We start from the raw sequence: 57228 nt of genomic DNA on the forward strand, positions 1-57228 counted from the left end.
CCCCCCCCCCCCCCCCCCACCCCCCGCCCCCGCCCCCCCCCCCCCCCCCCGGCCCCCCCCCGCCCCCCCCGCCGGGCCCGGGGGGGGCCCCCCCCCCCGCGGGGGGGCCCCCCTTCCGCGTACCGGTGTGGGTGCCGGCTACCGCGGTGCGTCGGTGAGGTCCGTGATCCGGCCGCCGGCCAGTGGGACGCGGTACCAGACGTCGATCGTGGAGTCGCCGAAGTGTTCGGTGACGATCACCGTCGCGCTGCCCGCGCCGCTGCCCTCGTAGTGGACGTCGCGGCTCTGCGGGGTGTTCTGGGCACGGAAGACCGGGTCGGCCATGTTCTGTTCGGCCCATGCGTCCAGGCGGGCGTTCAGCTCGGGGGTGAGGAACTCGTTGCGGACCTCGGTCGGGTCCATGTTCGGGTTGGTGCCGTTGACGGCGGACAGGTACTGGTCGTAGAAGGCGGTCACCTTCTCCACGACACCGATCTGTCGGGACTGATGCGCGCCGGGCGGTGCACCGCCGTCGGCGGCGAGTGCCGGAGCGGCGGCGCCGGCGGAGAGGAGGAGTCCGGCGGCCAGTGTGATGGCGGCCGTACGGCGAATCCTGGCGGTCATGTCGACCTCCGCTTGCTCGGGGATGTGCCCTTGCACCGATGGAGACGCCCAACCGGTGGGGCGGGTTGCGACATTTTGCCCGGCTTTACCATTCGGGAATCGATCCGTACCCGTTCAGGTGCCGTCGGGCGTCCCGGCCAGCGCCTCTTCCGCGTCGTCCAGTACGGACTGCGGCAAGCGGGTGTAGGAGAGCAGCCGGCCGCCCGAATCGCGGATCCGGGTCGCCACCTCGCGGGCCCAGATGTTCTCCACGAACAGCACGACCACCAGCGAGTCGGGCGGCATGACCTGCCCGATCTGATCGGCGTCCTCGTCCCCGGCCAGCCCCAGCATCTCGCGCGCGGCCAACTCCGCCGCCATGTCGCGCAGCCCCTCGAACTCGCTGACCTCGTGGCTGCTCACCTCGCCCGAGACGTCCTTGACCACGATCAGCGCGTCGATCAACCGCACGTCCCCGCGCTCCTCGACCGACTCGAACGCGTCCAGCACGGCCGAGGTCAGCCGTTGGCCCGGAAAGCCCAACACGATGGCGTCGACGGGTCCCAACTCGGCCATGCTTCCTCGTCTCGGGGAGTAGGTGCGGCGGTGGAGAGTGGATGCGGCAGTGGCAAGCGGGTGAAGCGGGTGAAGCGGGTGAAGTGGGTGCGGCGGTGCGAGGCGCGGCTGCGGCGGTGAAGCGGAGCATGCTCGCAACTTCGTTCCCGTTCCCGCTTCGCGCACATTCATGTGTCGCCGCGCGACCCCACCCGGATCCGCCGGACCCGGCCCCGGTCCCGATCCGCACCGGGCTCACCCCTCGTACGCGACCACCGATGCCGCCCGCTTCGGGGCGTCCGTGCGTTGCCACTGCCCGAGGTACACGTTGCCCTTCGCCGGTACCACCCGTGAGGACACCTCCGCCGGCAACACGACCTGCCAGGCCGGTTTGCCGGTCTTCACCTCCAGTGCGAACAGTCGGGCGCCGTCGTCGCCGGTCGCGCCGGTCGACGTCGCGTCCATCGAGACGTACACCTTGCCGTTGGCCACGACCGGCGTCTCCAGCGCGCCGTGTGAGGGCATCTCGCGCTTCCAGACGACATTGCCGGTCTTCGCCTCCAGCGCGTAAACGGCGCCCTTTGCCACCGACGTGGCCGGTCCGTTCGTGGGCGACGCGGTGCCGGTGGCGGAGGGCAGCACACCGGCCTGCGGCTTGGAGGGGTGGCTCGCCACGTAGACGACGTCGCCCACCCGGGTGATGCCGGTGACGTTGCGGGTCTCCATCTCGTGCTTCCACGCCTGCGCCCCGGTGAGCGGGTCCACCGCCACCACGCCGGACCTGGCCTCGTCGTCGGACGCGTCGTAGACCAGGAAGGCGGTGTCGCCGGCGAGGGTGAGGCCGTTGCAGGATCCGCCCTTGACCGGGATCGGACCCCAGATCGCGGCGCCGGTGTTCGCGTCCCGGGCGTAACGCTGCCAGGTGTACACGCCGTTGCTCCGGCCGGAGGTCACCAGCGCGAGCACCCGATCGCCGGCCGGCACCACGTTGCGACCCCACGGGCAGTCCTTGAACGGGATTTCCCACTGGTGAATGCCGGTGCGGTCGTAGGCGTGGATCACCGCCGGGTTCGAGGAAGTCCTGGGCTCGGCCAGCACGTAGACCAGGCCGCCGGCGAACACCGGGGTCGCCGGCAGTCCCGTGTCCCGGGACATGTCCGCCTTCCACATCTCCCGGTGCGTGGCCGCGTCGATCGCGACGATCCGCCCGGGGCCGGCGCCGAACGTGTTCGCCTCGGCGACGCCCAGATACAACGATCCGCCGTCCAGGCCCGCCGGCAGGTTGACCCAGCGGGCCGCGTATTCCAGGGACCAGCGTTGTTCGCCGTCGACCGGGTCGAAGGCGTGCACGGTGCAGGTCGAGGGCTGGGACGGCTCCGGGACGGACGCGGAGGTGTCCACCGTCCAGGAGACGACGAACACGTGGTCCTTCGTGGTCAGCGGTGCGGACACCGAACTGCCGGCGGTGGCCTTGCGCCAGACCTGCTTGCCGGACTCCGCGTCGATCGCGGTGACCTGGCCCTTGCCGCCGCCCGTGCCCTCCGCGACGTGGTAGACGAGCTCGCCCTGCACGCTCAGCGAGGAGCCGGCGGCGGGGCCGGCCTGGTACGACCACACCTGCTTGCCCGGGTTCGTCTCGTCGCCCATCAGCAGCCACCCGATGCCGCCGCCCGCCGCGGCCACGGCGCATGCGCCGCTGCCGAACAGGAAGGTTCGGCGGGCCAATGCCTTCTTTCCGATCGGCGGGTCCGGGACGTCCCCGGTCGGCGGGTCCGGCAGGCCGACGGTCGGCGGCAGGCTCGGCTGGGGCGGTGGGCCGGACCCATCGGGAGCGACCGGCGTGCCCGGGCCGATGGGTGCTGCCCGGGTCGTCGCGGCGGATGGGCCGTTGTCCGCCCCGATGCCCAGGGCCCGAGTCGGCGGCTGCGGGGCGTCGTTCGCCACCTCGACCGGCGTTGTCGGATCGCCCAGGTGCCGCCGCTCCAGCTCGGCGGCGAGTCCGGCCGGCAACCACGAAGTCGCGGACGGCGGTTCGTCGTCGCCCATGCAGCGCTCCAGCACGGCGATCGGCTCGGGCCGACGGGTCGGGTCCTTGTCCAGGCATTCGGCGAGCAAGTCCCGGACTCCGTACGGCACATCGGTCAACGACGGTTCCTCGCGCAGCACCCGCAACATCATCTGCAGCTGCGGCAGCGGCGGATCCTGATGGAACGGCCCGCGCCCGGTGGCCGCGTACACCAGCACCGAGCCGAGCGAGAACACGTCGCTCGCCGGCCCGAGGGCTCGGCCCGCCGCCTGTTCCGGCGACATGAACGCCGGCGACCCGACCACGCGACCCGTCCCGGTCAGTCCCTGGCCGCCGTCGTCCACCGCACGCGAGATGCCGAAGTCGATCACCCGCAACCGATCCCGGCCGAGCACGACATTGGACGGCTTGAGGTCGCGATGGATCAGGCCGGCGCGGTGGATCGCCATCAGCGCCTCGGCCAACTGCGCGCCCAGGACACGCAGCGCGCCCTCGGGCAGCGGGCCGTACCGGGTGATCGCCTCGGACAGCGACAGTCCGGTCAGGTATTCGGTGGCCAGCCACGGCGGTTGCGCGTCCGGGTCGGCCTCGGCGATCGGCGCGGTCCACGCGCTGTCCACCCGCCGGGCAAGGTCTATCTCGCGCCGGAAGCGGTCCCGGAAGCCGTGGTCCGTCGCGAACTCCGGGCGTACGGTCTTGACCGCGACCCGAACCCCGCTCGGAGACGTGCCGAGGAACACCTCGCCCATCCCGCCCTCGCCCAACCGGCCGCGCAGCCGATACGGCCCGAGCCGCGTCGGATCCCCGTCGCGCAGTGCTTCCATGACCACCGTTCCCCGTTCCGGTCGTACAGGAGAGGCCACTTTAGCCGCCGCGCGGAAGCGGGAATCAGGTGCTTCCCCCTCGGAAATACTGTCGCCAGATCTGGATTTGCCGGGTCTCGGCGTGATCCGGACCCAGCACTCGGGTGAAGTCGGCGATCAGCGGGTCGTACAGGGCCAGCGCCTCGCCGCGATAGCCCGCGAGGCCGCGATTGACCGCGTGTCCCGCGCGGGCGACCAGCGATTCCAGGCAGTCCGCGCCCAGGATCCGGATCGAGTCCAGGGCGAGCGCGCCGTACATCGCGGCGGCCCGGAGCGGATCGCCGGACTCGCCGGTGAACCGGGCCTGGAAGCTGCGCGCGGTCAGCGTGCTCTCCGCCTCGGCGCCCAGCGCGCGGGTCATGTCCGCCACGAGTTGGGTGAACAGGGCGACCGCGCGCGGTGGTTCGCCACCCTCGCCGGTGAATCGGGCGTGACACAGCCGCATGTCCAGGGTGACCCAGTCGCCGGCGCCCAGGTGTTGCGCGGCGACCGGGATCAGGCCGGCCAACAACTGGGCGGCGCGCCGGGGATCGCCGTCCAGGCCGACGAAGTGGGTGTATGCGCGGCGGATGTTGAGCGTGTCGCGATCGGTGCCCCCGAGCACCCTGCTCGCGACCTCGCCGAGTTGGTGGTAGAGCCGGACGGCCGCCGCGGGATCCTCGCGCATCCCCCACTCCCAGACGACGCCCACCTGTTCGTTGATGCGGGAACGCGAGGGATACGGCTCTTCGAGCGGACGAGGGGGCCGCACGATGCGGAAAGGCGAATCCATGCTCACCTCCGAAGATGTCGCATCCGAGTGTGCGACTTGCGCCCGGTCCACCGGTAGGGGTCGGTTGCCGTGCTTCGTCGTCCTTGGTCGTCCTTCGGCGTCCTTCGTCGCTCGTTCGGTGGACCGCGCACGATTGTGGGGGTGGGCGACGTTTCCTCCGGGGGCGGTGGCGGAAATACGGTATTCGTACATCAGTTCGAGTTATCGTGTTCGAATGGCGCGCTCGGACTTTCGATGCGGTTCGATTCGAAATGCGCGGATAAAGACCTCAAATAGCGTCAGAAGCCGCACTGGGTACGCCCGTTCGAGGTCGGTTGGATGATCTGTCCGTTTATAGGCGCGTCGTTCGACGCACCAGACCCGGCACTCGCATACAGTTCGGTCGAGTGGAGGATGACGAGATAGCCCGGACGGGGCCGGGACGAGCGGACGCGGAGGTGCCCATGGGCGCATTGCGCAAGGCCGGCTCGTGGCTCGGGATCGGTTCGGGGGACGTGGACGACGACCTGTACCGCACCGGCGCGGGTGCCTACGAGACCGGTACATACGACGCGGAGGACGACGACACGGGGTCGCGCTGGGTCTACGACGACGAGCCCGAGGAGTCGCGTTCGCGCGCCTTGGAGGGCAGCGTGGTGCCGGCGTCGGAGGTGTTCGCCGCGCGGGCAGCCGCCTCGGAGACGCCGGCCCGGCCGAGCACGCGGATCGCCGTCGTTCACCCGAAGAGCTACCACGAGGCCAGAGCGATAGGCGAATACTTCCGGCAGGACATTCCGGTCGTGATCGACCTGACGGCGATGGACGAGTCGGACGCCAAGCGGGTCGTCGACTTCGCCTCGGGGCTGACCTTCGGCCGACGCGGTGCGATCGAGCGGCTGGCGAAGCGGGTCTTCCTGCTCATGCCGGCCGACGCGCGCCTGTTGACGGGGGACCCGACCCAGCAGAACCACGACGGGTTCTTCAACCAGGCGTAGCCGGCGGGCAGGTGTGTGGCCGGCGGGCGGGTGCGGTCGGTTTTGGTTGGTGTTCGGTGTGGTCGGCCGCCGGGTGTGGTCGGCGGCTTGGACCGGCCGCCGCCGTGCACGACAGGACGGACCCGGGCCCGGGTGGGGCCGGGTCCGTACGTCGTTCAAAGGTCGAGTCGGTCCAGGTCGGCGGGTGTGTCGATGTCGAACGGATCGGCGACGTCGGCACACTCGATCAGCCGTAGCCGAGCGCGCTGTTCGGTGAGCAGGACCCGGGCGCCGGCGTCGCCTTCGGCCGTGCGGGCCAGTTCGGGCCACCAGGCGCGGCCGAACAGGACGGGGTGACCGCGCTTGCCGGCGTAGGCCGCCGCGATCAGGTCCTCGGGCGTGCCGGAGGCTGCGATCAGGCGTGCGACGGCGGGGGCGCCCACGCCGGGCATGTCCACGAGGGTGACCACGAAGGCCTCGGCGTCGGCGGGCAGAGCGGCGACTCCGGCGGCGAGCGAGGAGCCCATGCCGCTCGCCCAGTCGTCGTTGCGCACCACGACGGCGCCGCCCAGATCCGCCTCGGCCAGCACGGCGTCGGCCTCCGCCCCGAGCACCACCACGACCCGGTCGCACCCGCCGCGCAGCAACTCGCCGACCCCGAACTCGACCAGCGGCCGTCCCCGGTGCCGCAACCGAGCCTTGGCCCGACCCCCGAGCCGCCGCCCACCCCCGGCGGCCAACAACAACCCGACCACATGACTCACGGGCGCTCCTTCCTGTCGGACGACGCCGCCCCTCGCTCGGGACTTCGTATCCTCACGCTTCGCTCCGGGTCGCGAAGTCCACGCTTGCGGCTTCGCGGCTCTCCGAGTGTCGCGCGTCGATCACGGGGGCGGGCAGAGTCGAGGGTGCTGATGCGCCGGGGGAGTGGGGCAGTCTGCCATGGTCACGGGTGGGGCGCGTTTGCCTGGGCGGGTCGTGAGGGCGGCGAGTGGGGCCTGCGGGGGACGTGAGGAGCGAATCGGGGTGGTCGGCATCGGGTGGGTGCTTGGCGCAGCCGATCCATCCGCACGCTGCCGGACCCGGTGGGTTAGCGCGGAGCGGGTGGGATCGAGCGCTTGCCGGCCGTGACCCGCCGGGCCGCATCGGCCGCCCGGCGCAGTCGACGCGACAGCCGCGCCCCGATCAGCACGCCCACCCGGCACCGCAGACCACCACGCACACCGCGCCGAGCATCAGGACCCGGTCCAGCGAGGCCAGGTCGCCGGTCCGGTCCCGGTAGCTGGATCGCAGCGACAACCCGTGCCCGTCCACCCCGACCGCCGCCCAGATCCGGCCGTCGGACGGTTCGGTGGCCCGATCGCCGCCGGGTACCGCCTGTCGCGGCGCCCTGGGTAGTTGCGGATCGTCCACCCGGCTGCCGAACGTGGGCTGCCCGGTCCGGGCGAACTCGCGCAGGGCCAGGTCGATCCGGTCTTGTTGCGCAGCCGCTGCACGTGCACGTGCACCACGCGCGTGTCCCCGCCCCACGCGTATTCGCACACGCCTTCGAGCAGGGTGTCCCGACTGAGCACCGTGCCCGGCGACTCGGCGAACCGCAGCAGCAGCTTCATTTCGGTCGGCGTCAGTGCCGGCACTGCGCCACCCCGACGCACCTGGACGCCGTCCGGGTCGATCTCCAGGTCCCCGAAGCGCAGCGGCCCCGGGTCCGCGTCCGGACCCTCGGTACGCCGCGTGCGTCGCAGCAGGGCCCGGATCCGCCCAGGCCTCGTGGACCGGACCCGCGTCGCCGACTCACCCCGGCTCTGCGGGAGGACTTCCTGCGATAGCCGCCGACCCGCCCTCCCGCCGGCCGGCCCGTGTGCGAGTGCGAGGACAATGCGACCCGGGCGGGGGCGCCACCGGGGAGGGGCTGGGCGATGCGGAGCGGGTCGAGCGGGTCGAGCGGGTCGCGTTGGTCGACGCCGCGGGTGGCGGCGCAGGGACCACCGCCACCGCGCCCACCGCGGCCGCGGTCCGGAATGCGCGGGTGGGCGCTGCTCACGGTGCTCGCCCTGGCCGTCGTCGCCGGGGATCACGCGCTCGCGTTCCGAGAGGCGCTGACGGGTCGCCAGTACGACGGGGACGACGGACCGCGATGGATCGTCGGGCTCGTCGTCGCGGGCGTCCCGTTCCTGGCCTGGGTGGCCGTCATGCGGTCCGATGCCCTTTTCCGCCCGGGTGAACCTCCCCGGGAGCTGACCCGATCGGCGATCGCGCCCTGGCTGATCCCGGTCCACCAGTGGTGGGCCCCCTTCGGCCTGATGCGGGCGATCGTGGCCGCCACCGCCACCGCCGCGTGGTTGCGGGCCGTACTGCGGGCGTGGTGGACGTTGTGGATCGGGATGTGGACGGCCTGGTGGACCTCGGTCGGAGTGGGCCTGTCCGCGGACTCCGCGGGCCGTGGCGCCGACGCCTGGGTACGCGGAGCGGACGCGACCTTTCGCGCGGTGGCGGTGCTCGCCGCGCTCGCCGCGATCGTGCTGGTGGGCGGGCTGACCCGGGCCCGGGCCGGTTGCCGGGCGGAACCCGCGGTGGAACGGACCTGGGCGGAACTGCACGGGGACGGACTCGACTTCGCGAGCCGTGCGTCCGTCGTGGCCTGTTGCTTCCTGGCGCTCCCGGTGTGCTGGGTCGGCTCGGTGTACGTGGCCACCGGCCCGCTCTCGGTCACCCTGTCCCACGACGAATTCGTCGGCACCTGGCACGACACGGCCGGCGCCGTGGTGACGCTGACCGCCGACGGGCGATTCGTTGCGCACGGCCTGCCCGGATTGCCATGGCAGCGGAGCGAGCCCGACCACCTGCCCGTGCCGCTCGGTGAGCGGTGGTCGGGAGAGGGCCGTTGGACGTACGAGAAGGGTGCGCTCACGCTGTCCGGGCCGGCTGTCGACGGCTCGCAGTCGCCGTCTGCCCCGCGGGAGTTCGCCCTGGAGGCTCTGCGGCCACGCGGCTCGCACGGACATCCCCGTCTGTTCACCGAGATCGGCGATCCGGACCGGAGCCTGCGCTACGAACTGCGCAAGGGCTGAGGAGCGACGCCGGTCCGGCACGGCCGCTCGGCCGAGGTCGACCCACTTCCGGGGTGGTGTGTTGCCGACTACAGTCGTGACTCGTCGTGGGGGCGGGGGTGCGGTGTGTCATCCGATGATGCGATGCGGCGGCGGACGCGGGAGCGGGAGCTTCGGGAGCGGGCCGCGGTGGCTCGGCGGGAGGCCCGGAGGTCGGCCGGCTCGGAGGGGGAGCGGCGGGTCGTCGCGCAACTTCTCGTGTTGACCGGTCAGGGCTGGCGGTTGCTGATCGACCGGCGGTGGCCGGGGGCCGAGAGTTCGCCCGCGGGTCTGCTGGCGGTGGGTTCGGGCGGGGTGTTCGTGATCCACGTCGAGGACGAGCCGGCCGCTCCGGAACCGGTCGACGGATGTCTGCGGGTCGACGGTCGAAGCCGCGAGCACGTGGTGGACGCCCTCCTCGCCGCCACCCGGAGCACCGAGTCCGCCGTCCAGGAACTGGGTCTGGCGCCGATCGCCGTCGAACCGCTGATCGTCTTCGCCGGTCACCCCGTGGACCGGCGGCTTGGTCGGGTCCGGCTGCTCGGCGAACGCGAGGTGGCTCCCGCGCTGGCCGGCGCCACGCACAAGCTGAGGGCCGCGACCGTGCGTGCCGTCGCCGAGCACTTGGGTCGAGCCTTTCCGCACCACCGGCCGTGGGCGATCCCGCCGCCCGATCGGCGCGAGGCCGGTCGGGTTCGCGAGGTCGCCGAGGAACCCGCCCTGTTCGACGGTGAAGCGCTGCTGGCGGCGACCCTCGACGCCGAGCGGCGCGGCCCGATCGAGCAGTGGATGACGGTGCTGCATCCCGACCAGGTCGGCCTGGTCCGGCGCAACTGGACCGGTCCCGCCCGGATCAGCGGCCCCGCCGGCACCGGCAAGACCGTGGTCGGGCTGCACCGCGCCGCGCACCTCGCCCAGCGCAGCACCGGACGGATCCTCTATGTCACCTTCGCCAACAACCTGCCACGCGTGCAGGGCACGCTGTTCCGGGTGATGGCACCGCGAGTCGCCGAGCGGGTGGACTTTCGGAGTCTGCACGCCTGGGCACGGGAACTGCTCGCCGAACGCGGTGTCCGCGTCCGGCTGGACAGCGGCACGGCGGACACCGCGTTCGGCCTGGCCTGGTTGCGATCGCGTCGCGAAGGCCGCCTCCCGGAGCTGTCACCCTCGCCGAAGTACTGGCAGGACGAGATCGAGTACGTGATCAAGGGCCGCGGCATCACCGATTTCGCGCAGTACGCGGCGCTGCCCCGCCGCGGCCGAAAGACCCTGCTGCGCAGGTCGGACCGGGAGGCGGTCTGGGCCCTGTACGAGTTGTACGAGCAGTTTCGGATCGAGCGCGACGTCCACGATTTCGGGGATGTCCTGCGGATGGCCCTGGAGGAGGTGCGCCGCGAGCCGGGGCGTACCTCCTACACCTCCGTGATCGTCGACGAGGTGCAGGATCTGACCCTGGTCGGGGTGCAGCTGCTGCACGCTCTGGTGGGTGACGCCCCCAACGGTCTGCTGTTGATCGGCGACGGGCAACAGGCGGTCTATCCGGGCGGATTCCGACTGGCCGACGCGGGCATCGACATCCGCGGCGACCGGGGCCAGGTGTTGCGGGTCAACTACCGCAACCGGGAGCGGGTGTTGCGGACCGCGTTGGCCGTGGTCGCCGACGACGACTTCGAGGACTTCGACGGCGATCGGCTCTCCGGGCGCCGCGATGTCGAACTCACCTACCACGACGGCGAAACCTTCGAGGGCACCTGGCCGACGGGCGCCGAACACGACGGCGCGCTGGTGGCCGCGCTGCGCGCGCTCGCGGACGCCGGGGCGATCGGCGACGCGGCCGTACTGTGCCCCTCCCGCAAGGACATCGAGCACTACCGGCGCCTTTTGACCAAGGCCCGGCTGCCGGTCCTGGCGTTGGAGAGCTACCACGGCGTGGAGGCGAACGCGATCAAGCTCGGCAGCTATCGCCGGGCCAAGGGACTGGAGTTCAAGCACGTGTTCCTGCCCAGGTACGACGCCGCGGTGCGAACCGCCGGAGCGCCGGGCTTCGTCGACGCAAGCGAGGCGGTCCTGGCGGAGCACCACGAGTTGGCACGCAGGCAACTGTTCGTGGCGATCTCACGCGCCCGCGAGTCGGTCTGGAAGGGCCGGATCGGCTGACCGCCCCCCGATCGCCGACGGCCCCGGCCCCACCGGACGCCCACCCCCCCGGCGCGTCGGCGCCCCCGACTCAGGCCACCCCACCCCGCCCCGCCGCACAGCGGGAAAGAGAAAGCGCCCCCTTACGAGCGCTCGCGCCGAAGGCGCACGACGAGAAGGGCCCACCGGAAACCGGCGGGCCCTTCTCGGTGTTGCCGCTGTGCGCCGCCAGGGACTCGAACCCCGGACCCGCTGATTAAGAGTCAGCTGCTCTAACCAACTGAGCTAGCGGCGCTTGCTGCGAGAGAAATACTACCCGATGTTCGGGACCGCTCTCACCCGGGTTTTCCGGTGCACGCGGTCTCACCATCGGTGACGATCACGTTACGGGGACGGGTTCGTCGGGTGCGCTCCCCGCAGTTGGTGTGGCCGAGTACCGTGCTGCTTGTACGTCGTCGCGACCGGTGCCGTCGGCCCGGTCGTGTTCGCGGGGGAGACGCCATGTCGGATGCCGGGGCGGTACGGGCGTTCCGGTCGGCCACGCATCGGGAGGGCGGGGTGGAGCCTCGACTCGTCGCGATGCGGGACTTTCTGGCCAACGCCTCCGACGTCGAGGTGGCCCGCAACCGGGGACTGATCGAGAGTCAGGTCGAGGCGGTCGCCACTCAGCAGGCGGAGACCGCCGCGCGGATGCTCGCGGACGTGCTCGCACGCGATCCGCAGGGCCGGTACCCGCGCGCGGTGGACGCGGTGCTGCGCTGGTGGGTGGTGCAGCCGGGCGACGGTTTCGTCGAGACCTGGAGCACCCTGGAGCAGGCGCTGGCGAACGGGCCGCGCCCGCTGGAGCGGGCGCTCCTGGAGGTGCTCGGCGGCCTGGACCCGCGGGCGCCGGTTCGGCACTGGCGGGTGGCCGCCACCTCGCGCGTGCTGGAACGCCTGGAGGAGCGCTTCGAACAACCCTCCCGACACCTCGACCACGACCTGTGGCGGCTGCTGCCGGTGGTCGCGCCGCCGGGTGCGCCGACCGGGCGCGGCGACTGGGCGTGTGTGCTGGGCGATCGCGCGGCGGCCCGGGGCGAGGAGAGCGAGGCCCGGACGTGTTACCGGCTCGCCTTCGAGCGGGGGTGCGCCGCGGCGGCCCCGCGGCTGGCCCACCGACTCGCCGTCGAGGGGCATCGGGAACTGGTCGGCGGCGACCCGGGCCGGGCGGTGCGGTTCCTGTACGAGGCGGCGATGCTGGACCCGGACCACGCGGAGTACGGCGAGTTGCACCGGGCCGCCGTCGCGGCTCGGGACGGTCGACCGGCCGCCGGCACCCGACCCGGTTCGGCGGCGGCCCTGGTGCCGGCGGCGGCGGAGCTGCTGGAGCGCGGCGACGACATGGGTGCGGTCCGGCTGCTGCGGCGCGGCCTGCGCGAGGCCGAGGACACGGACGCCGGCGGGCCGGATCCGGACATGTGGCCGGTGCGGTTGTTGCTGGGCGCGTTGGAGGACCACGACGCGATGGTGGCCGGCGCGGCACGCGACCTGTTCGAGCGACACGGCGCGGCCTGGTCCCGGCGTACCCCGCTGGGGCCCGGCCTGGTGCTGCACCGGGTCGCCCGGGCCGACCCCGAACTGGCCGCCGCGCTGGTGGAGTCGTTGCCCGCCGAGCTGCGCTCCGGGCGGCTCGGCCGGGCCGTCTCGACGGCCGCCGCGTACCGAATACTGGCCTCGGGTGTACGCGCCCTGGGCGCGGGCAGGCCGGAGGTGGCCCGGGCCCGGGCGGACCTGGCCGAGCGACTGCTCGACGGCGACGAGGCGTGAACCGGCGCGACGTGGACGGCCGGCGAGGCGGGGGAGACGAGGACGTGGACACGGACATCCTGGGGGTGCCGGAGCAGGTGTTCGACAGCGCGCTGCTCGCGGCCACCCGTCGGTTCGCCGGCGCCGCCGCGGTGGCGCGCGAACTCGGCGCGGACACCGTCGAGGTCGCGCACGCGCTGATCGCGCTGGCCCGGATCGACGGCGGGCGCGCGGCGGGTCTGTTCGACCGCCAGGGCATCCCGCCCGACGTGCTCGCGGCCGGTCTGCTCGGCGCCGGCGGACTCGGCGGCGGGTCCGCCGGCGGCGCCGGCGCGGACCCGGGCCACAACGGTCGGTCGGCCGCCGGCCTGCTGGGCGGGCTGCCGGTCACCGGCGATCTGCGGCTCGCCTTCACGGCCGCGGCCGACACCGGATACGTCGACGAACGTGCGCTGCTCGCCGAGTTGTTGCCGCGGCTGGAGGTGGGCGCGGTGGACCTGCTCGTCGGCTACGGCCGGGTCGACCTGGCCGCCTGGCAGGCGGAGGTGGCGGCGCCGCGCCCGGCGGTCGAGGTGCTGCGGGCCGACGGGACGATCGATCCCGGCCCGTTCGGCCCGGGGGCCCGCCGGGTGCTGGCGATGATGGCGACCGAGGCGGCCGGTCTCGGCCATGAACGCTGCGGCATCGCGCTGCTGCTGCACGCACTCGCCACCACCCCGGGCGGCCTGCTCGAACAGGCCTTCCTGTTCCTGCGCCGCGACGTGCGGGCACTGCGCGAACAGACCATCGCGCTCACCGGCACCCGGGGCCGCGCCGCACCGGGCACCGGGCCGGCCGGGCCGGACGAGTCGCTGCGGTCGACCCTGCGCCGGGCGGCGACCTTCGCCGCGACCCGAGCCGACCCGGGTACCGGCCCGGGCGCCGACCCGCAGATGGCCGGCCCGATCACCGAACGCGACCTGCTCGCCGCGCTCCTGGACACCCCCAGCGGGCTGGCGGCCGGCTTCTTTCGTGACATCGGCCTGGATCTGGACCGGCTGCGCCGCTTCGCCGACACCTACTACCGCGAACCCGCCGAGCCCGAGCCGACCCGAGCCGCCGAACCGCTCTCCCCCGAGGAGGCGGTGCGCTGGGTCCGGTCCCGGCTGATCGGCCAGGAGAGCGTGGTCGAGCGACTGGCCTTCCACGTCGAGCTGATCAAGCGCTCGCTGGCCCGCGGCTTCCGACCGGACGACCGACCGCGTGCGGCGCTGCTGCTGTGCGGCCCCAGCGGGTCGGGCAAGACGATGACCGCGCGGCTGCTCGCCCAGGTCGTCTACGGCTCGGAGGACGACGTCCTGGTCTTCGAGATGGGGCAGTTCAGCGCGCGCGAGTCGATCAACAACTTCATCGGCGCGCCGCCCGGCTATGTCGGGTTCGGCGAGGGCAAGTTGACCAACGGGCTGCGCGACGACCCGCGCCGGGTCTTCCTGTTCGACGAGGTGGAGAAGGCCGACGCACGGGTGCTCGACGCGCTGTTGCGGCTGCTCGACGAGGGTCGGATCAGCGACCCGGCCGGCCCCGTCCGCGAGGCGCACGACGCGGTGGTGATCCTGACCACGAACCTGGGCGCGACCCACTCGGCGGCCGAGGCGGTCGAGGACGACGTGGACAGCGTGGAGAACCTGATCGGCTCGATCCTGGCCGAGGGCTCCACCGGCAACACCGCGGCGAGCGCGCGACTGCGCCGCACCATGGAGGGGTTCTTCCGGCCCGAGTTCCTCAACCGCGTGGACGAGGTGATCCTGTACTCGCCGTTCGGCCCCACCGAACTGCGCGGGATCGCCGAGAACGGCCTGGTCCGGCTCGCCGCGCGGCTGCGCGCACAGATCGGCGTCGAACTGCGCTGGACCGACGAGGCCGCCGACCACATCGCCACCGTGGCCTGGCGCGGCCGGCCCGAGGAGGCCGCACGCGGGGTCAACCGGTGTGTCAACGCGGTCGTGCCGAGCATTCTGCGGCTGCTCGACGAGGGCGACGCGGCGGGCCGGCCGATTACCTCGGTCCGGGTCCGGGTCGCGGCGGACACGCTCGTGGTGGGGAGCGGCGATGACTGACCGGGCGACGCTGCGCGCGTTCGCCGCCCGGCTGCGCGAACACGGAGTCGGCGAGGACACGGTGGACGGCGACGCGTACGCCAGTCTGGGCAGCGGCGGCGATGCGCAACCGTGGAGCGCGCGGGCCGAGGAGTTGTGGACGAGCGGCGGCGGCTCGTGGCGCACCCACCATCTCGCGGTGGCGCTGCACGCGCGGGCCTACGACTTGGAGGCGGCCGGTGATCCGGAGGCCGCATTCCCGTACTGGAAAAGGGCGTTGGCGCACTGGGCCGAGCTCTACCACGACAGTGCGTTCTGGGACCGGATGCACGAGCACCTGGAGGCGGTCGGCGGGACCGAGGTGCCGGCGGCGACCGTGCAGGAGGTGCGCGAGCGGTTGCCCCGCGACCTGCTCGCGCCGCATCTGACCCTGGCCGCCGAGCACCGCCTCCACGATCCGCTGCGCGCACGCGCGCACGTGGACCTGGTCCGCGAGTCCGGCTTCCCGCGCTCGGCGGTCCTGGGGGCCCGGGCCGACCTGGTGCGCGAGGTGCTGGCCGAGGCGTCCCGCGACGTGGAGGAGGGCCGCTTCGACGAGGTGGTCGAGCTCCTCGCGTCGTGGCTCGCGGTGGACCCGGGCAACCTCGGGCTGGCCCGGGCCCTGTTGTACGCGGCCCGGCGGCATATCGAGATCGTGGTCGCCGCACCGGGCTGGGCCCGAAAGATCGAGCCGCTGGTCGAGCGGGTGGCCCGGTTGGTGCTGCCGGCCTGGGACGAGATCGGCACCCCCGAGGGCTCGTTCGCGGTCGAGCTGGCCAGGCACGAATACTGGCGCGGGATCGTGGTGCGCGAGCTGGAATCCGGCCCGGCGACCGAACCCGCCGCGCTGGAACAGGCCACCCTGCGCTCGGGCCGGCACCTGCTGCGCGCGCTCGAACTCGACCGCGACCTCGCGGTCAAGAACATGTACCGCGACGTGGAACAACTCGCCGCCGAGGAATGGGCCCTGGCCGCCACCGCCCGACAACGCCAGGGCCTGCCGGACGGCCATGTCCGGGACGCACTGCGCCGGGCGTTGGCGATGTCCGCGCCGGGGCCGTGGGGCCGGCTGTTCATGGCGCGGGTGCTGATCAACCTGCACACCGTGCGGCCGGACGACCTGGCCACCGCCCGCCGGCTCGCGGACGAGGTGGCCGCCGATCCGGAGGCGAACCAACCCGACATCGTCAACGCGCTCCGCGGGGTCGTGCTGTCCCTGGCGTCGGCGCGCGGGTCCGAATGGAGTTGAGCGCCCGATGAGCAGCGCCGCGAACGAGAACGCCCGGGAGAACCCCTGGGCCTGGCAGGCGGGTCGAAACCCCTATCGGGGCACGGCGTTTCAGATCCTGGACCTGGATCCGGACCTGGCCGGCCGGGCGGCGATCAAGGCCCGGGTGCGCAAGCGCAGACAGCGGATCGCCCGCAGTGCGGACCGCTTCCCGGTGCACGGGCGGGTACTCGGTGCGGCCGAGGTCAACGCGGCGGAGGAGGCGCTGGCCGACCCGGCCGGGCGGCTGCTCGCCGAGCTGCTCACCCATCGGCCCGAGCGGCCCGGGCCGGATCCGGCCGAACAGGCCGAGGAGTTGGCCGAGGAATTCGCCGAGCTCGACCCGCCGGAGTCGACCGGCCCGGCCAGGATCGGGATCGACCGGCGTGTGTTCGCCGGCCTGGTGCCGGCTCCCGCGCCGCGCGAGTTCGTACCGTTGTGGACGGAAGAAGGGGCGCACTGATGGCAGCGACACCCGAACGGGGCCCCCTCGCGGCGGACCCACCGACGGAGCCGGCGGATCCCGCGCCGGACCCGATGGCGATCACCGAGACCGAACGGCCGGTCCCCGAGCGCCCGCTCGATCCGCCGTTCGCGCTGGTGTACGACGTGGTGCGGGGTGCGGCGCGGGAACGCGAGTCGGGCCGCGAGGAGATGCGCAAGCGACTGGAGTCGACGCACGAGCGGTACATCGGCCTGGCCGCGGATGCCGCGGTCGCGCTGCACGAACTGCGCGGCAGCCTGGAGGGTGAGCCGGTGCCGACCGTACTCGCCTCGATCGCCCGGCGGTTCGCCACCGCGCTGGACCGGGCGGGGGTGCGGTTCGACGATCCGGTGGGCGAGGCGTACGCGGCGGTGGGGCGTCGCGTGGACGTCGCGCACGCGCCCGACAGCGGCGACGAGGGCGCGATGATCGTGACCAAGACGCTGCGGCCGGGTGTGCTCCTGGACGACGGCGAGGTGATCCGGCGCGCCCAGGTCGTGCTGGGCTTCGTGCCCACCCCGGCCCGGCGCGAGGCTGCGGCACACGCGCACGGCGAGCGGAGCCCGGGCGGGGAGGTGGCGGACGAGCCGGGGGCGCCGGACGGGCCGACGGCGCCGACCGGGCCGGAACCGACGATCGCACCGGGTGGGTCGGCCGCCGCCGAACCGCCGCACGACGGGCCTGATTCGGCGGCATCGGAGCCGGCCACGCCGCAGCGCGACTCCTCGCACGGCGCGACCAACTCGCGTGATGCCGGCGACCGGAGCGACGCGAGCCGTCCGAACGACGCGAACGATGCGAACGACGCGAGCCACGAGAAGGCCGCGAGCCCCCAGAGCCCGGCGAACGAACCGAACGACGCGAACGACCCGAACGACGAAGGCGGTACCACCAGATGAGCATCGTGGTCGGCATCGACCTCGGCACGACCAACTCGTGCATCGCCATACCGGCCGACGCGGAGGTCCCCGGGAAGGAGGAGCTGATCGCCGCCCGCCGGTTGCGGCCGGTCGGCGACTCGCTGATCGTGGCCAATCCGGACCGCTCGCCGACCACGCCCTCGGCGGTGTGGATCGATCCGAGCGGCAGGGCGATCGTCGGCCAGTTGGCCAAGAACAAGGCCCGGCTGCCGGGTGCGCCGCCCGCGATGTTCTTCAAGCGCAACATGGGTACCGACCAGGTGGTCACCGCCGGACACGCGCGACTGACCCCGCTGGAGGCGTCCACGCACATCCTGCGCCACCTCAAGCAGGTGGCCGAGGAGACCCTGGGCGTGCCGGTCGAACGCGCCATCGTGACCGTGCCGGCGTTCTTCGAGACTCGGGCCAAGAACGAGACCACGCGCGCGGGGCAGGCGGCCGGCCTGGAGGTGGTCGAGACGCTGATCGAGCCGGTGGCCGCGGCCCTCGCCTACACCCACGAGCGGGCCCGCGAGCTGACCGAGCCGCAGACGTTCCTGGTCTACGACCTCGGCGGCGGCACGTTCGACACCTCCGTGGTCACGTGGGATCCCGAAGTGGGCTTCGAGAACCGCTCGTTCAGCGGTGACCGCTACCTGGGCGGGTTCGACTTCGACCGCCGGATCGTGTCCTGGATCGCCGCCCAACTGCCCGAGTACGATCTGGCGATCGACACCGAGGACCCCGCCGACGGGAAGGTCGAGGCGCAACTGCTCTCGGTCGCCGAGGGGGCCAAGCACGACCTGTCCCGCTATCCGGAGACCGAGATCGTCAGCCAGTACTGCGAGGACCGGCGCGGCACCCCGATGAACATCGGACTGCCGATCCGCCGCGAGGAGTTCGAGGAGATGATCGCGGACCGGATCCGCGGCACGCTGGAGGACTGCGATCGGGCGCTGCTGCGGGCCGGGATGACCGCCGCCGACCTGGACGAGATCGTCATGGTCGGCGGTTCGTCCCGGATCCCGCTGGTGGCCACGATGCTCACCGAACACTTCGGGCGCGGGCCCCGGTTGCTCAACCCCGACCTGTGCGTCGCGCTCGGCGCGGCCCTCAAGGCCGCGAACGTGCCCAGCCGCAGCGGACACCTGGAGCTGGACCGGCCCGAGGCGCTGCCGCCGGAGACCGACATCGGCGGTCGGGTGCTGGCCGGTCCGCAACTGGCCTCGCCGGCGGGCGCGCAGGTGCTGCTCGGCTCGCACGACGGGCGGGTGCAGCTGGCCGAAACGGCCGATGCCGAGGGCCGATTCCTGTTCGCCGACGTGCCGTTGCGCGAGGGCGAGAACGGTTTCACCGTGCAGGTCGTGGTGAACGGGCGGGAGATCGAGGCCCGGCAGCTGCTGATCGAATCCGACGGCAAGCCGCGTTCCGACGCGACCGGCGACGTGCTCGCGCACGATTTCTCGGTCGAGTTGGTGGACGGCCTGCACGTGGTGGTCCGGGCCGGGACGATGGTGCCCTACCGCACCGATTTCCGGCTGGAGACCGCGTCGCAGGGGTCCAGTCTGCGAGTCGGCCTGGTCGAGGGCCTGGTGCCGATCGGCGAGGTCTCGATCCGGGACCTGCCGACGGATGTGCCGGTCGGCTCGACGGTCGAGGTGACGCTCGAATTCGAGGCGGGCTGGAGCATCCGGGCCGAGGCACGACTGCCGCAGGTCGGCGCCGAGGGCAGCGCGGTGATCGACATCCCCCGTCGGGAGATCCCGGGCTGGCCGGAACTGGCCGAGCGGCATCGCCAGGTGCTGACCGGCTGGGCGGAGAAGCGGGACGCGATTCCGGCCGCCGACGCGATCCGGGTCGGTCCGGCACTGGACCGCCTGCTCGCCGAGATCGCCGAACTGGTCCGGGACCGGGTCGACGCGGGCAAGACGCACCACAAGATCCTGGAGGCGGAGACGCTGGTCCAGGGCCTGCGGGTGGCCACCACGGCGGGCAGCGCGCTGAACCCGGCGATCGGCGAGTTCGAGGACAACCTGGCCTTTCTGGCCCGACTGGCCGACCGGCTGGTGGATCACGACCCGGCCGAGGCGGAGCGCTTCCGCGGCGCGATCCCGGGCCTGCGGGCGACCGGTCGGGCGGCCTACGCGGCGGGCAACAAGATGGACTGGCACCTGGCCAACGAGGCGGTGCGGGACCGGATCAACGCGGCCGAGCGCATGCTGCACGGCGGCCGCTCGCCGCAGCAGTTCACCGCCGCCGAGTTCCAGGTCGCGGTGCTTCAGGAGGTCGAGCACCTGCGCCGCTCGATCCAGGAGATGGACCAGGCATCAGCCGGCCGGCACCGGGCCGACGCGGACGGCTACCTGCGTGAGCTGGACACCATCGCCGAGGACGCCGCCGAGGTGGACGTGCGCGACGAGGCGGCGGGCAATCGCCGGCTGGTGGAGATCTATCGAGGTCGGATCATGCCGCTGCGGGCCCGGGCGGACCGCTGGATGGAACAGATCCGGGAGGGCTCCCCGCACATCGGGCTGCGGCTCCCGAAGAGCTCCCTGGAGAAATGACATGGCGTTCGCGATCACCTGCCCCCTGTGCCGCCGCCGGATCGCCGACCTGACCGAGCGCTGCCCGGCCTGCGGCGGCGACCTGGGCGCGCTCGCGGGCCTCGTCGAGTTGGCCGACCGGCACTTCAACGACGCGGTGCGCGCGGCGCGCCGCGGCCGATGGAACACCGCCGCCGAACACCTGGCGGTCACCCTCGCGCTCAACCCGGCCGACGCCGAGGCCCGCCGACTGCTCACCAAGGTCCGCTACCACCAGGACCCGAAGACCCTCCCGGACCGCCTGTGGCGCAAGGCCCGCACCCGCCTGCCGTACGGCGAACGCCTGCCGCCGGCGCTGCCGCGCGAGGCGGACCTGCGCCGCTTCCTGGAGGAGGCGGGCAGAAGGCTGGCGGTGGCACGAAAATCGGAGTGACGGCCGGGCGGATCGGCGCATACCGTGCCGGACCGGCCATGGATGCCGGGTCTTGCGACCTACCATGGGTGACGTGGATCGCGAGGAGTTCGAGCGGTTGACCGCCATCGCCGACAGTGTGCGAACGCCGACCAACTACAAGATCGAGATCAGCGACGGCACGCTCGTGATGACGACCGGCCCATCCGGCATCCACGAGTTCATCGTGCGTCGCCTGCGCATGCGCATCGAGCGCGGAATCGCCGGTCGCGACGAGTGGGCCGGGATGGCGGTGCACGGCGGGATGGACGTCCTCGACGACACCAACCTGATAAGGCGCAACCCGGACGTGTGCGTCTTCCCGGAGGACGACCTGCTCACCGTGGAGAACCACGTCCCCGCCGCCGATTTGCGGCTTGCCGCCGAGGTCGTGTCGCGGTCGAATCCGGAGAACGACTGGGAGGCCAAGCTGCGCGACTACCCGCGTATGGGTATCCCGGTCTACCTGATCATCGACCCGCGCCAGGGCACGATCACGGTGAATTCCGAGCCGAAGGGCGGCCGGTACACCGCGCGGGCGGCCTACGCGTTCGGCCAGGACGTGCCGCTTCCCGGCTTCGGTTTCTCGATCACGACCGCGGACTTTCCCACGTACCGAGGGGCGGCCGAGGCACCTCACAACATGTGGTCGGCCGTCAGGAGGATGGCGTGCAGGTCGATGGCCGCGTCCCAGGTGGCCCATGTGGAGAGCGCGGCGCCGCCGAGGGCGACCAGGGTGGCCGCGCCGGGGCGGCTCCACGGGGTGGGCCAGCGGTCGGCCGGGGTCGGCGCGAGCAGGGCGGCCACCCGGCGCGGGACCGGGCCGCCGGTCGCGGCCATCGCACCGCGCGGCGTGACCGGCCCGGCCAGCGCGGCCTTGCCCACCGCATGCGCCACGACCCGACGATCGCCCACCACGCGCGCCGCGGCCTCGTCCGCGCAGCGCTCCAGCGCGTACGCGATCGCCGTACGCATCGGCCGCAGCAGCGGATGCGCGCACATCGCCAGCGTCGCCACCAGCAGAACCCGATCGTGCCGGCCGCTCAGATGTGCCCGTTCGTGGGCCAGCAGCGCCCGTCGCTCGTCCGCGTCCAGCCGGGCCAGCATCGACGCCGAGACCACGATCCGAGGCCGGCGCCCGGGGAGCGCGAACGCGGTCGGCGGCCCGGTGGGCAACACGGTCAACTCCGTGTCGCCGGCCGCCGCGACCCCCGCGCGCAGCACCGCGAGCGCGCGCCGCCGACGCCACGACACGACCGCCGCGCACACCAGGGCCGCGGTCAATGCCGCGCTCGCCAGCGAGCCGATCACCTGGACATTGGGAATGGAGGCGCGCACCTGCGGGTCCGACCAGTGGTCGGGCAGCGGTACGCCCGGGAGTTGCGCGGTGCCCACCACGGTCAGCAGGCCCAGGCTGATGGTCGCGCACAGCGCCAGTACCGAGGTCAGCGCGGTGAGCAGGCCCACCACGCGGCGCGGCGCGAGATGGTCGACCGCGAGCCGGGCCACGGGTACCGCGGTTATCGGCAGGAGCAGCGGCAGGTAGACGATCCAACGCACGCGACTACGACCCGCCCTCTTCCAACAACCGACGCAGCAGCGCCTCGTCGTCGGTGGACAGGTCGGAGACGAACCGCGCGAGCACCGCCTGCCGGTCGCCCTCCTTGTCCAGCACCTGTCGCATCCGCCGTGCGGCCAGCCCCGCCTCGTCGTACATCGGCGCGTACACGTACGAGCGGCCCGACCGGGTGCGCCGGAGCACGCCCTTGTCGTGCAGGCGGGACAGGATGGTCACCACCGTCGTGTAGGCCAGCTCGCCGGACAGTTGCTCCTGGACCGCGCCCGCACCCATCGCCGTCGGCGACGTCCACAGCAGCGACAGGATCTCGGACTCCAACTCGCCGGGGCCACGCCGCGCGGGCGGTCCGCCTGCTCTGCTTTCGGTCACTTCGGCCTCCGGTGGATGGGCACAGCGCCCCGGCAGCCTAAACGGTCGTGTTCCGGGATCGGCGACGCGTACCCGTTCCGCCGGCCGCCGGCGCCGGTGTGCACTCGGCCGCGGCGGGCTCGGACCGGGGGTCGGGTTCGGGTGCGGATTCGGTACCCCGGATCGGCGCGTTCAGGCCCGGTAGCCGCGCATCGGTACGTCGAGCAGCACCTCGATGTCCATCGGCGGATCGACCGGGAAGCGCCCGCCCTCCTCGACCGAGGTCCACCCGAGCACGGCGGCGTTGGCGATGGCGTTGGTGATGGTGCGGGACCGGCCGCGGGCCGCCACCGCCGAGTCGGGGCGGCCGCCGGTGCGGACCGGCGTCAGGCCGCGGTGACCAGCGGACGACGAGGACCCTCGGCCGGGCCACTCCCGGTCGACGCCGCCTCGGCCGGCGCGGCGGCGCGGTCCACCCGGAGCGCACAGCCTTCCGCACGCAGCGCGTCGACCAGGACGTCGTGCCGCCGACCACGCCCGCGGGCCGGGTCGGCGTCGGCCGGAAGCAGCACGGCCACCCGCCGCTCGGGCAGCCCGCGGACGAAGGTCGCCAGTGCCTCGACGAGCCGATCGTGCTCGTCGTACACCACGCTCAGCGGCGCATCCACGCCGGAGGCATCCCACGCGGCCACCAGGGCATCCCGGGCGGCCTGTTCGCCGGCCCGGGTGACGTGCACGGCGATCGCCCGACCGGCCGCCCTGTGCGCGGTGCGCAACGCGGCGACGGCGGCGGCGTCCATCCGGGCGATCGGCACCACGACGGCCTGCGGACCGCCCTCGACCCGGCGCGCCTCGGCCCGGTGGATCGAGGCGGTGCGGCGGATTCCGGTGACCCGGCGGATGGCGGCGAACATGGCGGCCTCCTTTCGACCACCTCCAAGCCTCCCCCCGAACCCGGCCGCCCGGCCCATCCGTTGACGCGCTCTTGGCGTTCGGGACACCGATCCGAGCGCATCCCTTACCCGGATCAGGCCGGCCCGAAGACCGTGGCACCCGGCACGTACGGGCTCAGCGACCAGGTGTTGTCACCGCCCCACACCATGTGCTCGACGACCGCGACCCGGGCCCCGGTGTCCGTTCGCACGGCGGTGAGCAGGACCCGATACACCCCGTAGAACTCCCGCACCGGGGAGATCCTCACGTCGGTCCACCCCTGACCGCCGAACACCGCGACGCGTACGGCCGCATCGGTGCGCGCCGCGTGCGAATGCAGTCTGCCGCGCAGTCCGTCCGTGTCCTGTGCGTTGAGCAGCCGGACGTAGCGGCGCAGGTAAGGATCGATGGTGCCCTCGTCGGGAGGTCGGCGCGGATCGTGCAGGTACGTCACCAGGCCGATGAACGCGGCGAGCAGGGCGAGCGTGACCAGGACGGCTCGGCGGGCCGGTTGGGGCGGGGCGGAGATCGTGTCGAGGTGTGGGCGCACGTTGACTCACTCCAAGGGCGGCAGGTTCGTGCGGAGGAACGTCCGAGCGGGTCCTGACAAGCCTTCCCTGGTTGGCACGCACGACCGGGCCGGATGGTTCCGCGGCTCGGCGGGCGAACGGGTGGAGGAGGGATTCGGTTGCGTGTGGCGCTCGCCGGGCGGGCGGCGGTGAGCGTGCACTCGATCGCGGCGAAGGCCGCCCGCGCGGGCATGTCGGCGCTGGTTGGGGCTGCGAGAGCGCTGTGGGTGAGGCTGATCAACGGTTGGGCGGCATACGCGGGCCCGCTGCGGAGCGGGCGGCGAACCGCGGCTGCGGAGCGGACGAGCATCAGGCGCACCTCGGCTCGGCCGGTCATGTGCATGGGTCTCGACTGTTCGGTGTCGGGTGGGTTGCTCGTTGTGCTCCGCAGCCGCAGCCGCAGCCGCAGCCGTGGTCTCCGCTCGCTCCGCGAGGGGCTGCCGGTCCGCTATGCGGCGGTTGGCACGCGGCGTCGGGTTGGTCGGGTGGTCTCGGTGGGGGATGGGCTTCGGTCGAGGTGGGGGATGGGGGCGCGGCCGTTGTGGGTGACCACTCGGCCGGCGCGGAGGGTGATTCGGTCCTGTGGGCGGGTTTGCAGGGCCTCGGCGAGGGAGCCGGCCCGGACCGCGAACAGGTCGGCTGCGGCGCCCGGTTCGAGGCCGCCGGGCTCCAGGCCCAGGACGGTTCGGGCGTGCCCGGCCACCGCGGCCCAGGCCCGGGTCGGCGGCAGTCCGGTGGCGGCGGCCGTGGCCAGCGGGTCGGCCAGGCCCATGGGATGCCCCGCGTCGCGCAGGTGGTCGCCGCCGGCTGCGACGGTGACGCCCGCGGCGATCAGTTCGCGGATCGGCAGGCCGCAGCCGCGCTCCGAGGGCAGTGCCACGACCCGCATGCCGGAGGCGGCGATCGTCTCGCCGACCCGTCCGAGGGCGGACGGTGCGAGGCGGTTCAGGCCGCCCAGGTGACCTGCCGTCACCGGGCGGTCGAAGCCCGACGCGCGCAGCAGTCGGGCCAGGTCGCCGACCGCGAGGAGCCGCGGGTCGAAGCCGTCGTCCAGGTGCAGGTCCAGGCCCACCCCGGCGCGGTCCGCGAGGCGCAACAGGCGGCGGATCTCCCGGCGGCAATCCGGTGCGAACCTCGGCTGCCCGCCGATCACGCCCGCGCCCGCACTCACCGCGTCCGTGATGGCGCGGTCGCTCGTCTCCGGCACCGGGACGGCGACGATCTGCAGGTCGAGCACACGGTGGAACTCGGCGCGCAGTTCGGCCATCACCTCGACCGCGCGCAGCGGCGTACGGCCCTCGCCGACGTCCAGGTGCGTTCGCACGGCGGTCGCCCCGTGTCGGGCCAGCGTGCGCAACGCCTCGCGGGCGCGTCGCCGCAGGTCGCCGAGGTGGTAGCGGGCGGGCCGGACCAGCCAGGATCGCCACGCGCCGTCGCGCCCGTCCGGGTCCGAGCCCACCGGCTCCCAGGTCAGCGCGCGATCGAGGTGTACGTGCGGCTCGGCAGGTGCCGGCAGCAGCAGGTAGCCGGTCAGGTCCAACCCGGCGCAGGCCCCTCGGGCGAGCCGGCCCGGCTCGCGCAGCAGGCCGATCCGACCGTTGCGCAACACCACGTCGCGGGTACGCCCATCCGGCAGGGTGGCGCCGAACAAGGTGATCCTGTCGCTCATCGCTACCCCCTGAGACTCCGCCCGCGCGGACCGGGGCCGGCCGGCGCGGGCCTCGTACCGCATCGTCGTGCCGCCCGGGCCCACTGTGGCCGGGCGCTGTTGCGGCGGCGTTTCGGCATCGTTACGGACCACCCTTCGCGGGTGAAACGGGTACGTAACGCGACCGACGCCGACCGGCAACGGTGAAGCCGTACAACCGTCCCCATGACCATCACCGAGGCGCCCCCCGTCGCCGTACCGGGCCCCCGGCGCCGCCGGCAGCACCTGCCGGCCCGGCCCGGCACCGTGGTGTGGGGTTGGCTGCCCGGGGCCCGGGATCGCCCGGTGCTGCTCGCCGCCTCGGGCGAGACGCTGACCGTGGACACGGTGTCGCACGAGGGACTGCTCGGCGAACAGGGCCGCGACCCGGTCGCCTTCTTCGGCCGGCACCACATCCCGGCCGACCGTGTGCCGGAGGACCACCGCGCACTGGCCGCATCCGACGTCGCGCACGATCCGGTCGTGGACGGTCCGCACGTGATCACCGGCCCGATCTCGGTGGCCGGCGCGCGTCCGGGTGACGTACTCGCGGTGCACCTGCTCGACCTGGCCCCGCGCACCTCCTACGGCGTACTGACCGAGCGGCACGGCCGAGGCCGAGGCACCCCGCCGGTCACTGTGTGCCCGATCCGGGACGGCGTCGCCCGGATCCCCACCGCGGCCGGCGACCTGGCGCTGCGGCTGCGGCCGAGCCTGGCGGTGCTCGGGGTGGCCACCCCCGACGGCCTGCGCCGACTGTCCACCCGGGTGGGTTCGCACGGCGGCAACCTCGACCTGCCGATCCTGGGCGCGGGCACCACCCTCCACCTGCCGGTGCAGACCGCCGGTGCCCTGCTCCATCTCGGCGGCCCGCGCCTGGCGCACGGCCACGGCGCGGCGCTGGAGGGGCCGCTTCGGGTCACCCTGCGCGTCGAGGTGATCTCGTATGAGGCGGCCCGCACGCGATTCGGCAACCCGCGCCGTCCGTTCGCGACCACGGCGGACGCGCTGATCCCACTGGGCATCGCCGCCGATCCGGCCCTCGCGCTGCGCCAGTGCGCCGCCCAGGGTGAGGAACTCCTGGTCGCCGGCCACGGCCTGACCCGCGATCAGGCCCGAACCTACCTGGGCGCCAGCGCCGTATTCGGCACCGGCCGCACCGGCGCGCACGCCCGGGTACCGCTGCCGGGGTAGCGGGGCCTTCCCGGCCGCGAACGGGCTCGCCACGCGGACGGCGCCGATCGCGATATCGAGCGGATTCGCGAAAATGCCCGGGCGGTAGCGTTCCGGGATGAGCACTTCTTCCGCGACCGGGGCGACCGGGGCGACCGGGGCGACCGAGGCGATCGGGGCGACCGCGGCGGCCGGGGCGACGGACGCCACCGAGGCGAACGCACCCTGGCCCCGGACGGCCGCCGAGGCGTTGGCCGTGCAGGATCGGTTGCGGCCGTCGGTGGACACCGTGGGGCCCGGGCCGGGGCCGACGCAGGTGCGACTCGTGGCCGGGCTCGATGTGGCCTACGCCGAGGACTCGGACGAACTGGCCGCCGCCGTCGTGGTGTTGGACGCCCGCACGCATGCGGTGGTGGAGCGGTCCGTCGTGCACGGCGTGGCCACGTTTCCGTATGTGCCCGGCCTGTTCGCCTTCCGCGAGGTTCCGGCGTTGTGGGCCGCGCTCGAACAGCTCGACACCGCACCGGATCTGCTCGTCTGCGACGGTCAGGGGCTGGCCCATCCGCGCCGGTTCGGGCTGGCCTGCCACCTCGGCGTGCTGACCGGGCTGCCGACCGTCGGGGTCGGGAAGACGCCCTTCGTCGGCGTGTACGAGTCGCTGGGGGACAAGCGCGGCGATGCGGCCGACCTCGTGCACGAAGGGGACGTGGTGGGGCGCGCGTTGCGCACCCGCGATGCGATCAAGCCGGTGTTCGTGTCGATCGGCCACGGCGTCGACCTGGACACGGCCTGCGCACACGTGCTGGCCCTCACCCCGCGCTACCGCCTCCCGGAGACCACCCGCCTGGCCGACCAGGCCTGCCGCCGGGCCCTGAAGGCCCATCGGGAAAGCGCACCGACGGCCGACCGGGCGACCCCTCGGCCGTAGTCGTGGCCATCCCGAACGGCGGGCCGATCCGCGCCGCCCGGAACCGCGCCCCGGCCTCCTCGCGCGGCACGCGAAAGAGCCCCCGAACCACCTGCGCAAGGTGGTTCGGGGGCTCTTCGGTCACCGGCTCCCCAAGGGGGGAGGATGGGGAGCCGGCTGCTTCATGGGTGGATCACCCGGTGCGGATCAGTCCGTCGCGATCGCTCGCAGGACGTTCATCCGCGCCGCCCGGAAGGCCGGCATCACGGCGGCCAGCAGGCCGACCACCGCCGCGGCGATGACGATGCCGATGACCGTGCCCCACGGGATCTCCAGGACGTCCAGGCCCTGCTTGGCCAGCAGACGCTGGGCCCCGATGCCCCACGCCATGCCGAGCGCGAGCCCGACCAGGGCGCCGAACACCGCGATCACCATGGACTCCAGGCGGATCATCCGGCGGATCTGCCGGCGCGAGGCGCCGATCGCCCGCATCAGGCCGATCTCCCTGGTGCGCTCGACCACCGACAGCGCCAGCGTGTTGATCACGCCGAGGATCGAGATGATGATCGCCAGGCCGAGCAGACCGTAGATCAGGTACAGGAACGTGTCGATCTGCTTGCCGATCAGTTCCTTGTAGTCGCTCTGGTCGCGCGCCTTGACCTGCGGGAAGGGCTCGAGCGACGCCTTGAGCGCGGCGCCGACCTTCTTCTCGTCCTGACCACCGGCCGCGTTGATGCTCACGCTCTGGTACTGCACGTTCGGGACGAACTTCTTCATGATCGTGTTCGGGATCACGAGGGTGTCGCCCATACCGATGACGTCGTCGGACTTCTTGCGGATCGCGCCGACCTCGACCGTGGTCTTCTGCCCGTTCGGGAAGGCGAGTTCGATCTTGCCGCCGATGCCGAGGTGGTGATCCTTGGCGAAGTCCTCGCCGATGGCCGCCTTGCCCGCCGAGATGGCCGCGTCGCCGCTGCCCTGGAGGTAGGTGGTCCTGATCGTGCCGTCCATGCCCGGGTCCGAGCCGAGGACGAAGTCCTTCTTGGACTTGCCGTCCGCGGTGATCGTCGCGTTGCTCAGGGTCGAGGCGACCACCTCGCCGATGCCGGGCGTCTTGCGCACCGCTTGGACGATGGGCTCGGGGAAGGTACCGGTCATCGACTGGACGGTGTAGTCGGCGCCCAGGGACTTGTCGATCTGCTTGTCGAAGGAGGCCGACATCGACGAGGCCGCGACCGCCATACCGCTGACGAGGGCGACGCCGATCATGATCGCCGACGCGGTGGCGCCGGTACGACGCGGGTTGCGCAGTGCGTTCTCCCGGCTGAGCCGGCCCATCGAGCCGAACAGCTTCGGGTACCAGGAGGCCAGCGCCGGGACCACCGTGCGAGCCAGGAGCGGCGCCAGCACGATGAAGCCGAGCAGCGTGAACAGCACGCCCAGGCCGAGGAATCCGCCGCCCTGTCCGCCGTTCTCCGCGGTGGCCCCCGCGACCAGCGCGAGCGCCCCCAGGCCGAACAGCACCGCGCCGATGATCGAGCGGGTCTTGATCGACTTCTGCGGCGGCGCACCGGCCTCGCGCAGGGCCGCCATCGGGGCGACCTTGCCCGCGCGGCGGGCCGGGACGTACGCGGCGATCACGGTGACGATCACGCCGACCAGGTAGGCCACGATCGGGGTGGAGGTCTTGATCACCAGGGACGTGCCCTTGAGGTTGATCCCGACCGCGCTGATCAATGCCTTGAGGCCGACGGCCAATCCGAGGCCGGCCAGCAGGCCGAGCGTCGAGCCGACCACGCCCAGCAGGACCGCCTCCAGCAGCACCGAGCGGTTCACGTCCGCCCGGCTCGCGCCGATCGCCCGCATCAGGCCCAACTCGCGGGTGCGCTGGGCGACCAGCATCGAGAAGGTGTTGAAGATCAGGAAGATGCCGACCAGTACGGCGACACCGGCGAAGCCGAGCATCGCGTACTTCATCACGTTCAGGAAGCTGCCCAGCTGGTCGTTGGCGTCCTTGGCGGACTCCGCGGCCGTCTGGACCTCGAAGGTCTTCGGGTCGTTGAGCAGCTGCTGCACGCGCTGCTTGAGGTCCTGGTCGCTGACCCCGTTCGCGGCGGACACCGACACCGAGGTGACGACGTTCGGGTCGCCGAGCAGTCGCTGCGAGGCGGCGGCGTCGTCGAACGAGATCAGGGCCGCGCCGGGGTTGGTGGTGGTGAAGGTGACGATGCCGCTGACCTTGACCGGGAAGTCGCCGTTCGGTGCGATCACCCGCAGCTCGTCACCGATCTTGACGTGCTTCTTCTTCGCCGTGTCGGCGTCGATCAGCACCTCGGCCGGGCCCTTGGGCGCGGCACCGCTGGTGATCTTGACCGGCGTGCGGTCGGTCTCGAACCAGTTCGTGGCGATGGTCGGGGCACCCGAGGACGGGCCGACCGACTTGTTGTTCTTGTCGACCACGGTGAGCGATTCGAGGCTGACGTTGCCGTGCGCCTCCTTGACCCCGTCGACCTTGGCGATCTTTTCGATCACCGATCGCGGGAGCGTGGGCGTCTCCCCGGTGAGCGCGAGGTCGTCCTTGTCGAACTCGGACTTGGGCTTGACCGAGACGTCCGACGCCGTGGATTTGAACAGGTCGTCGAAGGTCTTGGTGATCGTGTCGGTGAATACCAGGGTGCCGGAGACGAACGCGACCGACAGCAGCACTGCCAGGGCGGACAGCACCATTCGCCCCTTGTGGGCGAGGAAGCTGCGGAACGTGGCTTTCAACATGGTGGGGGACTCTCCGCCTGTTTCAGCTGGTCCGGGCGCCGTCGAAGCGCTTCATGCGCTCCAGGACGGCGTCGGACGTGGGACGCAGCATCTCGTCGACGATTCGACCGTCTGCCAGGAACAGGACCCGGTCCGCGTAGGACGCCGCGTTCGGGTCGTGGGTGACCATCACGATGGTCTGACCGAGCTCGTTGACACTGCGCCGCAGGAACGCCAGCACCTCGGCGCCGGAACGCGAGTCGAGGTTGCCGGTCGGCTCGTCACCGAAGATGATCTCCGGCCGACTGGCCAGCGCACGGGCGCACGCGACACGCTGCTGCTGACCACCGGAGAGCTCGCTCGGGCGGTGCTTGAGCCGGTCGCGCAGGCCGACGGTCTCGATCACGGTGTCCAGCCAGGCCTTGTCCGGCTTGCGGCCCGCGATGTCCATCGGCAGCGTGATGTTCTCCAGCGCGGTCAGCGTCGGGAGCAGGTTGAACGCCTGGAAGATGAAGCCGATGTTGTCGCGACGGAGCTTGGTGAGCGCCTTGTCCTTCAGGCCGGTGATCTCCGTGTCGCCGATCCAGCTCTGGCCGCTGCTCACCGAGTCGAGACCGGCGAGGCAGTGCATCAGGGTGGACTTGCCGGAGCCGGAGGGGCCCATGATCGCGGTGAACTGACCGCGGCCGATCTGGACGTCCACGCTGTCGAGAGCGACGACCCGGGTCTCGCCTTCGCCGTACGCCTTGGTGAGCTGCTGCGCGCGGGCGGCGATGGTGCCCCTGGAGTCCGCGTCGGTCATGGCAGCCGTGGCCGTAGTCACGAGTCTGTCCCCCAGTCGAGGTGGTAACGGTGGCGCGCTCCGCGGTTTTGCAGTGCACAGGATCACCGTAGGGGTGATGAGGGCCCGGCGAATCCTCTCGAAGGACAGACCCGCTCGTCCTACGCAGGGAGGACCCCGAGTACGCCGATCGACCCTTCCCCCTAGGGGAGGCCCGTACCGGTGAGGTACGTCTCCGAGCGGAGTGAAAGACTCGTCACGCTGCGTTCACCTCGGTTGTACCAACGATCCGCATCCGGACCGGGGTTCCCGAAATGTCGCGACCGGCCTCGGCGCACCGCGGGCGGGGGTGCCGTCAGTCTTGCGAGGGACCCTCCGTGGGCCTGTGGTTGGCGACGATCGCGGCGCCGATCTCGGCCAGGGCGCGGCGCAGGCTCGGCGGGGACACGGCCTCCACGTGCGCGCCCAGCGCGACCAGTTGGCCCACCGCGACCTCCTCGGACTCGGTGCGCAGTCGCAGTTCGCGCCAACCGTCCGGATCCGGCGGCCCGACCGAGGCGAGCGCGTCCGCGGCGACCACCGGGCCGAAGACCCGCGGCAGTTGGCGCAACCCGAACGGTGACACCCGGATCACGCAGGCCGACCGCATCAGCGAGCGGGCGAAATCGTCGTTGCTGTGCGTCCACCACGCCCCGAGGTCGAAGCCGTCGGGTCGGTCGAAGCGCTCCGGCCGGGCGCTCGCGGCCACCACGCGGGACACCCGATAGCTGCGGATGTCGGAGCGGTGACGGGCGACCAGATACCAGACGCCGGCCTTCAGGACGAGGCCGAGCGGGTCGAGCCGGCGGGTCACCTCGCGGTCGCGGCGCGCGTAGCGCAGGTCGAGTCGGCGACCGGTCCACACCGCACTCGCGACCTCGGTCAGGCACGGGACGTCCTCGTCGTGCTGGAACCAGCCCGGCGCGTCCAGGTGGAAGCGCTGCCGGACCCGACCCGCGCGGGTGCGCAGGTCGGCGGGCAGCGTGGCCATCACCTTGGTCTGCGCCGCGACGAGCACGGTGTCCAGGCCCAGCGCGTCCGCGGCGTGCGGCGCGCCGGACAGGAACAGCGCGGCGGCCTCGTCGCCGGTGAGCCCGTCCAGCCTGGTCCGCCAACCCTCGACCAGCCGGATCCCGCCGCGCGGCCCGGTCTCGGTCCACAGCGGTACGCCGGAGCTCTGCAGCGCGGCGACGTCGCGGTAGACGGTGCGGACCGACACCTCCAGCTCGGTTGCCAGCTCGGCGGCGGTGGCCCCGCCGGGGCGGTTCTGGAGGTGGAGGAGGAGAGCCACCAGTCGACCGGATCGCATGACCCGAAACTAGCCCGGAATCCTTGCCAACGGTTGTCAGGAATGGTGCGGCAGGATCTGCATATGACGAGTTGGGCGGAGTTCGAGAAGGCCGAGCCGGAGTTCGCGGCGACGGTGCGGGAGCGGTTCGGGATGTACAAACACCACGTGCTGGGCACGGTGCGGCGGGACGGCGCGCCTCGGCTGAGCGGGCTGGAGGCGGACTTCCGGTCCGAGCAGATGTGGCTCGGCATGATGCCGGGTTCGTTGAAGGCGCGGGATCTGCTGCGCGACCCACGATTCTCGATCTTCGCCAATCCGGGGGAGGGCGCGGAGATGGAGCACGGGGACGTGCGGGTGAGCGGGCGGGCGGTGGAGGTCGTGGACGACGCGGTCAAGGGTGCGTACGTGGCCGAGACGAGTCCGCCGGAGCCGTTTCATCTGTTTCGGGTGGAGCTGGAAGAGGTGAATCGGGTGGGGGTCGAGGGGGAGGAGATGGTCATCCGGGTCTGGCGGCCGGGGTCGCCGGTACGCACGATTCGGCGGGGCAACGATGGGGCGCCTGCGCGCGAGGAGGGTTGAGGGGCTGTTTGGCCTCATGCGTCGGCCGGGCTGCTTGGCCTCATGCGCCGGCCGGGCTGGGTTCGCCTCAAGCGCCGGCGGGGCTGAGTGGCCTCAAGCGCCGGCCGGGCTGGGTGGCCTCATGCGCTGGCCGGGCTGGTTCGCCTCAAGCGTCGGCGGGGCTGCTTGGCCTCAAGCGCCGGCCGGGCTGAGTTGGCCTCAAGCGTCGGCGGGGCTGCTTGGCCTCAAGCGCCGGCCGGGCTGGGTTCGCCTCAAGCGTCGGCGGGGCTGCTTGGCCTCAAGCGCCGGCCGGCTGGGGTTGGGGTGGCGGGCGCTTGAGGCTTGGGTTCGGGTGGGGTGGGGTTCAGGTGGGGGGATTGAGGCCCTGGCCTCTGTGGAGGTGGAGGGTTCGGGTGATGGCGATGTTGGTGAGGAAGGGGCGGTCGTGGGTGGCTACCAGGAGGGCTCCTCGGTAGGCGTTGACGGCCTGTTCGAGTTGGCGGACCGAGGCCAGGTCCAGGTTGTTGGTGGGCTCGTCGAGGATCAGTAGGTGTGGCGGCGGGTCCGCGGACAGGAGGGCGGCCAGGACCGCGCGGAAACGTTCGCCGCCGGAGAGGGTGCCCACCGGTTGTTCGGAGCGGTTGCCCCTGAACAGGAAGTGGGCCAGCCGGCCGCGCAGTTCCGCGTCCGATGCCGAAGGCGCGAAGCGGCGCACGTTGGCCAGGACACTTTCGTCCTCGTCCAGTACGTCCAGCCGCTGGGGCAGATGCCGCACCCCCTCGACGCCGATTCGCACGGTGCCCTCGGCCGGTTGCTCCGCGCCGGTGAGCAGCCGAAGCAGCGTGGTCTTGCCCGAGCCGTTGTCGCCGGTCAGCGCGACGCGTTCGGGGCCGCGCACGATCAGGTCCAGGCCGTCCGGGCCGTACAGTCCGTCCGCGGTGTTCAAGCCCTCGGCCACGAGCACCGTGCGCCCGGCGGGCACCTCGGTCTCCGGCAGCTCGATCCGGATCTCCTTGTCCTCGCGTACCGCGTCCTTGGCCTCGGACAACCGCGTGCGGGCATCGTCGAGTCGGCCCTCGTGGGTGCCCCTGAGCTTGCCCGCGGAGACCTCGGCGGCCCGCTTGAGGTTGCCCGCGACGATCCGGGGCACGCCGCCTTCCAACTGGGCCTTGCGGCCGGTCCGGACCCGGCGGGCCAGTCGTACCTGGGCCTCGGCCAGTTCCCGCTTCTGCTTGCGCAGGTCGGTCTGTGCGGTGCGGACCAGTCGCTCGGCGGTCGCGCGTTCCTGTTCCAGGACCTCCAGATACGCGCTCAGATTTCCGCCGTGGGTGCGGGCCCGGTCCGGGAGCAATTCGACGATCCGGTCCACCAGGTCGAGCAGGACCCGGTCGTGGCTGACCACCAGGAGCACGCCCGGATAGCCGCGCACCGCGTCGTACAGCCGCTCGCGCGCGGACGCGTCGAGGTTGTTGGTCGGCTCGTCCAGGAGCAGTACGTCGGGACGGCGCAGCAACAACGCGGCCAGCCCGAGCAGTACCGACTCGCCGCCGGACAGCGTGCCGACCGTGCGGTCGAGGTCGACGTGCGGCAGCCCGAGCCGGTCCAGTTGTGCCCGGGCGCGTTCCTCGACGTCCCAGTCGTCGCCGACCGCGTCGAAGTGCCGGACGTCCGCGTCGCCGGCCTCGATCGCCAGCAGTGCGGCGCGCGTTTCGGCGATGCCCAGTACGTCGTCGACGCGCCGGGCCGCGTCGAGCGGGAGGTGCTGCGGCAGGTAGCCGAGGTCGCTGCCGACGGTGATCGACCCGGATGTGGGCCGCAGGGCGCCGGCGATCAGTTTGAGCAGGGTCGACTTGCCCGCGCCGTTCACCCCGACCAGGCCGGTTCGGCCGTTGCCGATGGCGAGATCGAGGCCGGTGCACACGGGGGTTCCGTCCGGCCAGGCGAACGACAGGTCGGAACAGACGATCGCGGGGGTGGTCGGAAAAGACATGGGGCGGCTCCCTGGGACGCGTGGTGAACGGATCGCGTGGGACACCGCGCGGCGGGATCGGGAGGGGGCCGGACATGAAGAAGTCGTCCGGGACGGCCACACCGAGGTCGAGAACGCGACCGCGAGCACGAGGGGCTCGAGCGGCGCGATGTCCGGACCTCAGATGCGCAACTGACCATCCAAACGGACGACAATGTGACCGAGCCAGGGTAACCCCGGGCCGGCGCAGACCTCAAAGGGTTTTTCCGTCCGGTGGGGTGGGGGGCTCCGGATCGGTGTCGGTGGGGGCGGAACGCGCGGCCTCGTTCCGGGCCTCGGCCGGACCGGTCCGGCGATCCAGGTGGTATGCGAACGCGGCCGTGCCGATCAGCAGCACGAGCGGCGCGGCGAAGGCGGCCAGGACGTGTACCCGGAGCACCAGCGTCGCGCCGGAGAACGCGCCGAGCGCCATCGCGAACGCGGAGAGCAGTCGGCGGCCCGCGTGCGAGCCGGGCCCGCCGAACAGGCGCACGTCCGCGGCCAGGCCGGTGAGCGTCTGGGACAACACCGTGGTGGTCAGGTCCGGTACGGCCAGCCGCCGGGCCACCGCGTTCTGGAGTCCCATGGCCAGGCCGAGGAGCACGATCAGCGTGTACCGCTCGCCGGTGCCCTGCCCGCTCACCGCCGCGGCCACCGCCAGGGCCACCGCGATCGGCACGGCCTGGAGCGTGCAGCCGAGCCGGAGCAGGTGCAGCCGTCGGTCGCCGAACGTGGCGCCGAGTCGGCCACCGGCGGCGGCGCCCACCAGGAATGCGGCCAGCGCGGCCATCGAGGCGGCCACGGACAGTCCCGGGGCGCCGGCCAGGGCGAAGCCGGTGAAGACCACGTTGCCGGTCATGTTCGCGACGAACACCCGGCCCAGTTCGAGGTAGCTGAGCGCGTCCACCAGGCCGGTCACCACGGTGAGCACGATCAGCAGCGGCGGAAGTGGGCCCACCTCGCGGGGTGGTACGAGGGTGTCCCTCGCCTCCCGAAGCGTGCGGTGCATCGAGGCCCCCTTCGGCTCGGCCGTGCTCCGGGCGGCCTCGAACGCGGGCCCGGGCCGACTCCGACCCGGCTATCCATAGCCCGTTCGCTGCCCGCGGACACCTCGACGGCCGGTGAGCGCGATCACCCTGCCGCCGAGTGGCCGTACCCGTTCATCCCATGCGGTGACATGACCGATCTCGCGGCTCGGCGTGCCACCAACCGTGTCGACGGGCGACTTAGCCTGCTGTGGATTTCCCACATTTACGATCATTTGGGGCACTCGTGCGATCATCCCGCGGCGTGGCCGTAATCGTTCTGGTGGTGGCGGTGGTCGCCGCCATCGGCTTCGTCGTCCTCGCGCGGGGGCACGGCGACGACCCGAAACAGAAGGCCGCGGCGCCGGCCCGAGGTGCCCAGGGAGCGCCCGCGCAGGCACCGACCCTGATCGGCGACGGTTCCACGTCGAACACCGGGGAACAGCCGGGCCGGCTCAAGCCGGAGAAGCTCGCGCCGGGCCAGGTTCCGCCCCAGTTCGTGGTGTTCTCCTGGGACGGCGCCGGCGAGGACGACAAGAAGTTGTTCTCCCGCTTCCGCCAGGTGGCCAAGGAGAGCAACGCGAAGATGACGCTGTTCCTGTCCGGGGTGTACGTGCTGCCGGAGGCCAGGAAGGCCCGGTACCAGCCGCCGCACAAGCCGATCGGGGCCTCGGACATCGGCTACCTCGACGATGCCCACCTGCGGATGACGCTGGAACAGCTCGGCGCCGCGTGGAACGAGGGCCACGAGATCGGCACCCACTTCAACGGTCATTTCTGCGGGCCGACCGGCGGCGGTTCGTGGTCGGCCGACGACTGGCGCAGCGAGGTCGATCAGGCCAAGGCGTTCGTCAAGAATTGGAAGACCAACACCGGGTGGACCGACATGCCGGCGCTTCCGTTCGACTACGACAAGGAACTGATCGGCGGCCGGGCGCCGTGCCTGGAGGGCCAGAAGGCGCTGCTCTCGGCCGCGCCGTCGCTGGGCTTCCGCTATGACGCGAGTTCGCCCGGCGGGCGGCAGGTGTGGCCGGACAAGGTGAACGGGGTGTGGGACCTGCCGTTGCAGCAAATCCCGCTGCCGGGACGCAAGTTCGAGGTCCTGTCGATGGACTACAACGTGATGTTCAACCAGTCGCGCACGGTCAAGGGCGATCCGGCCAAGTTCCGGGAGTGGGAGGACCAGGCGTATGCGAGCTACATGGCCGGCTTCGACCGCGCCTACAACGGGAACCGGGCGCCGCTGATGATCGGCAACCACTTCGAGGGGTGGAACGGCGGCATCTACATGAAGGCCGTCGAGCGCACCATGCGGACCGCGTGCACGCGGCCGGAGACGAAGTGTGTGAGCTTCCGCGATCTGGTGGACTGGCTCGACGTGCAAGATCCTGCGGTGCTCTCGAAGTTGCGGACGTATGACATCGGGGTGAAGCCGAATTGGTCTTCGCTCGGTGCGCCCGCCGCGCCCGCCGCTCCCGCGGTTCCGGTGGGGGCTTCCGGTGGGGGCCGGGCTGCGGCTGTGCGGGACCGGTACTGATCGGGCCTGCGGCCCGCTTGGCCTCAAGCGCCGGCCGGGCTGAATTGGCCGGGTCTTCGGTTGGGTGGCCTCAAGCGCCGGCCGGGCTGATTTGGGCGGGCCCTCGGCTGGGTGGCCTCAAGCGCCGGGCGGGCTGATTTGGCCGGGGCCCTCGGCCGGGTGGCCTCAAGCGGCGGTCGGGCTGATTCGACCCGGTCTTCGGCCGGGTGGCCTCAAGCGCCGGCAGGCTGATTTGGGCGGGTCTTCGGTTGGGTGGTCTCAGGTGCCGGGCGGGCTGGGCTGTTCAGCCCGGCCGGCGTTTGAGGCCGCCGGCCGGGGGAGGCGTCAGCCGTGGGCGCGGCGGTCTTCGCGGAGGAGTTCGGGGAGGGTTACGGCGCCGGAGCCGTAGCGGCTGGCCACGTCGTCGGGGTTGGAGATGCGGCAGCGTTTCATCGACAGGCAGCCGCAGCCGATGCACTGCTCCAGGCCGTCCCGCAGTCGTACCAGTGCCTCGATCTCCTCCTCCAGACGCCCGCGCCAGGCCCGACTGATCTTGGCCCAGTCGGCGGGCGTGGGTGTGCGGCCCTCCGGGAGCTTGCCGAGGGCGTCCTTGATCTCCTCCAGGGAGAGGCCGATGTTCTGCGCCGCGCGGATGAACGCCAGCCGGCGCAGGATGTGCCGCTCGTAGCGGCGCTGCCCACCCGACGTGCGGCTCGCGCTGATCAAGCCCTCCGCCTCGTAGTAGCGCAGTGCGGATGCCGCGAATCCGCTGCGCGCGGTCATCTGGCCGACCGTCAACAAGTCCGTCCCGGTGAGCACGCCGCCTCCTGAAGTCCGGTCCACGATCCGGCCGATTTCCGGTTCGGTCCGCTTGACCTGAAGTGCACTTGAACTTGCAGTGTAGACGGGCAGCCCATCACCGGGTGGGGTGTGGAATTCCCCTGGAGAACACCATGCCTGTCGCACTCATCACCGGCGCTTCGCGGGGGCTCGGCCTGGCCCTGGCCCACGCGCTCGCCGCCCGTTCCTGGACCCTGGTCGTGGACGCCCGCGGAGCCGCCGATCTGGCCCGTGCCGCCGACGAACTGCGCGGCGTCACCGACGTGATCGCCGTCGCCGGCGACGTGTCCGACCCCGCGCACCGCCGCGAACTGCGCGACGTCGTGCGCGAATCCGGTCGGCTCGACCTGCTCGTCAACAACGCGAGCGTGCTCGGCCCGAGCCCGATGCCGCCGCTGGCCGGCTACCCGCTCGCCGAGCTGGCCCGAGCGTACGACGTGAACGTGTTCGCGCCGCTCGCGCTCGCCCAACTGACCCTGCCCCTGCTGCTCGGCGGGCCCGATCGTGGCGCCGTCGTGAACATCAGCTCGGACGCCGCCGTCAACGCCTATCCCGGCTGGGGCGGCTACGGCTCCACCAAAGCCGCGCTCGACCACGTCACCGCGACCCTGGCCGCCGAGCAACCCGGCCTGGACGTGTACGCGTTCGACCCCGGCGACATGAACACCGACCTGCACCGACAGGCGTTCCCGGGCGAGGACGTCTCCGATCGGCCGGCCGCCGAGACGGTGGCGCCGGCGCTGCTGCGGCTGCTCGACGAGCGTCCCACGAGCGGCCGGTACACCGTCGCCGAGTTCGCCGCGGCGGTGACCTCGTGAGCACCCCCGTCGCCCAGGCGGCGACCGAACCCGCCGAGGCACGCGGCCTGACCCGGGACGGGATCCGGCTGCTCGTGCACGCCGAGGGGCGGGTCGAGCACACCGTGTTCCGCGACCTCGGCCGGCACCTGGGTCCGGGCGACCTGCTGGTGGTGAACACCTCCGCGACGCTGCCCGCCGCGGTGGACGGCTATCGCGCCGACGGCTCGCCGGTGACCGTGCACTTCGCCACCCGGATCGACGCCGAGACCTGGGTGCTCGAACTGCGGCACACCGACGGCACTCCCGGGCCGGTGGAGGGCGTGCGCCGGTTCGAGGCGGTGCGCTTTCCGGGCACCGGATGCGGGATGGCACTGCTGCTGGACCCGTATCCGGCGGAACACACCCCGCAGCGGTTGTGGAAGGCCCGGATCACCGTGCCGCACGCCCGGGTGGAGACCTTCCTGGCCGATCGCGGTCGTCCGATCACCTACGCCTACCTGCGCGAACGGTGGCCGCTGACGGCGTATCAGACGGTCTTCGCGCGAGACGAGGGCAGCGCCGAGATGCCGAGCGCGGGACGCCCGTTCACCAACGAACTCGTGGTGGACCTGATCACCCGCGGCGTCGGGATCGCGCCGATCGTGCTGCACACCGGGGTGTCCTCGCAGGACGTGGGCGAGCCGCCGCTGCGCGAGTGGTTCAGCGTGCCCGAGCAGACGGCGAACCTGGTCCGGCAGGCCCGTCGGGTGATCGCGGTGGGCACCACGGTGACCCGGGCGCTGGAGTCGGCGGTCCGACCCGACGGCGAGATCGCGGCCGCGCGCGGCTGGACCGACCTGCTGCTCGGCCCGGACCGACCGGCCCGGGTGGTCGACGGCATCATCAGCGGTCTGCACGCGCCGGAGGCCACCCACCTGCTGCTCCTGGAGGCGGTGGTGGGTCCGGCGGTGGTGCGCCGGGCGTACGACGAGGCGCTCGCCGAGGGCTACCTGTGGCACGAATTCGGCGACAGCTCACTGCTGTTGCCCTGAATCGCCGGCACCGGCACACGATCCCCCGTGCTCGGTACCGGCGGGGCGGGCCGATGCCGACCGCCCGGCCTCAGCGCACGAGTTCGGAGATCGGCCCGTGTCTGTGTCCGGGGCCTCCCGCCGGCAGGTCGCGTCGGGAGCGCACCCACCACAGCACGATCACGCTCGCGACGGCCGCCACGGCGCACCAGGTCGAGGCGAAGGAGTGGAACCACAGCCGCATCGTGACGGCCGCGCCGACGGCGCAGACCAGGCCCAGGAAGCGCAACAATCGGTCCCGGGCCAGCAGCAGCGACCCCAGGGTCGCCACCAGGTAGCCGGCGATCACCCACGGGGCGCCGGGGATGCCCACCGAGTAGCGCACGGTGTTCCCGCAGATCTCGGCGTTCACCGGGCGGGAGGCCAGCGCGTGTCCGAGCGCGCCGGCGACCACCAGGCCGAGCAGCACGAAGAAGGACGCTCGCACCCGTTCCCGGCCGCGCTCCAGCGGCCATTGCGCGGCCACCACGGCGAGTGGGACGAAGGCGGGCAGCAGGGGGAAGGCGATCACCGCCCACGCCTCGCGGGCGATCTCGGCGGTGCCGGCGGACACCGCGCCCCGCTCGCCCTTCCACACCACCGCCTCGACCAGTTGATGAGCGCCGAGGATCACCGGCAACATCGCCATCGGCAGATCGTTGATCCGTCGTACCGAGGCGACGCTTGCTATGCCCACGGCCGTGATGGCGCTGCCCATCACGAGATCGGCTTCGGCGCTCCAACACACGGCTGCCTCGTCTCGCCAGGGGAGGGGTTGTCGGGAAAATCTTCGGAACTGTCGCCTGAACGACTGTCGGAACGCGGTCGGAAGGGTTGTTCCGTGGCAGGCGTACCCGTCGTCGGTGTGTTCAACAGTTCATACGCTCATTCGGGCGCAGTCACCGCCGTGGTCTCGGTCACGTTCCGGTGTAGTGAGCACGTACCGCCGGTTGTCCCGTGTAGTTGGGCCCGGCCGTATCGTCCGCGCCCCGGTAGGTGTACGGAAACACCACCTGCCGCGCCCCGCGCAGCACGAGTCGCCGCCGACGCGCGTCGTACTCGAAGCCCTGGCGGCGCAACTCGCCCGGCAGGTCGGCGGCCGGGGCGCGTGCGGCCGATCCCGGTGGGGCCGCGCCGCCCGGCAGCGCACCCAGCGCGAGTCCGGCCGGGTCGAAGTCGGCGACGAACAGGCCGGTGGGCGTCAGCCAGGACGCGATCCGGGCGAGCAGCCCGAGTCGATCGCCCACGTAGTGCAGACCGTGTACGCAGGTGATCAGGTCGTAGCGCCGCGGCGCGGTCCACCCGGTCGCGTCGGCCGCGATCAGGTCGAGTCCGGCCGGGCGGGCGGCGGGGAGGAAGAAGTCGACGAGGTCGACGCCGGTGATCCGTACGCCCTCGGCACGCGGATCACCGGCCGCTTCGAACAGCGCCCTGCCGGACCCGCAGCACAGGTCGAGCCACGCCGTCCCGGGGCCCAACCGGGACAGCGGGTCGAAGCCCAACTCGCGTGCGTAGCTGTTGACTCCGCGCAGACCCCGCTCGCGGTTCATCGCGTTGTTCGCCACGACCGGCGAGCGGGTCAGCGTTGCGTCGTCCAGCAGTGGCGGGTCCTCGGGGGTGGTCATCCGGACAGGTTAGGCAGAGCGTGCGGGTGGGTCGTCGGCCGGTGGGTCAGTTGCCGGCGGTCCACTGCTCCCAGGTCAGGTTCCACGCGCCGTAGCCGTTGTCGGCCGCGACCGGCTTCTCCTCGTTGCCCTTGACCTGGACGATGTCACCGCGGATCGAACGGTCGTACAGCCACTTGGCGTTCTCCAGCGTCATGCTGATGCAGCCGTGGCTGGTGTTGGCGTTGCCGAACGGGTTCGTCGTCGCCCACGTGTTCGCGTGCAGGAAGGTGCCCGACTCGGTGATCCGGATCGCGTTCGGCACGGCCTTCTGGTCGTACTCGTTGCCCAGGCCCACCGTCTGCGAGTTCATGTCGAGCGTGGGGTAGCGCTCCTCCATCACCATGATCCCGTTCCACGTCGTGTACTTGGGGTCCTCGCCCGCGGTGATCGGGATCGTCTTGACCACCTGGTCGTTCTCGGAGACGGTCATCGTGTGCGCGTTGGCGTCCACGACGGCGATCCGCTTGGTGTCCGAGATCTTGAACGAGAAGCTCTTGAACTGCTTCGACATCACGCCGCCGCCCAGGTCCACACCGCGCAGGTTGAGGTCGACCTTCACCTGGGTGCCGACCTGCCAGTAGTCCTTCGGCCGCCATTCCACCCGCGAGTTGCCGAACCAGTGCCACGCGCCGTCCACCGCCGGGGTGGCGGTGACCTTGATCGCCTCCTGCACCGCCTTGTGGTTCTTCACCGGCTCGTCGAACGTGATCGAGACCGGCTGACCGACGCCGACGGTGGAGTCCGCGTCCGGCATGAACGTCGCGGTGGCCGCCTGGGTGGGGTTGAGCACGGTGAACGCGGCGGTCGCGGTGGTCGGCTTGTTCTCCGCGTTGGTCGCGGTCGCGGTCACCGTGTACTTGCCGCCGTACATGAACGGCACCTTGGGCTTCCACGTGTTGCCCGCCAGCGCGCCGTCCACCGACTCGCCGCTCGCGTTGAGCACCTTGACCTCGGCGACCTTGCCGCCCCCGACCGCGATCGTGATCGGCATCCCGGGCTCGACGCCGGTGGTCTTGTCCGCGGGGGTCAGGGTGACGACGGCCGGGTCCACCGGGCCGGCGCGGTTCTCGCCGGCGGCCTTGCCCGGGTTCGGCGCCTTCTTCGCGTCGTCCTTGCTACAGGCTCCGGTCAGCAACAACGACGCGGCGACCAGCGTGGCGACTCCGACGCGTCGGGTGGTTCGGTTCATGGACAGGGTCCCCCGTGCTCGTTCCCTCAGGTGGATTCACCAAAGGGACGCCGGCAGCGCTGCCGGCGTTGCGCGAGGGACCCTGTGATCACGGTCTCAATCGAGGTGTGACGCTGGGTGTGCGTCGCCCGGTCGGACCGCCGGGGGCGCGTCCGCGGCACGCCCTCCGGCGGTCCGGCCCGGTCACTGCTTGGTCGCGCTCGTGGCCAGCCACTGCGACCAGGTCAGGTTCCACGCGCCGTAGCCGTTGTCCGCCGAGACGGTGCGCTCCTTGGAGTTGATCACCTTGACCACGTCGCCGCGATCCGCGTGGTCGTAGAACCACTTGGCGTCCTCGGGCGTCATGCTCACGCAGCCGTGGCTGGTGTTGACCCGACCGAACGGCGGATTCGACTTGTCGTACCAGTAGTTGCCGTGCACGAAGGTGCCGGAGGTGGTGATCCGGACCGCCGACGGGACATCCGGGATGTCGTACTCCTTGCCCAGGCCCACGGTCGCCGAGTTCATCCGGGTCTGGGTGTACTTCTCCATCACCACCATCACGCCGCCCCACGTGTCGTACTTGGGGGACTCGCCGGTGGTGACCTTGATGGTCTTGACCACCTTGCCGTTCTCGGTCGTGGTCATCGTCTTGGCGGCCACGTCGACGGTGGAGATCCGGGCGATGTTGCCGATCGCGAAGTTGAAGCTCTTGTACTGCTTCGAGCCCGCGCCGCCGCCCAGGTCCGCGCCGCGAAGATTCAGGTCGACCTTGACCTTCGTGCCGGCCTTCCAGTAGTCCTTCGGCCGCCACTCCACGCGCGTGTTGCCGAACCAGTGCCATGCGCCGGACACCGCCGGAGTGGCGGTGACCTTCATCGCCTTCTCCGCCTCGGCCTTGTTGGTGATCGGCCGGTCGAAGCGCACCGACACCGGCTGGCCGACGCCGACCGTCCCGCCGTCCGGGAAGATCGACGCGGTCACCTCCTTGCCCAGCGTCTGGGTGGTGAACCTGGTGGACACCGTCGTCGGCTGGTTGTCCGCGTTGGTGGCGGTGGTGCTGACCGTGTACTGACCACCGGGCGTGAAGGGGACCTTAGGCTTCCAGGACTTGCCGTCCGCGGCGAGGGTGCCGTCGACCGGCTCGCCCTTGGCGTTGACCACCTTGACCGCGGTGATCTTGCCGCCCTCGACCGCGAAGGTCAGCGGGTCGCCGAGGTCGACACCGGTCGCGCCGTCCTCGGGGGTCGTGTTCACCTGGGGTGCGGCGCCCTTGGCCGGTTCCTGGGGCTTGCCCGACTCGGTGCCGCCCGCGGCACCGCCGGACGCTCCGGGGGCCACCTTGGACTCGCTGCCCGCGTTGCTCGTCTTGTCGCCCTTGTCGTCTCCGCCCAGCAGCCCGCAGGCCCCCGTGAACAGGATCGCTCCGGCGACCAGGACGGCCGGAACGGTGCGCCGTCGCATCGCTTTACCTGCCACTTTTCGGGGTTCCCTTCAAACGGGTCGAGAAAATGGAGGCCGCGCGATGCGAGTCTCCGCATCATTGACTTCCGGAGGCCCCCTCAGGTTGCTCCCTGGGGGATGTGATGTGCGTCTCGTATCGAACGTGGGAACCCCGCTTCGGACCGTGCTCGAAGCCCCTCTCGGGGTCCGAGGCACCGGTCGAGGGCCGATACGGCGGGGGATTCCCGGGTTCGTGGCCGTCGTGCGGGCGCCTCGCGCCGAGCGAACCGGTCGTCGAGCCGGCTCCGGCGCCCGGCTTGCGCGGGCAACGTTCGCAAAGATATAGCGACCGTGTCGCCGTGGAAGCGGAATGCCCGGATGCGCGACACAGTGGCCGAAAACCGGCCTCGGACCGAGAAATCCGGCCGATCGTGCGTGGGTTCGAAGGATCCGGCCCGGGTCTTCGGGTCATCCGGCGCGGGAGTCGCGGCCCGCGCTCGCCCTTCGTCTCCACTGCGCGTCGGCGAAAACGCGTTCGCGGGGCCTTCCTCGACGTGACACTGATCACCGTTCGGGGGTGCGTCGCCGGCATCCGCCGCCCCGGCGGCCCGGTGCGACCGGCGTGCGCGGCGCCGCGCGGTGCGCGGCCGAACCGCCCCGCGCCGGCCGGTCCGAGGGCTCGGCCGAGACGATCGCAGCCACCCGTGCCCGGGTCGCTCGTCGTTCCCGGGGCGGCCGGTTCGGATCGACCGCGCGGCCGGCCGATGTGCCGATGAGCCGGTCGGCGGGCGGGAATCCGGCGCTTTCGACCGGTTCGGCGGGCCGATCCGCACTGTCGGCCCAGGTCCGTCGCAGGCCCTCGACCGCGCCGAGCCGATCGTGCCGGCGAGCCGCTCCGTCCTGCGCAGAGATGGTAAGTCGCGGACATATCAGGGCGGTTGACCACACATCAGGCTACGCATGCGTCCGGAAGGTCGGTGTTGGGCACGTCCGGATCGGGCCCGGTAGGCTCACGCCCGACCAGCCCCCGGCAACGAGGATCCGCTTGATGTCAGCTGCACACATGCCCCCTCGCGACCGGTCCGGACGACCGCCCATGGGACGGGCGCTGCTCGCCTTCGCGGCCGTGTCGATCATCACCGCAGGCGCGGTCGTGTGGGCGGTGTCCGCCGTCGGGTCCAACCACCGCACCGCGGTGGCGGTGGGCGGCGTGGCGGTCGCGCTCGCGCTGGCCATCGCCGTCGCCGCCACCGTGTACGCGATCGGCACCGCGGACCTGTTGCGTGCCCGGATCGCCGAGATGGAGGGCGACGCGGCCCGGTGGAACGACGACAACCGGGACCGGATGACCGCCTACGAGGCCGAGGCGACCCGGCTCGCCGACGAGACGCTGCCCGCGCTGGTGGCGCTGCTGCGCGGCGGTGCGTCGGTGGACACCGCGCTCGCCGGCGTACCCGCCCCGCAACACGAGGCATTGCAGCGCACGTTGGCCGCCGTCGCCCGCGAGGTGGGACAGGGCGAGCGGATGCGCGCCGCGGCGATGTCCGCGTGTGCGAACGCCGCCGGCCGGGTGCAGGCGCTGTCCACCAGCATGCTCGCGGACCTGCGCGAGATGGAGGGCCGACACGGCGAGGAGGTGTTCGGCGACCTCCTGCGGCTGGACCACAGCACCGCCCAGGCGGGTCGGCTGGCGGACAGCATCGCGGTGCTCACCGGCGCGCGCTCGGGTCGCCGGTGGACCAAGCCGATCGTGATGGAGAGCATCCTGCGCGGCGCGGTCGGCCGGATCAGCGCCTACCAGCGGGTGCGGGTGCACTCGACCAGCGAGGCGGCGGTGGCCGGCTACGCGGCCGAGGGCGTCATGCACGCGCTCGCCGAACTGATGGACAACGCGACCAAGTTCTCGCCGCCCTCCGAGCAGGTGCACGTCTATGTCGAGGACGTGCCCGCGGGCATCGTGGTCACCGTCGAGGACGGCGGCCTGGTGATGGGCGAGTTCGCGCTGCGGCGGGCCGAACAGGCGGTCGCGGCGGAGTCGTTGGACCTGACCACGCTGTCCGGGACCCGACTTGGCCTGGCCGTGGTCGGCTGTCTGGCCCGCAAGCACGGGTTGACGGTGTCCTTCCGGCCCTCCTCGCGCGGCGGCACCGGCGTCGTGATGATGATTCCTCGGCAACTGGTCGGTGAGGCCCGCCCCGAGCCGCGCAAGCGGGCCGTACCCGGCGCACGTGCGGCCCAGGCGCGTCCCGTCGAGGCGAAGCCGGTCGAGCCGGCGCCGGCCGCCGCGGCACCCGCGGTCTTCGAATCGGTGGTCGAGCCGACCCCCGCGGCGTCCGAGCCGGCGCCCGCACCCACCCTCTCCGGGCTGGCCAAGCGCCGTCCCGGGCAGACCCTGGCCGCCGCGGCCAAGGCGGCGGAGCGGGCCGAGTCGCGCCCGGATCCCGCCCCGCGCGCGGCCAAGCCACGTCCCGCCCCCGGCGCCCGCTTCGGCGCGTTCCGCCAGGCGGTCCAGGGCGAACGGCCGGGTCGGGACGTGACGGCGTCCCCCGACGACAATTCCTGATCGCCCCATCGCCGGGTCGTACGCAACGAGAGAACGGAGGCGGGGGTCGGCCATCCGGACCGGATGTCCACCTCGGAAGCCCTATGAGCGCAACAGCACACGGCACCGACGCACAGCGGATCGGCACCCAGCGGCAGCCCGAGCGTGATCTCGACTGGCTGCTGGAGAACCTGATCGAGCGCACCCCGGGCACCCGGCACTCGCTGGTGTTGTCCAAGGACGGCCTCAAGTTGTGCCGCACCGCGGGCCTGACGGTGGACCAGGCGGACCAACTCGCGGCCATCGCGTCCGGCATCCAGAGCCTGTCGCACGGCGCCTCGATCGAGTTCGGCGACGGCAGCGGCGGCGTCCGACAGTCGATGACCGAGTTCCACGGCGGCATCCTGTTCATCGTCGAAGCCGGCGAGGGCGCCCACCTCGCGGTGATCGCGGACGACGACGCGGACGCCGGCGTGGTCGGCCACAACATGAACGAACTGGTCGAGCAGATCGGCGAGTACCTGAGCGCACCGGCCCGGCAGTTCGACGAAGGCGGCCGATCGGCATGATCCGGCGGCCAGTCGACAGCGGGGACCCGGACCGGCTGTACACGGTCACCAACGGTCGGACCCACGCGAACGAGGAAGCGTTCGACCTGGTCACGCTGATCGTCAGCGAGTGCGAACCGAGCCCGGGCATGCAGTCCGAGCACGTCCGGATCCTGCGGATGTGCGATCGCCCCACCGCCGTCGTGGAGATCGCCGCCGAACTGGGCCTGCCCGTGGGCGTGGTGAAGATCCTGCTGTGCGACCTGCTCGACACGGGGCGGATCACCGCGCGGCACCCGCGCACCTCCCCGCGCCGGGCGCAACTACCCGATACCGAGATCCTGAAGCAGGTGCTCGTTGGACTCCACAACCTCTGAGCTCGCCACGTCCGAGCCGGCCGTTCGTACCCCCCTGGCGAGCACCGCGCGTGACGGGCTCAAGATCGCCATCGTGGGCGGGTTCGGCGTCGGCAAGACGACGATGGTGCGCTCGGTGAGCGAGATACGTCCGCTCAACACCGAGGAGACGATGACCCGGGCGGGCGTGGGCATCGACGACGCGCGCAGCGCGGACGGCAAGACCACGACCACGGTCGCGTTCGACTTCGGTCGGATCTCGCTCAACGACGAGATGGTGCTCTACCTGTTCGGCGCCCCCGGCCAGGAACGCTTCTGGTTCCTGTGGGACCGGCTGTTCTCGGGCACGCTCGGCGCGGTCGTGCTGGTGGACCCCAGGCACCTGGAGGACTCCTGGTACGCGATCGACCGGCTGGAGCACCACGGCATGCCGTTCGTGCTCGCCCGCAACAACTTCGGTCCGCCCGAGCACACGCTGGAGCAGGTGCGCGACGCGCTGTCGCTGCCCGCGGAGATTCCGATGGTCGACTGCGACGCGCGCAGTCGGGAGTCCAGCAAGGCCGTGCTGATCGCGTTGGTGAACCACCTCTACACGTTGTCTGCCGCCCGGGAGCGCGCCCTGTGACCACGCCTTCGGACCTCAACGACCCGAACGCCCCCGCGCCGCCCGAGGGTTGCCCGGCGCACGCGGCCGGCGGGCCGCCGGCCGCGGCACACATCGACGCCTCGCACGCGAACGCCGCGCGGTTGTCCGGCCCGGGGCTGTGGCAGGACCCGCACGGCATGTACCGCAAGCTGCGGCAGGAGCACGGTGCGGTGGCGCCGATCCTGCTCGACGGCGACATTCCCGCGTGGTTCGTGCTCGGTTACCGCGAGGTGCACCATGTGACCGCGAACGACCAGCTGTTCGCCCGTGACTCGCGGCGCTGGCACGCGTGGGACCGGATCGCGCCGGACTGGCCGCTGATGCCGTTCGTCGGCTACCAACCGTCGGTGATGTTCACCGAGGGGCCCGAACACCGGCGCCGCTCCGGGGCGATCAGCGACGCGCTCGCGGCGGTGGACCAGTTCGAGCTGCGGGCCCAGGCGGAGCGGATCGCCGACCACCTGGTCGACGAGTTCGCCGGGGTGGGCGAGGCCGAGTTGATGGCCGACTACGCGCACCGGCTGCCCTCGCTCGTGGTGGCCGGGCTGTTCGGGCTGCCCGAGCAGGAGACCCCGGCGCTGGTGCAGGACCTGGCCGGTTCCCTGGACGGCGGCGAGGGCGCGGTCGAGGCGCACCTGCGGGTACGGGCCACGATGGCCCGGCTGCTGGAGCGCAAGCGGGAACGGCCGGGCGCCGACGTGCCCTCGCGACTGCTCGCGCACCCGGCCGGGTTGGCCGAGGAGGAACTGATCCAGGACATGCTCGTGGTGATGGCCGCCGCCCAGCAGCCCACCGCGAACTGGATCGGCAACACGCTGCGGCTGATGCTGACCGACGACCGCTTCGCGCTGACCCTGTTCGGCGGCCGGCGCAGCGTCGGTCAGGCGCTGAACGAGGTCTTGTGGGAGGACACGCCCACGCAGAACTTCATCGGCCGCTGGGCGGTGCGCGCGACGGTGCTCGGCGGCCAGAAGATCAAGGCCGGCGACCTGCTCGTGCTCGGCCTGTCGGCGGCCAACACCGACCCGCAGGTACGGCCGGACTCCTACGTCGGCGCCGCGGGCAACAACGCGCACATGTCCTTCAGCCACGGCGAGCACCGCTGCCCCTACCCGGCCCCCGAGTTGGCCGAGGTGATCGCGCGCGCCGCGATCGAGGTACTGCTCGACCGGCTGCCGGACGTCAACCTCTCGGTGCCCACCCGGGATCTGGTCTGGCGCGACTCGGTGTGGATGCGCGGGCTGGAGAACCTTCCGGTCGAGTTCACCCCCGCGTACGTGGGCTGATCCGGGCCGGTTCGGGCGGGCGGGGTGCCCGCCCGCCCCGAACCGGACTCAGGCCGCCGGCGTGAACGTCACCGGCAGCGCGACCGGGCCGCGGGTGAACACGCCCTTCTCCGCGGGGGCGAACCCCGGTGCGAAGGCCAGATCGGGCATGGCGTCGAGGAGTTGGTTGGTGCCGACCTCGACCTCGGCCACCGCGAGCAGGGCGCCGACGCAGAAGTGCCGGCCGAGCGCGAAGGACAGGTGGTCGGCCGCCGCGGAGAACGCCGTCTTGGCGGTCAGGTCCTCGCGGAAGATGTCGAACCGGTCGGGGTGCGCGTAGCGCCGGTCGTCGCGGTTGGCGGCGCCGATCAGGCACGTGAGCGTGCTTCCGGCGGGCACCACGCCGCCGCTGAGTTCGACGTCCTCGGCGGGCTGGCGCATGATCATGTGCACCGGCGGTGAAAAGCGCAGCGTCTCCGCGAAGGCCCGCGGGATCAGCGACCGGTCCGCGCGTACCGCGGCGAGTTGCTCGGGGTGTTCGAGCAGGTTCTTGAACAGGCTCGCGATCGCCTTATCCGTCGTTTCGCCGCCGGCGGCCAGGAGCAGGCTGCAGAACGCCTTGATGTCCTCGTCGCTCATCCGGGTGCCGTCGATCTCGGCCAGGCACAGCGTGGACAGCAGGTCGCTCCCCGGGTTCGCGCGCCGCTCGGCGATCAGCGGCAGCAGGTACGCGGCGAACTCCTCGCGCGTGCGCAGCCCGGCCGCGGCCACGTCGGGGTCCTGGCTCAGGTTGCCCAGGAACGCGATGACCGCCGTGTACCAGCCGCGGAAGCGCTCGTGGTCCGCCTGGTCCAGGCCGAGCATGTCGGCGATCACATCGACCGGGAAGCGCTGGGCGAACTCCGGCACGAGGTCCACCGAACCGCGCTCGCGGAAGGTGTCCACGAGCCGCCGGGCGTTGCGTTCGATCACCGGCATGAACGTTTCCTGGAGGGTGTTGCCGCGAAAGGCGGGCGCCACCAGCGCGCGCCGCACCGAGTGTTCGCGCCCGCTCATCTGCAGGATGGTCCGCCCGTGTACGGGCTCCAACTGCCAGTCGTAGTTGTCGGTGGTGAACACCGGTTCCTTGAAAGCCCGTTCCAGGTCCGCATAGCGCGAGATGATCCAACTCTGCATGCCTTCGTGCCACAACAACGGGTGTTCGTCACGCATGCTCCGGTAGAGCGGATACGGATCGGCCGCGAACTCGGGCGAAAGTATGTCTGGCACATCCAGGGCGGTCATCGAATCCCCTTGTCCCACAACGCAATCGAAGATCATCAACCAACCCGTCCAGGCTATGGACCGCGCCGGCCGGGGTCCACCCCTGTCCATGCGGTGCCGTATTCACCGAGACGAACAAATGTTCCCGTGGCGTTCCGGTCGTGGCGATGCCCCCGGATGTGTCCCGCCACACCGACGCGGTTGACCGATGCGTGGGCATGGGCAGTGGAATCTTGGATTCTGGAGGACCGGTTCCGCGATCCGACTACCCTGGTCCGGCAGACCATGGACAGGGCCGGAACGACGCGCGGCCTCCGGAGGAAGAGGAGTCGCACTCATGGGGCACTCGCTGCGATTCTCTCCGCAGATCCTGCGGCGCATCGGTGAAGAACTCGTCCAGCACCCGGACTACGGGGTCATGGAACTGGTCCGCAATGCATACGACGCGGATGCAAGGAACTGCCACATCCGCCTTGCCGACGCTGGCGAGCCAGGCGGCTGCCTCCGTGTGGTCGATGACGGCGACGGAATGACTGCCGAGGATCTGGCCTCGAGCTTCCTGTTGATCGGGAGTTCCGGCAAGACGCACGATGGTGCGCGGTACACGCGGTCGGGGCGGCGGAAGGTCGGGGAGAAAGGCTTGGGCCGAATCTCGGCGCTGCGCCTGGGGCACCGTGTGTCCGTCCGCACCAAGCCGTGTTCGGAACCCGGTGCCGAATACGCCCTGGACATCGACTGGGACCGCATCGACAAGGCCCAAGCAGTCGAGGACGTGCTTCACGAGGTACGGCGCACCGAAACGACAGAGGCGCCCGGCACTGAAATCGTTGTACATGACCTGCGTAAGGGATTCGCCGAAGCGCACGCGTCCCGTTTGGCGAGGGGACTGCTTCTGGTGAGCGGGCCGCCGACGCGTGCCACCACGTTCCGTATCACCTGTGACGCCCCGGGGTTCGCCGCTCTTGAGCGCGATGTGATGAGTCCCTGGGAGCAGTTCACCGAGGCGGTCGAGTTTCGCCTGGTCGCCGAGCTTGATGAGAACGGCCAGGCCAGGGCGGTACTCTACAACTGGCGTGGCGAGCCCGAGTATCAGGGCGATCACTCCGACGTGGGACGCGGTCGTACACAGGATGCACGCGGCAAGCCCCCTGTCCTTCAGTTCCAGGCGCCTGCAGCATTCCTGGAGGTTTGGACGTTCAACCTCAACCCTGGGGCGTCAGCCGAGCTTCGCCATGTGCAGCAGGACACCGAGGGACTGAAGTCCTGGTTGAAGCAAGTGGGCGGAATTCACCTGTTCCATCGGGGCCTTCGGGTGCAGCCGTATGGGGATCGCGGCGACGACTGGCTTGCCATCAACGTCCGAAGGGCGGGCAGTCCCGAGGGGCGTCCTTCGACAAACAACTCTTTTGGTGGAATCTGGGTCGAGGACCCTGGTGACGTCTTGCGGCCGAAGACGGATCGGAGCGGCTTCGTCGACGACGTTGCCTTCCTCGAACTACAGGCGTTTGCACGACATGCTTTGGACTGGGCGGCCGAGAAACGGCTCGACAGACGGGAGGCTCGCCGTGTCGGGAAGGTGCGCAAGACCCGGGACAAGGCCGAGGCGGCGGAAGAGGAGCTGAACCGAGTCCTCGAAGCGGCCTCCGACCGCGCTCCGACACTCTTCGACAACGAAGCCGCACCTTCCGACGTAGCTCGCATCAAGATCGCCGCTCGTGACTTGGTTGCGACCAAGCAGGAGGAGATCCAGGCGCTGCGCGAAGACCTACTTCTCTACCGGACTTTGGCGACGGTTGGCACCAGCACTGCGGTGTTCGCCCACGAGTCCATCAAGCCCGCGGCTCGCATCGTTACCCTCCTCAAGTCCGTGCGAACGCGGCTTCAGCGTGTGATCACCGGCGAAGACTACGAGGCCGGATTCGCGAACCCAATCGAGAGCTCGATCAGTAGCGCCGAAACCGTCAACACCTTTGCCCGCCTGCCATTGGACTTGCTGGCCAAGCGTAAGCGTCGTGCGGAGGATGTCGACGTCGATGTCGCCTGCCGGGAGACCGTGCAACTGTTCATGCCGTATCTGCGCCTGGGGCGGATCGATGTACAACTCGACTTGGATGCCCGGCAGTCCGCAGTGCGCACGACGGTTGCGGACGTCGAATCCATCGTGTCAAACCTGCTTGCCAATGCTGCGCACGCGTTCACTCGTGAGGATGAAAGTGATCGGGATCGGATCATCCGGATCAGCACTCGCCGAGAGGGCGCCGTCGTGGCACTGTCCGTACACGACAGCGGGCCCGGCATTCGAGGCCTGAAGGTCCACGAGATCTGGCAGCCCGGCCGAACCACGCGGGACAACGGGACCGGACTTGGTCTCACGATCGTTCGGGACATCGTCGCCGATCTCAATGGGAGCCATATAGCGGAAGAGACAGGGGAGTTGGGTGGAGCCAGTATCCTGATCGAGCTGCCTGCCACCGACGTGGTGGATACCGACACCTGACCGGGGGATCACATGGGTGTAGCCACACTCGACCCAGGGGCCCGGATCCTTGTTCTCGACGACGACGTCGAGGATGCCGAGGCTGCAGCCGGCACTTTGCGGGACGCCGACTTCAGAGCCGATTCGCTCAGTGACAACGCGGCCGGACTGAGTGTGGATTCCTTCTTGGCCGACGTCTGCGCGGGCTATGACGCCTTGGTCTGCGACCACGTGCTCAGCCGCGATCGGCGATTCGGATTCACCGGAGCGGAGTTGGTCAGTCGTGCAAACCAGCGCACAGACCGACCGTTACCGGCTGTGCTGCTTACGAGTCATCGCGGTACCGATCAGACCGGATCGATCAGTCGATGGTTGTCCGGCATCCCGGCCGTCGTCGACAAGCCGGAACTGACCGACGGCATCGTGCCGGCCCTCGACTACACCGTCCGCGAACTACGCGGAGACTTCAGCGAGGAGCGCCGCTGTTTCCTGACTCCGATCGAGGTGCTCGAAGTCTTCACCACCGGCGAAGTGAAGCGTGCCCGAGTCGTCGTGGTGGGTTGGCACATGCAGAAGAGCGTTTGGATGCCACTGGAGCCGGCCCTGGCAGCCACCGGCCTGAACGCTGCTCAGTTGGAGGGCCGTTGGCTGGAAGCGAAGGTCAATTGCAACGCGAAGCGTCCCGACGACCTCTACTACCGTGACATCACCATCGCTCCCGATCTGCCGGAGGACTGGTTCACCTCATGACTGGAGTTCGACCCCCATCTGCGATGCCCGGGACGAGTGGGCTGGGGATGAGGATCCTGGATGTCGGGCACGGCAACAGCGCGGTGATCTGGGATGGGACGACGTGTTCGGTCGTGGATGTGGCGCCGGGCGATCTGGTCAAGTCCGAGCTCCAGCGCCTGGGTTGCATTAGAATCGAGCACCTAGTCGTCTCACATTCCGACAGTGACCACGCTGGCGGGGCGGGCAACGTGATCGTGGATGATGCTCGGACCATCGGCACGGTCTGGTACAACGCGGACGGCGACAAGAACACGGCGGTCTGGGAGAGGCTTCACCGCGCGATTTACACACGCAAGCGCATGGGGGGTCTGGACGGCCACCAGGCCATCCATACCGAGATCGGTCAGGAACTGCACAACGGGCGGGCCTGGCTGGAAGTCGTACATCCGAGCATCGTCATGGCTGGCACCGGACCGACCAAACGCCATCGGACGTTGGGGCGCCTCACGGCCAACACAGTCTCGGTCGTGGTCAAGGTGCACTTGGACAAGGTTCCGGCCGTGCTCCTTGCCGCCGACATCGACGCCGTTGCGTTGCGGGCGCTTGAGGAGGTCGAGAGCGACTTGTCGGCACCCGTCCTGGTGTTTCCGCATCATGGAGGTCGTCCGGGTCACGCCGACCCGGCACGCTTCGCCGAACGAATGACGCAACTGGTCGCGCCGAAGGTGGTGGTCTTCTCCATTCTCAGCGGCGGGCGTACCAACAATCCGCATCCTGACGTGGTTGCAGCGGTACGCAAGGCCGCCCCGCATGCCCACATCGCCTGTACACAGGTGTCACGGCACTGCCACAGCCTCGCCGGACCCCTGCCCGACGACCACTTGGCTGCCGGGGAGGCAGCGGGTCGCAGCAAAGGCCGTTGTTGTGTCGGGAGTCTGACAGTGACCAAGACCGACGCGGGACTGGAGTTCGAACCCCTTCTGCCGGAACACGCGTTGTTCGTCTCGCAGCACGTGAACGCGCCGATGTGTCGGACGCCCGTCCTGCCGATGCCGCGCGTGGGTGACGCCCCGGGCTACTGACCTCGGACAGCCTGTATTGCCGACCGCGGTGTATCACGGCCCCTGGATGCTGCAGAATGCGATGCACGAAGATCGACGGCGTGAATGTTGCCGGATCGCACCTGGGGACAGGGGACTGAGGGTGGGGACCGCAAAGTACGCGGAGTTCGTGTTCGGGCTGTCGCAGCTCGTCGAAGACGCCGCGTCGGATCGCTGGTCACGTATCGAAGACGACGTGCACCATGCGCTCAACGGGCAGGCCGCATCCGAGGCACGTCGTCTGGTGCCTCGCGAAACGCGCCGTGCGATTGGATGCTTTTTCACCGCAGGACTGATTCGACGCGAATTCGACACTCTTATGCGGTCGGAACATGATGGACAGGAACTCTTTTGGGACCCCACGTGCGGCGCCGGTGACCTGTTGCTCTCTGCGGCCGGCGGGCTGCCGTTGGCCGAAAGCCCAGCGCTGACGGTGCACAGGTGGGCTTCCCGACTCAGAGGAACCGATCTGCATCAGCCGTTTATTGATGCTGCTCGGCTCCGTCTTCTGCTACTCGTTCTGTATCGGCATCGTGAACGTGGTCAGCTTGGGGGTCTGTCCGCGGCCCAAGTGGCGCGCGCGTTCCCTGGACTGACACAGGGCGACGGCTTGACTGAGCTGCGGATGGCAGCCGGGGCGCGCCCCGGACGGGCGGTCCACCTGCTGCTCAATCCTCCGTATGGGCCCGCTGCCGCACCCGCTGCCTGTTCTTGGTCAACTGGTAGGACGTCTTCGGCCGCACTGTTCACTGCGGCGGCGGTGGATGTGCTCGGCCGACGAGGACGGATGACTGCCGTACTCCCCGATGTGCTTCGCAGCGGCAGCAGATACCGAGCCTGGCGTGCCTACATCGACGAGCGCGTGTCTGTGGAAGGGATCCGTTCGAACGGGCAGTTCGATGACTACACGGACATCGATGTCTTCACGATGACGGCGGTTCGTCGTACTGGTGCGGTCGTGTCGCGTGATGCCGGATGGCAGACCGGTGCAGCGGGAGACGAGGGTACTGCGACCGTCGGCGATTCATTTACCGTGTCCGTCGGACCCGTCGTCGACAATCGTGACGTGCGAGAGGGTCCCCTGGTGCCGTATCTGACTGCACGCCAACTCCCTCCCTCGGATTCGATGGGAATGCCTGAGCGTACGCGTCGATTCAACGGGAAACTTCTAACGCCCCCGTTCGTGGTGGTACGCCGCACCTCTCGTCCAGGACAGGGCGTCGGCGGACGTCCGCGTGGCGCGGGAGTTCTGGTGTTGGGTGATCAACCGTTGGCTGTTGACAACCACTTGATCACATTGGTTCCGACGAAGCGGGTGGGCCGCGGGGTGCGCCAGTGTCGAGATCTGTTGCGCACGCTCGGCAGCCCGTCGACCGCCAAGTGGCTGGACGAGCGCATTCGTTGTCGGCATCTGACGGTCTCGGCGGCAAAGGCGATCCCATGGGCTGGATGACCGGTCCGCATGTTCTTGTCCCAAGGAGGAACCAGAGGCACAGCCTCGGCCGATTCCGAGGCGGAGAAGTACTGCTGGTTGTCGCTCACCTGCGACGGCGGCAGACGGCCGCTCGCTGGCTCATGCCACGCCCCCACAACGACGACAAAACGGCGATGGGGCCCTCGGTGAACCGAGGGCCCCATCGCCGTTTCGC

The 57228-nt window shown here is 71.3% G+C and carries 48 protein-coding genes, 1 tRNA gene and 2 pseudogenes; 26 read left to right on the forward strand and 25 right to left on the reverse strand.

The genetic code is table 11. From position 1 onward, the window contains the following. Window positions 1-138 precede the first annotated feature (138 nt). The 4 genes from ACIBM5_RS03580 to ACIBM5_RS03595 all read right to left on the reverse strand — a co-directional run bounded on the left by ACIBM5_RS03580 (window position 139) and on the right by ACIBM5_RS03595 (window position 4798). Entirely contained in the window at window positions 139-603 is a 465-nt protein-coding gene (locus ACIBM5_RS03580) for a hypothetical protein (RefSeq protein ID WP_396005152.1), read from the reverse strand. A 114-nt stretch (window positions 604-717) separates the two neighbouring features. Beyond that, window positions 718-1158 carry a DUF6325 family protein gene (locus ACIBM5_RS03585; RefSeq protein ID WP_396005153.1) on the reverse strand — a complete coding sequence of 147 codons (441 nt, stop codon included), beginning with the start codon at window positions 1156-1158 and terminating at the stop codon, window positions 718-720. Window positions 1159-1392: 234 nt separating this feature from the next. Beyond that, window positions 1393-3987 (reverse strand): PQQ-binding-like beta-propeller repeat protein, encoded by a 2595-nt coding sequence (locus tag ACIBM5_RS03590; RefSeq protein ID WP_396005155.1) that lies wholly within the window; start codon window positions 3985-3987, stop codon window positions 1393-1395. 64 nt (window positions 3988-4051) lie between these two features. Beyond that, entirely contained in the window at window positions 4052-4798 is a 747-nt protein-coding gene (locus tag ACIBM5_RS03595) for a hypothetical protein (protein ID WP_396005157.1), read from the reverse strand. Window positions 4799-5241: 443 nt separating this feature from the next. Between ACIBM5_RS03595 and sepF the strand changes: the two genes are divergently transcribed. Next, window positions 5242-5772: a cell division protein SepF gene (gene sepF / locus ACIBM5_RS03600; RefSeq protein ID WP_391583050.1), complete on the forward strand. Its 531-nt coding sequence runs from the start codon at window positions 5242-5244 to the stop codon at window positions 5770-5772. A 155-nt stretch (window positions 5773-5927) separates the two neighbouring features. On the opposite strand, the gene ACIBM5_RS03605 is transcribed toward sepF, so the two are convergent. The 3 genes and pseudogenes from ACIBM5_RS03605 to ACIBM5_RS03615 form a co-directional block, all read right to left on the reverse strand. Then, on the reverse strand, window positions 5928-6515 hold the full coding sequence (locus tag ACIBM5_RS03605) for an NTP transferase domain-containing protein (RefSeq protein WP_396005158.1): 588 nt from the start codon (window positions 6513-6515) through the stop codon (window positions 5928-5930). 421 nt (window positions 6516-6936) lie between these two features. After that, a complete protein-coding gene (locus ACIBM5_RS03610) occupies window positions 6937-7281 on the reverse strand; it encodes a hypothetical protein (RefSeq protein WP_396005741.1) in 345 nt (114 codons plus the stop codon). Beyond that, a pseudogene (locus ACIBM5_RS03615) lies at window positions 7221-7511 on the reverse strand (winged helix-turn-helix domain-containing protein); the annotation flags it as partial. The gene ACIBM5_RS03610 and the pseudogene ACIBM5_RS03615, both read right to left, overlap by 61 nt. A 261-nt stretch (window positions 7512-7772) precedes the next feature. Between ACIBM5_RS03615 and ACIBM5_RS03620 the strand changes: the two are divergent. Then, window positions 7773-8822 carry a DUF4328 domain-containing protein gene (locus ACIBM5_RS03620; protein WP_396005159.1) on the forward strand — a complete coding sequence of 350 codons (1050 nt, stop codon included), beginning with the start codon at window positions 7773-7775 and terminating at the stop codon, window positions 8820-8822. Window positions 8823-8945: 123 nt separating this feature from the next. Beyond that, the gene (locus ACIBM5_RS03625; protein WP_396005160.1) at window positions 8946-10997 is read left to right on the forward strand and encodes a UvrD-helicase domain-containing protein; all 2052 of its coding nucleotides are present in this window, start codon (window positions 8946-8948) and stop codon (window positions 10995-10997) included. Between the two features lie 200 nt (window positions 10998-11197). Here ACIBM5_RS03625 and ACIBM5_RS03630 read toward each other — a convergent pair. Beyond that, window positions 11198-11271, reverse strand: a tRNA-Lys gene (locus tag ACIBM5_RS03630). Window positions 11272-11477: 206 nt separating this feature from the next. On the opposite strand from ACIBM5_RS03630, the gene ACIBM5_RS03635 reads away from it, so the two are divergent. From ACIBM5_RS03635 to ACIBM5_RS03670, 8 genes and pseudogenes are all read left to right on the forward strand, one after another. Continuing rightward, complete coding sequence (locus ACIBM5_RS03635) at window positions 11478-12782, forward strand: hypothetical protein (protein WP_396005161.1); 1305 nt, start codon at window positions 11478-11480, stop codon at window positions 12780-12782. Window positions 12783-12826: 44 nt separating this feature from the next. Then, window positions 12827-14857: an AAA family ATPase gene (locus tag ACIBM5_RS03640; RefSeq protein WP_396005162.1), complete on the forward strand. Its 2031-nt coding sequence runs from the start codon at window positions 12827-12829 to the stop codon at window positions 14855-14857. Next, window positions 14850-16124, forward strand: coding sequence for a hypothetical protein (locus ACIBM5_RS03645; RefSeq protein WP_396005163.1), 1275 nt, complete (start codon window positions 14850-14852; stop codon window positions 16122-16124). Before ACIBM5_RS03640 ends, ACIBM5_RS03645 begins: the two co-directional genes overlap by 8 nt. A gap of 7 nt (window positions 16125-16131) precedes the next feature. After that, complete coding sequence (locus ACIBM5_RS03650) at window positions 16132-16605, forward strand: hypothetical protein (RefSeq protein WP_396005164.1); 474 nt, start codon at window positions 16132-16134, stop codon at window positions 16603-16605. Beyond that, window positions 16605-17525 (forward strand): hypothetical protein, encoded by a 921-nt coding sequence (locus tag ACIBM5_RS03655; RefSeq protein ID WP_396005165.1) that lies wholly within the window; start codon window positions 16605-16607, stop codon window positions 17523-17525. Before ACIBM5_RS03650 ends, ACIBM5_RS03655 begins: the two co-directional genes overlap by 1 nt. Then, window positions 17522-20089, forward strand: a complete 2568-nt coding sequence (locus ACIBM5_RS03660; protein WP_396005166.1) for an Hsp70 family protein — start codon at window positions 17522-17524, stop codon at window positions 20087-20089. The genes ACIBM5_RS03655 and ACIBM5_RS03660 overlap by 4 nt, the downstream gene beginning before the upstream one ends. Window position 20090: 1 nt before the next feature. Next, on the forward strand, window positions 20091-20501 hold the full coding sequence (locus tag ACIBM5_RS03665) for a hypothetical protein (protein ID WP_396005167.1): 411 nt from the start codon (window positions 20091-20093) through the stop codon (window positions 20499-20501). Between the two features lie 64 nt (window positions 20502-20565). After that, window positions 20566-21105: pseudogene (locus ACIBM5_RS03670) on the forward strand (Uma2 family endonuclease); the annotation flags it as partial. 50 nt (window positions 21106-21155) lie between these two features. Here the strand turns inward: ACIBM5_RS03670 and ACIBM5_RS03675 are convergent. From ACIBM5_RS03675 to ACIBM5_RS03700, 6 genes are all read right to left on the reverse strand, one after another. Then, window positions 21156-22079: a M56 family metallopeptidase gene (locus ACIBM5_RS03675; RefSeq protein ID WP_396005168.1), complete on the reverse strand. Its 924-nt coding sequence runs from the start codon at window positions 22077-22079 to the stop codon at window positions 21156-21158. 4 nt (window positions 22080-22083) lie between these two features. After that, complete coding sequence (locus ACIBM5_RS03680) at window positions 22084-22467, reverse strand: BlaI/MecI/CopY family transcriptional regulator (RefSeq protein WP_391583037.1); 384 nt, start codon at window positions 22465-22467, stop codon at window positions 22084-22086. Window positions 22468-22638: 171 nt separating this feature from the next. After that, window positions 22639-22797 carry a hypothetical protein gene (locus ACIBM5_RS03685; RefSeq protein WP_396005169.1) on the reverse strand — a complete coding sequence of 53 codons (159 nt, stop codon included), beginning with the start codon at window positions 22795-22797 and terminating at the stop codon, window positions 22639-22641. Between the two features lie 35 nt (window positions 22798-22832). Further along, window positions 22833-23360, reverse strand: coding sequence for a hypothetical protein (locus ACIBM5_RS03690; RefSeq protein WP_396005170.1), 528 nt, complete (start codon window positions 23358-23360; stop codon window positions 22833-22835). A 113-nt stretch (window positions 23361-23473) separates the two neighbouring features. After that, window positions 23474-23929 (reverse strand): hypothetical protein, encoded by a 456-nt coding sequence (locus ACIBM5_RS03695; RefSeq protein ID WP_396005171.1) that lies wholly within the window; start codon window positions 23927-23929, stop codon window positions 23474-23476. Window positions 23930-24396: 467 nt separating this feature from the next. Further along, window positions 24397-25617, reverse strand: coding sequence for an amidohydrolase family protein (locus ACIBM5_RS03700; RefSeq protein WP_396005173.1), 1221 nt, complete (start codon window positions 25615-25617; stop codon window positions 24397-24399). 204 nt (window positions 25618-25821) lie between these two features. On the opposite strand from ACIBM5_RS03700, the gene ACIBM5_RS03705 reads away from it, so the two are divergent. After that, window positions 25822-26829 (forward strand): acetamidase/formamidase family protein, encoded by a 1008-nt coding sequence (locus tag ACIBM5_RS03705; protein ID WP_396005174.1) that lies wholly within the window; start codon window positions 25822-25824, stop codon window positions 26827-26829. A gap of 97 nt (window positions 26830-26926) precedes the next feature. After that, window positions 26927-27736 (forward strand): endonuclease V, encoded by an 810-nt coding sequence (locus tag ACIBM5_RS03710; protein ID WP_396005175.1) that lies wholly within the window; start codon window positions 26927-26929, stop codon window positions 27734-27736. Between the two features lie 186 nt (window positions 27737-27922). Here the strand turns inward: ACIBM5_RS03710 and ACIBM5_RS03715 are convergent, their stop codons facing one another. The 3 genes from ACIBM5_RS03715 to ACIBM5_RS03725 all read right to left on the reverse strand — a co-directional run bounded on the left by ACIBM5_RS03715 (window position 27923) and on the right by ACIBM5_RS03725 (window position 32595). Further along, window positions 27923-30487 (reverse strand): ABC transporter permease, encoded by a 2565-nt coding sequence (locus tag ACIBM5_RS03715; RefSeq protein ID WP_396005176.1) that lies wholly within the window; start codon window positions 30485-30487, stop codon window positions 27923-27925. A gap of 22 nt (window positions 30488-30509) precedes the next feature. Next, entirely contained in the window at window positions 30510-31268 is a 759-nt protein-coding gene (locus tag ACIBM5_RS03720) for an ABC transporter ATP-binding protein (RefSeq protein WP_391583089.1), read from the reverse strand. 334 nt (window positions 31269-31602) lie between these two features. Continuing rightward, on the reverse strand, window positions 31603-32595 hold the full coding sequence (locus ACIBM5_RS03725) for a helix-turn-helix transcriptional regulator (RefSeq protein WP_396005177.1): 993 nt from the start codon (window positions 32593-32595) through the stop codon (window positions 31603-31605). Between the two features lie 63 nt (window positions 32596-32658). Here ACIBM5_RS03725 and ACIBM5_RS03730 point away from each other — a divergent pair, with 63 nt between their 5' ends. Further along, on the forward strand, window positions 32659-33156 hold the full coding sequence (locus tag ACIBM5_RS03730) for a pyridoxamine 5'-phosphate oxidase family protein (protein WP_396005178.1): 498 nt from the start codon (window positions 32659-32661) through the stop codon (window positions 33154-33156). Between the two features lie 343 nt (window positions 33157-33499). Here the strand turns inward: ACIBM5_RS03730 and ACIBM5_RS03735 are convergent, their stop codons facing one another. Continuing rightward, window positions 33500-35125, reverse strand: coding sequence for an ABC-F family ATP-binding cassette domain-containing protein (locus tag ACIBM5_RS03735; RefSeq protein ID WP_396005179.1), 1626 nt, complete (start codon window positions 35123-35125; stop codon window positions 33500-33502). 232 nt (window positions 35126-35357) lie between these two features. Beyond that, window positions 35358-36152: a YoaK family protein gene (locus tag ACIBM5_RS03740; RefSeq protein WP_396005180.1), complete on the reverse strand. Its 795-nt coding sequence runs from the start codon at window positions 36150-36152 to the stop codon at window positions 35358-35360. Between the two features lie 263 nt (window positions 36153-36415). On the opposite strand from ACIBM5_RS03740, the gene ACIBM5_RS03745 reads away from it, so the two are divergent. After that, window positions 36416-37705 carry a hypothetical protein gene (locus tag ACIBM5_RS03745; protein ID WP_396005181.1) on the forward strand — a complete coding sequence of 430 codons (1290 nt, stop codon included), beginning with the start codon at window positions 36416-36418 and terminating at the stop codon, window positions 37703-37705. A 324-nt stretch (window positions 37706-38029) separates the two neighbouring features. Here ACIBM5_RS03745 and soxR read toward each other — a convergent pair whose 3' ends face one another. After that, on the reverse strand, window positions 38030-38503 hold the full coding sequence (soxR, locus tag ACIBM5_RS03750) for a redox-sensitive transcriptional activator SoxR (RefSeq protein ID WP_396005183.1): 474 nt from the start codon (window positions 38501-38503) through the stop codon (window positions 38030-38032). A gap of 134 nt (window positions 38504-38637) precedes the next feature. On the opposite strand from soxR, the gene ACIBM5_RS03755 reads away from it, so the two are divergent. Then, entirely contained in the window at window positions 38638-39342 is a 705-nt protein-coding gene (locus ACIBM5_RS03755) for an SDR family NAD(P)-dependent oxidoreductase (protein ID WP_396005184.1), read from the forward strand. Next, the gene (locus ACIBM5_RS03760; protein WP_396005186.1) at window positions 39339-40355 is read left to right on the forward strand and encodes an S-adenosylmethionine:tRNA ribosyltransferase-isomerase; all 1017 of its coding nucleotides are present in this window, start codon (window positions 39339-39341) and stop codon (window positions 40353-40355) included. Before ACIBM5_RS03755 ends, ACIBM5_RS03760 begins: the two co-directional genes overlap by 4 nt. A 70-nt stretch (window positions 40356-40425) precedes the next feature. On the opposite strand, the gene ACIBM5_RS03765 is transcribed toward ACIBM5_RS03760, so the two are convergent. From ACIBM5_RS03765 to ACIBM5_RS03780, 4 genes are all read right to left on the reverse strand, one after another. Beyond that, complete coding sequence (locus tag ACIBM5_RS03765) at window positions 40426-41121, reverse strand: DUF6629 family protein (RefSeq protein ID WP_391583021.1); 696 nt, start codon at window positions 41119-41121, stop codon at window positions 40426-40428. A 169-nt stretch (window positions 41122-41290) separates the two neighbouring features. Then, window positions 41291-41998: a class I SAM-dependent methyltransferase gene (locus tag ACIBM5_RS03770; protein ID WP_396005187.1), complete on the reverse strand. Its 708-nt coding sequence runs from the start codon at window positions 41996-41998 to the stop codon at window positions 41291-41293. A gap of 46 nt (window positions 41999-42044) precedes the next feature. After that, window positions 42045-43229 carry an Ig-like domain-containing protein gene (locus ACIBM5_RS03775; protein WP_396005189.1) on the reverse strand — a complete coding sequence of 395 codons (1185 nt, stop codon included), beginning with the start codon at window positions 43227-43229 and terminating at the stop codon, window positions 42045-42047. Between the two features lie 183 nt (window positions 43230-43412). Then, on the reverse strand, window positions 43413-44672 hold the full coding sequence (locus tag ACIBM5_RS03780; RefSeq protein ID WP_391583018.1) for an Ig-like domain-containing protein: 1260 nt from the start codon (window positions 44670-44672) through the stop codon (window positions 43413-43415). 1027 nt (window positions 44673-45699) lie between these two features. Here ACIBM5_RS03780 and ACIBM5_RS03785 point away from each other — a divergent pair. From ACIBM5_RS03785 to ACIBM5_RS03805, 5 genes are all read left to right on the forward strand, one after another. Next, on the forward strand, window positions 45700-47214 hold the full coding sequence (locus ACIBM5_RS03785; RefSeq protein WP_396005191.1) for a sensor histidine kinase: 1515 nt from the start codon (window positions 45700-45702) through the stop codon (window positions 47212-47214). A gap of 83 nt (window positions 47215-47297) precedes the next feature. Further along, complete coding sequence (locus ACIBM5_RS03790; RefSeq protein ID WP_391583016.1) at window positions 47298-47762, forward strand: roadblock/LC7 domain-containing protein; 465 nt, start codon at window positions 47298-47300, stop codon at window positions 47760-47762. After that, entirely contained in the window at window positions 47759-48118 is a 360-nt protein-coding gene (locus tag ACIBM5_RS03795; protein ID WP_391583015.1) for a DUF742 domain-containing protein, read from the forward strand. The genes ACIBM5_RS03790 and ACIBM5_RS03795 overlap by 4 nt, the downstream gene beginning before the upstream one ends. Continuing rightward, window positions 48099-48722: an ATP/GTP-binding protein gene (locus ACIBM5_RS03800; protein ID WP_391583014.1), complete on the forward strand. Its 624-nt coding sequence runs from the start codon at window positions 48099-48101 to the stop codon at window positions 48720-48722. The genes ACIBM5_RS03795 and ACIBM5_RS03800 overlap by 20 nt, the downstream gene beginning before the upstream one ends. Next, window positions 48719-50029 (forward strand): cytochrome P450, encoded by a 1311-nt coding sequence (locus ACIBM5_RS03805; protein ID WP_391583013.1) that lies wholly within the window; start codon window positions 48719-48721, stop codon window positions 50027-50029. Before ACIBM5_RS03800 ends, ACIBM5_RS03805 begins: the two co-directional genes overlap by 4 nt. A 48-nt stretch (window positions 50030-50077) precedes the next feature. Here ACIBM5_RS03805 and ACIBM5_RS03810 read toward each other — a convergent pair whose 3' ends face one another. Further along, window positions 50078-51292 (reverse strand): cytochrome P450, encoded by a 1215-nt coding sequence (locus tag ACIBM5_RS03810; RefSeq protein ID WP_391583012.1) that lies wholly within the window; start codon window positions 51290-51292, stop codon window positions 50078-50080. 316 nt (window positions 51293-51608) lie between these two features. Here ACIBM5_RS03810 and ACIBM5_RS03815 point away from each other — a divergent pair, with 316 nt between their 5' ends. The 4 genes from ACIBM5_RS03815 (at window position 51609) to ACIBM5_RS03830 (ending at window position 57032) form a co-directional block, all read left to right on the forward strand. Next, window positions 51609-53768 (forward strand): ATP-binding protein, encoded by a 2160-nt coding sequence (locus ACIBM5_RS03815; protein ID WP_396005192.1) that lies wholly within the window; start codon window positions 51609-51611, stop codon window positions 53766-53768. Window positions 53769-53780: 12 nt separating this feature from the next. After that, window positions 53781-54497 (forward strand): response regulator, encoded by a 717-nt coding sequence (locus ACIBM5_RS03820; RefSeq protein WP_396005193.1) that lies wholly within the window; start codon window positions 53781-53783, stop codon window positions 54495-54497. 47 nt (window positions 54498-54544) lie between these two features. Next, window positions 54545-55561, forward strand: a complete 1017-nt coding sequence (locus ACIBM5_RS03825; RefSeq protein WP_396005194.1) for a ComEC/Rec2 family competence protein — start codon at window positions 54545-54547, stop codon at window positions 55559-55561. A 121-nt stretch (window positions 55562-55682) separates the two neighbouring features. Continuing rightward, window positions 55683-57032: a hypothetical protein gene (locus ACIBM5_RS03830; protein WP_396005195.1), complete on the forward strand. Its 1350-nt coding sequence runs from the start codon at window positions 55683-55685 to the stop codon at window positions 57030-57032. The last annotated feature ends 196 nt before the right edge of the window (window positions 57033-57228 follow it).

Source organism: Embleya sp. NPDC050493 (assembly GCF_044458105.1).
Classification (GTDB): Bacteria; Actinomycetota; Actinomycetes; order Streptomycetales; family Streptomycetaceae; genus Embleya.

Bases quoted from the DNA above. Each gene is read 5' to 3' on its own strand.
- ACIBM5_RS03705 (WP_396005174.1), top strand. From the start codon at position 25,822: ATGACCATCACCGAGGCGCCCCCCGTCGCCGTACCGGGCCCCCGGCGC.
- ACIBM5_RS03620 (WP_396005159.1), top strand. From the start codon at position 7,773: ATGCGCGGGTGGGCGCTGCTCACGGTGCTCGCCCTGGCCGTCGTCGCC.
- ACIBM5_RS03590 (WP_396005155.1), bottom strand. From the start codon at position 3,987: ATGGAAGCACTGCGCGACGGGGATCCGACGCGGCTCGGGCCGTATCGG.
- ACIBM5_RS03725 (WP_396005177.1), bottom strand. From the start codon at position 32,595: ATGCGATCCGGTCGACTGGTGGCTCTCCTCCTCCACCTCCAGAACCGC.
- ACIBM5_RS03650 (WP_396005164.1), top strand. From the start codon at position 16,132: ATGAGCAGCGCCGCGAACGAGAACGCCCGGGAGAACCCCTGGGCCTGG.
- ACIBM5_RS03815 (WP_396005192.1), top strand. From the start codon at position 51,609: ATGGGGCACTCGCTGCGATTCTCTCCGCAGATCCTGCGGCGCATCGGT.
- ACIBM5_RS03740 (WP_396005180.1), bottom strand. From the start codon at position 36,152: ATGCACCGCACGCTTCGGGAGGCGAGGGACACCCTCGTACCACCCCGC.
- ACIBM5_RS03795 (WP_391583015.1), top strand. From the start codon at position 47,759: ATGATCCGGCGGCCAGTCGACAGCGGGGACCCGGACCGGCTGTACACG.
- ACIBM5_RS03755 (WP_396005184.1), top strand. From the start codon at position 38,638: ATGCCTGTCGCACTCATCACCGGCGCTTCGCGGGGGCTCGGCCTGGCC.
- ACIBM5_RS03825 (WP_396005194.1), top strand. From the start codon at position 54,545: ATGAGGATCCTGGATGTCGGGCACGGCAACAGCGCGGTGATCTGGGAT.
- ACIBM5_RS03635 (WP_396005161.1), top strand. From the start codon at position 11,478: ATGTCGGATGCCGGGGCGGTACGGGCGTTCCGGTCGGCCACGCATCGG.
- ACIBM5_RS03775 (WP_396005189.1), bottom strand. From the start codon at position 43,229: ATGAACCGAACCACCCGACGCGTCGGAGTCGCCACGCTGGTCGCCGCG.
- ACIBM5_RS03710 (WP_396005175.1), top strand. From the start codon at position 26,927: ATGAGCACTTCTTCCGCGACCGGGGCGACCGGGGCGACCGGGGCGACC.
- ACIBM5_RS03595 (WP_396005157.1), bottom strand. From the start codon at position 4,798: ATGGATTCGCCTTTCCGCATCGTGCGGCCCCCTCGTCCGCTCGAAGAG.
- ACIBM5_RS03770 (WP_396005187.1), bottom strand. From the start codon at position 41,998: ATGACCACCCCCGAGGACCCGCCACTGCTGGACGACGCAACGCTGACC.
- ACIBM5_RS03780 (WP_391583018.1), bottom strand. From the start codon at position 44,672: ATGCGACGGCGCACCGTTCCGGCCGTCCTGGTCGCCGGAGCGATCCTG.
- ACIBM5_RS03810 (WP_391583012.1), bottom strand. From the start codon at position 51,292: ATGACCGCCCTGGATGTGCCAGACATACTTTCGCCCGAGTTCGCGGCC.
- sepF (WP_391583050.1), top strand. From the start codon at position 5,242: ATGGGCGCATTGCGCAAGGCCGGCTCGTGGCTCGGGATCGGTTCGGGG.
- ACIBM5_RS03655 (WP_396005165.1), top strand. From the start codon at position 16,605: ATGGCAGCGACACCCGAACGGGGCCCCCTCGCGGCGGACCCACCGACG.
- ACIBM5_RS03785 (WP_396005191.1), top strand. From the start codon at position 45,700: ATGTCAGCTGCACACATGCCCCCTCGCGACCGGTCCGGACGACCGCCC.
- ACIBM5_RS03585 (WP_396005153.1), bottom strand. From the start codon at position 1,158: ATGGCCGAGTTGGGACCCGTCGACGCCATCGTGTTGGGCTTTCCGGGC.
- ACIBM5_RS03715 (WP_396005176.1), bottom strand. From the start codon at position 30,487: ATGTTGAAAGCCACGTTCCGCAGCTTCCTCGCCCACAAGGGGCGAATG.
- ACIBM5_RS03580 (WP_396005152.1), bottom strand. From the start codon at position 603: ATGACCGCCAGGATTCGCCGTACGGCCGCCATCACACTGGCCGCCGGA.
- ACIBM5_RS03820 (WP_396005193.1), top strand. From the start codon at position 53,781: ATGGGTGTAGCCACACTCGACCCAGGGGCCCGGATCCTTGTTCTCGAC.
- ACIBM5_RS03700 (WP_396005173.1), bottom strand. From the start codon at position 25,617: ATGAGCGACAGGATCACCTTGTTCGGCGCCACCCTGCCGGATGGGCGT.
- ACIBM5_RS03720 (WP_391583089.1), bottom strand. From the start codon at position 31,268: ATGACCGACGCGGACTCCAGGGGCACCATCGCCGCCCGCGCGCAGCAG.
- ACIBM5_RS03660 (WP_396005166.1), top strand. From the start codon at position 17,522: ATGAGCATCGTGGTCGGCATCGACCTCGGCACGACCAACTCGTGCATC.
- ACIBM5_RS03625 (WP_396005160.1), top strand. From the start codon at position 8,946: ATGCGGCGGCGGACGCGGGAGCGGGAGCTTCGGGAGCGGGCCGCGGTG.
- ACIBM5_RS03735 (WP_396005179.1), bottom strand. From the start codon at position 35,125: ATGTCTTTTCCGACCACCCCCGCGATCGTCTGTTCCGACCTGTCGTTC.
- ACIBM5_RS03690 (WP_396005170.1), bottom strand. From the start codon at position 23,360: ATGTTCGCCGCCATCCGCCGGGTCACCGGAATCCGCCGCACCGCCTCG.
- ACIBM5_RS03665 (WP_396005167.1), top strand. From the start codon at position 20,091: ATGGCGTTCGCGATCACCTGCCCCCTGTGCCGCCGCCGGATCGCCGAC.
- ACIBM5_RS03730 (WP_396005178.1), top strand. From the start codon at position 32,659: ATGACGAGTTGGGCGGAGTTCGAGAAGGCCGAGCCGGAGTTCGCGGCG.
- ACIBM5_RS03645 (WP_396005163.1), top strand. From the start codon at position 14,850: ATGACTGACCGGGCGACGCTGCGCGCGTTCGCCGCCCGGCTGCGCGAA.
- ACIBM5_RS03790 (WP_391583016.1), top strand. From the start codon at position 47,298: ATGAGCGCAACAGCACACGGCACCGACGCACAGCGGATCGGCACCCAG.